This is a genomic window from Streptococcus mitis SK597, assembly GCF_000148545.1.
Classification (GTDB): Bacteria; Bacillota; Bacilli; order Lactobacillales; family Streptococcaceae; genus Streptococcus; species Streptococcus mitis_C.
This window is the reverse complement of the sequence record NZ_AEDV01000007.1, coordinates 1-48,317: the sequence shown is the minus strand read 5'-3', so window position 1 is coordinate 48,317 and position 48,317 is coordinate 1. Positions and strand designations below refer to the sequence as shown.

Here is a 48,317-nt window from a genome sequence, read left to right as displayed (position 1 = left end):
CAACCTGCGGCTAGTTTCCTAGTTTGCTCTTTGATTTTCATTGAGTATTATTTTACCATATTTCATGGAAAAATGGAGAAAGTTTTCGGAAAAGAGAAAGAGAACCCAAAGGCTCTCTCATTCTCTCTTATTCTACTGTTTCTTCCACAGTTTCAACGGCAGCATCCACAACTACTTCTGTTGTTTCTTCATTTCCTTCTTCCTCTACTGGAGGATTAAGATATTCTTCTTCGTTGATAGCATGTGGTTCAAGGTTACGGTAACGAGCCATACCAGTACCTGCTGGGATGATTTTACCGATGATAACATTTTCCTTGAGTCCAAGGAGATGGTCTTTCTTACCACGGATAGCTGCGTCAGTAAGGACACGAGTTGTTTCCTGGAAGGAAGCCGCTGACAAGAAACTGTTTGTTTCAAGTGAGGCTTTGGTAATTCCCATGAGGACTGGTCGACCAGTCGCTGGAACTCCACCTGCGATAAGGACATCTTTGTTAGCATCTGTAAAGTCATTGATATCCATAAGGGTACCCATGAGAAGGTCTGTATCTCCTGGATCCATGACACGGACTTTACGGATCATTTGACGAACCATTACCTCTATGTGTTTGTCACCGATTTCTACCCCTTGGCTACGGTAAACTTTTTGTACTTCACCGAGAAGGTAAGTTTCAACTGACAAGACATCGCGAACAGCAAGGAGACGTTTTGGTTGGATAGAACCTTCTGTAAGAGCAGCACCACGCGCTACTTGGTCTCCAACTTCTACACGCATACGAGCTGTAAATGGAACGACGTATTCACCTTCGCCAGTTTCACCCTTAACAAAGACTTTCTTAGTACGAGTTGAGGCATCTTCTTCGATAGCTGTAACTTGTCCTTTAACCTCTGTGATAACCGCTTCCCCTTTAGGATTGCGGGCTTCAAAGATTTCTTGGACACGAGGAAGACCCTGAGTAATATCGGTATTTGAGGCAACCCCACCCGTGTGGAAGGTACGCATTGTAAGCTGTGTACCAGGTTCCCCGATAGATTGGGCAGCGATTGTACCAACTGCTTCACCAACCTCAACCGCATCACCAGTCGCCAAGTTAATACCGTAACAATGACGGCAGACACCATGACGAGTGTTACATGTAAATACAGAGCGGATAGTCACTTCTTCTACACCAGCGTTGACAATTTCACGCGCCTTGTCTTCTGTAATCAGCTCATTTGGACCGATAATCACTGCACCAGTTTCTGGATGTTTAACAGTTTTCTTAGTGTAACGACCATTGAGACGCTCTTCAAGAGACTCGATCATCTCTTTTCCTTCTGCGATAGAGCGGATCAAGAGACCACGGTCAGTTCCACAGTCGTCCTCACGGATGATAACGTCTTGGGCAACGTCAACCAAACGACGAGTCAAGTAACCTGAGTCGGCTGTCTTAAGGGCCGTATCGGTCATACCTTTACGGGCACCGTGAGTTGAGAAGAACATTTCGAGTACTGACAAACCTTCGCGGAAGTTTGAAAGGATTGGCAATTCCATGATACGTCCGTTCGGAGCCGCCATCAGACCACGCATCCCGGCAAGCTGTGAGAAGTTTGAGATGTTACCACGGGCTCCAGAGTCCATCATCATAACGATTGGGTTCTTAGGATCTTGGTTGGCAATCAAGCGTTTCTCAAGTTTTTCACGGGCAGCACGCCATTCAGCTGTAACAGCATTGTAACGCTCGTCGTCTGTGATCATACCACGACGGAATTGTTTTGTGATTTGTTCTACACGTTTGTGTGATTCTTCAATGATTTCAGCCTTGTCATCAACGACTGGGATATCGGCAATACCCACTGTCAATCCTGCAAGAGTTGAATGGTGGTAACCAAGGTTCTTCATACGGTCAAGTAGGGCAGAAGTTTCTGTCGTACGGAAACGTTTGAAGATTTCAGCGATGATATTTCCAAGGTTTTTCTTCTTGAATGGAGGGTTAAGTTCAAGATTGCTGATAGCTTCCTTGATATCTCCACCAAGTGGCAAGAAGTATTTAGCTGGAACGCCTTCTGTCAAGTTGGCATTGTTTGGTTCTTGCAAGTATGGTAGACCCTCTGGCATGATGTCGTTGAAGAGAATTTTACCAACTGTTGTAAGCAAGACCTTGTGTTTTTGCTCTTCTGTCCAAGGCTTGTTGAGGCTGTCTGTTGCGATACCAACACGTGAGTGGAGGTGAACATAACCATTGCGGTAAGCCATAACCGCTTCGTCACGGTCCTTGAAGACCATTCCTTCACCTTCACGACCAGCTTCTTCCATGGTCAAGTAGTAGTTACCCAAAACCATGTCCTGAGATGGAGTAACAACTGGTTTACCATCTTTCGGGTTCAAGATATGCTCAGCAGCGAGCATCAAGATACGAGCTTCTGCTTGGGCTTCTTCTGAAAGCGGGACGTGGATGGCCATTTGGTCCCCGTCAAAGTCGGCATTGTAGGCTTCACAGACAAGTGGGTGCAAGCGAAGGGCCTTACCATCAATCAAGACTGGCTCGAAAGCTTGGATACCCAAACGGTGAAGGGTCGGTGCGCGGTTCAAAAGCACTGGGTGTTCTTTGATCACTTCTTCAAGGATGTCCCAGATACGTTCGTCTCCGCGTTCCACCAAGCGTTTAGCTGCTTTCACGTTTTGCACGATATCACGCGCAACGATTTCACGCATCACGAATGGTTTAAAGAGCTCGATCGCCATTTCACGTGGCACACCACATTGGTACATCTTAAGAGTTGGACCAACGGCGATAACGGAACGTCCTGAGAAGTCAACACGTTTACCGAGCAAGTTTTGACGGAAGCGTCCTTGTTTACCTTTAAGCATGTGGCTCAATGATTTAAGAGGACGGCTACCTGGTCCTGTGATTGGACGACCACGACGACCATTGTCAATCAAAGCGTCAACTGCTTCTTGAAGCATACGCTTCTCATTTTGAACGATGATACCAGGCGCATTCAACTCAAGCAAACGAGCCAAACGGTTGTTACGGTTGATAACACGGCGGTAAAGGTCGTTCAAGTCAGATGAGGCAAAACGGCCACCATCCAACTGCAACATTGGACGAAGATCTGGTGGAATAACTGGAAGGATGTTGAGAATCATCCATTCAGGTTTGTTTCCAGACTTGTAAAAGGCATCCAAAACATCCAAACGACGGATGGCTTTGACACGTTTTTGTCCAGTAGCTGTTTTCAACTCTTCTTTGAGTTCAGCAATTTCTTTTTCAAGATCTACTTGTTTCAAAAGGTCTTGGATAGCTTCGGCACCCATTTTGGCAACGAATGATCCATAACCATATTCACGCAAGCGCTCACGGTATTCGCGCTCTGTCATGATAGACTTGTGCTCAAGTGGTGTATCCTTGGGATCAATCACCACATAAGCCGCAAAGTAGATAACTTCCTCGAGGGCACGAGGGCTCATATCAAGGGTCAAGCCCATACGGCTTGGAATCCCCTTGAAGTACCAGATGTGAGATACAGGAGCTTTCAACTCAATGTGCCCCATACGCTCACGACGAACTTTTGTACGCGTTACTTCAACCCCACAACGGTCACAAACAATTCCTCTGTAACGAATGCGTTTGTACTTACCACAAGCACATTCCCAGTCTTTTGTAGGACCAAAGATAACTTCATCAAAGAGTCCTTCACGTTCTGGTTTCAAGGTACGGTAATTGATTGTTTCAGGTTTTTTGACTTCTCCATAAGACCATGAACGGACTTTACTTGGAGAAGCTAGGGTGATTTGCATACTTTTAAAACGATTTACATCAACCACTATTTCTTCCCTTTCTATTCTAAGTGAACTGCTTATTCTTGTTCAGCAGCTTCTTCTGTTTCTTCCGCTTTTGTTGCTTTTTCAGCTTCTTCAGCTTCAAAGGCTGCTTTAGCCTCTTGTGCTGCTTTTTCGCGGGCTTTTTCAAGGTCATCTACGTGGATGACATCTTCGTCCATTCCTTCATCCAAGTCACGAAGTTCCACTTCTTGGTCATCTTCGTCAAGGACACGCATGTCAAGACCAAGAGATTGCAATTCTTTGACAAGAACTCGGAAGGATTCTGGAACACCTGGTTTTGGAATTGGTTTTCCTTTTGTAATGGCTTCATAAGCTTTCAAACGTCCGTTAATATCGTCAGACTTGTAAGTCAAGATTTCTTGAAGGACATTTGAGGCACCGTAGGCTTCAAGAGCCCAAACCTCCATCTCACCGAAACGTTGTCCACCAAACTGAGCTTTACCTCCGAGTGGTTGTTGGGTAACGGTTGAGTATGGTCCGACTGAACGAGCGTGCAATTTATCGTCAACCATGTGGTGGAGTTTGATCATGTACATGACTCCGACAGAAACACGGTTATCAAACGGCTCCCCAGTACGTCCATCGTAAAGGATTGTTTTGGCATCGCTATCCATACCAGCTTCTTTAACAGTTGACCAAAGGTCTTCAGAACTTGCTCCGTCAAAGACTGGTGTAGCGATGTGAATACCAAGAGTACGAGCCGCCATACCAAGGTGAAGCTCCATAACCTGACCGATATTCATACGTGATGGTACCCCAAGTGGGTTCAACATGATATCGACTGGAGTTCCGTCTGGAAGGTAAGGCATATCTTCTACAGGAACGATACGAGAAACAACCCCTTTGTTTCCGTGACGTCCGGCCATTTTATCTCCGACCTTGATCTTACGTTTTTGAGCGATGTAGACACGAACCAGCATGTTAACACCTGATTGCAACTCATCTCCATTTGCACGTGTAAAGATCTTAACATCACGAACGACACCATCGGCACCGTGTGGTACACGAAGAGAAGTATCACGCACTTCACGAGACTTGTCTCCAAAGATAGCGTGCAAGAGACGTTCTTCAGCTGAAAGATCTTTCTCACCCTTAGGTGTTACTTTACCTACAAGGATGTCACCTTCTTTAACCTCAGCACCGATACGGATAATACCCATTTCGTCAAGGTCTTTAAGGGCATCTTCACCGACGTTTGGAATTTCACGAGTAATTTCTTCAGGCCCAAGCTTTGTATCGCGCGTTTCTGATTCGTATTCTTCAAGGTGGACAGATGTATAGACATCATCTTTAACCAAGCGTTCGCTCATGATAACGGCATCCTCGAAGTTGTAACCTTCCCAAGTCATGTAGGCAACGATTGGGTTTTGTCCAAGCGCCATTTCTCCATTTTCCATAGAAGGTCCGTCAGCGATGAAATCGCCTTTTTCAACGACATCACCAACTTTAACAAGCGTACGTTGGTTGTAAGCAGTACCTGAGTTTGAGCGACGGAATTTTTGGATGTGGTAAACATCCAATGAACCATCTTCGCGACGAACTTCTACCTTATCCGCATCTGCATAAGTAACTTTACCGTCATACTGAGCAATCACAGCAGCTCCTGAATCGTGGGCTGCTTGGTATTCCATACCAGTACCAACGTAAGGTGCCTGAGGATTGATCAATGGCACAGCCTGACGTTGCATGTTGGCTCCCATGAGGGCACGGTTGGAGTCATCGTTTTCCAAGAAAGGAATACATGCTGTCGCAACGGCAACTACCTGTTTTGGTGAAACGTCCATGTAGTCAACAATATTCGCTGGATACTCTTGGTTGACCCCTTGGTGACGTCCCATAACAATCTTCTCAGCAAAGGTTCCATCTTCATTGAGGCGAGAGTTAGCCTGCGCCACAGTAAATTCATCTTCTTCATCGGCTGTCAACCAAACGATTTCGTTTGTAACAACGCCTGTTTCACGGTCAACCTTACGGTATGGTGTTTGAACAAAACCATACTTGTTCAAGTGTCCGTAAGATGACAAGTTATTGATCAAACCGATGTTAGGTCCTTCAGGTGTCTCGATTGGACACATACGACCATAGTGAGTGTAGTGCACGTCACGCACTTCATATCCAGCACGGTCACGAGTCAAACCACCAGGTCCTAAGGCTGACAAACGGCGTTTGTGAGACAACTCAGAAAGCGGATTGTGTTGGTCCATGAACTGTGACAACTGGGATGAACCAAAGAATTCTTTAACCGCAGCTGTTACCGGACGGATATTGATGATTTGTTGCGGTGTCAAGACTTCGTTGTCTTGAACAGACATACGTTCACGGACATTACGTTCCATACGAGAAAGTCCAAGGCGTACTTGGTTAGCAAGCAATTCACCAACCGCACGAATACGACGGTTTCCAAGGTGGTCGATGTCATCTACACGGCCAAGGCCTTCAGCCAAGTTGAGGAAGTAGCTCATCTCAGCAAGGATATCTGCAGGAGTTACGATACGAACCTTGTCATCTGGGTTAGCATTACCAATGATGGTTACAACACGGTCTGGATCAGTTGGTGCAACAACCTTGAATTTTTGAAGCACAACTGGCTCAGTCACAACCGCTGCATCATTTGGAATGTAGACAATCTTGTTCAAGTCACCATCTAAATGACTTTCAATGCTCTCAATCACGCTACGAGTCATAATTGTTCCAGCTTCTACCAAGATTTCTCCTGTTTCAGGGTCTACCAATGGTTCCGCAATGGTTTGGTTGAGCAAACGTGTTTTAACATTGAGTTTTTTATTGATCTTGTAACGACCAACTGCTGCCAAGTCATAGCGACGTGGGTCAAAGAAACGAGCCACAAGCAAGCTACGTGAGCTTTCAGCAGTCTTAGGTTCACCTGGGCGAAGGCGTTCGTAAATTTCTTTCAAGGCTTCGTCTGTACGAGAGTCCATTGGGTTCTTGTGGATATCTTTTTCAACAGTATTACGAACCAATTCGCTATCACCAAAGATATCAAAGATTTCATCATCACCTGAGAAACCAAGGGCACGAACCAAGGTTGTAAATGGAATCTTACGAGTACGGTCGATACGAGTGTAGGCGATGTCTTTTGAGTCGCTTTCAAGTTCCAACCAAGCTCCACGGTTAGGGATAACAGTTGAACCATAGCCCACTTTACCGTTTTTATCAACTTTGTCGTTAAAGTAAACACCTGGTGAGCGGACCAACTGAGATACGATAATACGTTCACCACCATTGATGATGAAAGTACCCATTTCTGTCATAATTGGGAAATCACCAAAGAAAACTTCTTGGGTCTTAATTTCGCCTGTCTCTTTATTGATCAAGCGGAAGGTTACAAAAATTGGTGCTGAGTAGCTAGCATCGTGGATACGAGCTTCTTCTAGCGTGTATTTTGGTTCCTTGATTTCATATCCAACAAATTCCAACTCCATTGTGTCTGTGAAGTTTGAAATTGGCAATACATCTTCAAACACTTCCTTAAGACCGTGGTCTAGGAAATCTTTGAATGAGTCAGTTTGAATTTCAATCAAATTTGGTAAGTCAAGAACTTCTTTGATTCTTGAAAAACTACGACGGGTACGATGTTTCCCGTATTGAACGTCATGTCCTGCCAAGATGATTCTCCTTTGTAAATAAGTTCCAAGCCTTGTCAATCAGGCTTTTCTAATCGTCATATGGTTTTAAAAACCCCTATCACTGTGTCCTCTTGATAAATTTTCAGAATCTTTAAGTCTTTGTTACAAGTACTCAAAATCCTGAAAAAAAGCACAAAAAGAGCAGCTAAATCTGACTTTTTCAGAAGATTTAACTGCTGTGAGCCTTGTCTGGACAATATTTCAGACAAAACCTACGACAAATGATTACTCATATTATACCCTATTTAGCTAGATTTTTCAAGGGATTCAGTAGTTTTTTGGTGAATTTTTTTCCGCATAACTTCTCAAAGTAACTTCCACTTGCCTATCCAAAGTGGAAGTTAGTCTAAAACGGATTTTTATGATGGAATTAAGTGTGAGACGTTTGAAAATGTTTTAACAGCAACAACGTACTATTCTAGTTTCAATATCCTATAGAAGTTACCCTTTTCATTCTCTCAAAAGCCAATCATAAAAGAGGAGAAATCGAAGTTTCTCCTCTTCACTGTTTACTATCGAATCAAGTAAATCAAATCGTTACTCATTCACAATTTTTTCATCAACTTTAGGGTTTAGAGTTGTTCCCCAATGTGTAATTGTACGCTGTTGTACTAGTGGTAAGTCTGTGCGGTTGTAAACTGTACGCCATGGTTCCCATACAAGACCCGTCTTTTCTTGAACCTTGATACGAAGATTACGGACATTTCCTCTAAATTGAATCTCTGTTTGGAAGCCTGAAGTTCTGTTTTTTCCGTTATCTTCCCATTGACGTGAACGGATTTCTGGATTGCCTTGTTCATCATATGTAATTTCATCCCAATAGATGTAGTAACGTGCAATATAAGCACCCTTATGATGAAGTTTCAAGAAGCCATTTTTGTAAGAAGTAACCTTCGTTTCGATATAGTCTGTACTATTTTGTAAAGTTGCTTGGGCATTATCTTTTAGGAAGGCAGTCTTATATGAGATTGGCACAGCTGGACTTTGAGCGCTAAAGTTAGCTCCTTCTCTGATGAGTTCCTTCAAGTTTTCGACTGTTCCTGTGACAACTTTGGCAGCACCGCTAGCATTACCTCCTACAATTACCGCTGTTACAGAAGTATTCTTCAATAGACGGCTCCATTCAGAATTTGGAGCAATTGTTGCGCCTTTGATAACTGCATTAATAGCTGCTTTTAATTCAGTAGACTTACTTGTTGACTCAAACTTAACATAGATTTGACGTCCATAAGAAACGTTTGATACATATACAGGTGGAGTTTGTGAATCAACGCCTCTTTGTTTTAAATCTTCAGGTGTCACACTCTTGTCAAATACAGCTGCTGGATTGGTCGGTGCATCAAATGTCGCTGTATAGTAGATTTGTTTAAAGTTTACAACTTCAATTTGCTTTTCACCCTTTTGCACAGCCTCAAAGTCGATCTTGAGCGGTGCGCCTGCTTTTTCAAAGTCTGCACCAAATTTTGCTTTCAATTGATTCATGCTATAGGCTGTAGTTGATTCATACTGAACACGGGCAGGAACGGAATGGCTAGATGAATAGTTCTTTGTCCATTTTTCAACCAAGGTATTCATTGCTTCTTGCATGCCACTAGTTGTAGGATTTGCTTCGATTTTATTTTCAGAATGAATCATCCCAGGTAAATCAACGCTGACTGTCCCCTTTGCACGGGCAAGACTAATCAATTCTGGCTGATTTTCTAGCAGATTTTGGTTTGCCTTATACAAGCCACCTAGGAAGACATTTTGATTCCCATTGATGGAAACATCTGCTGTGCCTGTAGAGAGGGTTTTCTTGATTTTTTCTACAACGACAAACTCTCCATTTTGTTCCTTAGCACTTGTGTTGTAGCGATTTTCTAAGGTTTCTCCCTTGCGAGTTAAAATATCCAAAGGATTATAAGTTAAACCAAAAAGGTAGTCTTTCAATGCTGATGTTTGATCTACTACTGGTGCAGTTCTATCCTGTCCAACTTGAGTTGTTGCTGAACGGAATACTTCCACTTCTGCCAAGCTCAATGGGGTATTTTTAGTTTTCAACTCCACTTTTACATAACGAGCGTCTTTGGCTGTGAAGAAAACTTCAAGTTCTGCCTTCCCATTCAAACTATCAAAGTGTTGACGAGCAACTTCTTGTTTTGCTTCATTTAACAAAACAACATCAAAATTAGAAAGACGATTAGCTACATTCCCATCTCCACGATTGTAAAGTTTAACTTTTCCAACATTCTCTGTTTTTCCAAGATCGACTTGCCACCAAGCATTGTCTTCAAAGTTTGTATGCGTTACAGAATGGTGCCCATAGTCACTGTCAACATTACCATCCACTGCTCGTGTAGCAGCTCCTCCATAAGCAGTAGAACTTTGACTAGCTTGTTTTCCACGAGCGATGTTTTCTGTCTCAACTGGACGATTCCCTTGCTCTGTAGCCAAAGCTACTCCCTGAGCGTTCAATAAAAAGGCCGCAACAACAGCACTACACACACCGAGTCCACACTTTTTGACAAAGCGATGCAAACGTTTTTCTTGATTCATTCCTTATTCCTCCGTTTTTAAATGAATACGTTTTCCTATTTGTCTATAGTTTATCAAATTTCAAGTAAAAGTCAAGCACAAATCAGCAAAAAAGTCAAGAAAATAAGAAGAAAACGTTTGCTGAATTTTTCTGATATTTTCTTTAGATTTCCAGTAAATACTATAGTTTGGAAACTAGATAAAACTTGAGAAGCGCTAGCTTTTTCTCTTCCTATTTATAGTTTCGCTAGATGAACTTTTTAAAGAAATATTAGAGATTAATTTCTGAATAAAAATAGCTGGGAACACATCATCTTCCTAATAATACGGCTTGGCTTATGTGACATTTTTATCTCCGTCATTTATACTGATATATAAAATAGTACAGAAAACTTCTCAAAAGTAAGAATTTCTTTGACAAACCAAAGAAAACGCTTGCATATTGTTTTACTACATGCTATACTGATATAGAAATTTATTGATTGGAGAATCATTATGAGAAAAACACCAGCTCAAACTGAGAAAAAAATGGTCTACAGCATCCGTTCCCTCAAGAATGGAACTGGTTCTGTCCTTATCGGCGCAAGCCTTGTCCTACTTGCTATGGCTACCCCAACTATCTCAGCCAACGAAAGTACACTAACCACTAACGCAAGTAATAGTGAAACCACTACTGCCCTTGCCCAACCTCTTACTGATGCAACAAACATCGCTGGCAAGAACGAAAGCGATTTTTCTTCACCTAATAATGCAAACGCTTCCCTAGAGAAAACAGAAGAAAAACCTGCAACAGAGCCAACAACTCCTGCTGCAACTTCAGCCGATTCAGCACCACAAACCGGACAAGATCGTTCAAATGAGCCAACTACTTCTACTAGTCCAGTAGCAACTGAAACTAAGGCAGAAGAGCCAATCGAAGACAACTACTTCCGTATCCATGTCAAAAAACTTCCTGAAGAAAACAAGGATGCTCAAGGACTCTGGACTTGGGATGATGTTGAAAAGCCTTCTGAAAATTGGCCAAACGGAGCCTTGTCCTTTAAGGATGCCAAAAAAGACGACTACGGCTACTACCTAGATGTCAAATTAAAGGGAGAACAAGCTAAGAAAATTAGCTTTCTCATCAACAATACAGCTGGAAAAAATCTAACCGGCGATAAATCTGTAGAAAAACTGGCACCAAAGATGAATGAGGCTTGGTTAGACCAAGATTACAAGGTCTTCTCTTACGAGCCACAACCTGCAGGAACTGTTCGCGTCAACTACTACCGTACAGATGGCAACTATGACAAGAAATCTCTCTGGTACTGGGGAGATGTGAAAAATCCAAGTAGCGCTCAATGGCCTGACGGAACAGACTTTACTGCTACAGGCAAATATGGTCGCTATATCGATATTCCACTCAAAGATGCAGCTAAAGACCTTGGATTTTTATTACTAGACAGAAACAAACAAGGAGACGATGTGAAAATCCGTAAAGAAGATTATAAGTTCACAGATTTGAAAAATCATAGCCAAATTTTCCTAAAAGACGATGACGAATCGATTTACACAAATCCATACTATGTCCATGATATTCGTATGACAGGGGCTCAGCACGTAGGAACTTCTAGCATTGAAAGTAGTTTTTCAACACTAGTCGGTGCTAAAAAAGAGGATATCCTCAAACACTCCAACATCACTAATCACCTAGGAAACAAAGTAACTATCACCGATGTTGCAATCGATGAAGCTGGTAAGAAAGTGACCTACAGCGGAGATTTCTCTGACACAAAACATCCTTATACCGTTAGCTACAACTCTGACAAATTCACTACCAAAACAAGCTGGCGTCTTAAAGATGAGACTTACAGCTATGATGGTAAACTTGGTGCTGAGCTCAAAGAAGAAGGAAAACAGGTTGATTTAACTCTCTGGTCACCAAGTGCTGATAAGGTTTCTGTTGTTGTCTACGACAAGAATGACCCTGAAAAAGTGGTTGGAACTGTCGCTCTTGAAAAAGGGGAAAGAGGAACTTGGAAACAAACTCTAGATAGCACAAACAAATTAGGAATCACGGATTTCACTGGATACTATTATCAATACCAAATTGAGCGTCAAGGTAAAACTGTTCTTGCACTCGATCCTTACGCTAAGTCCCTCGCTGCTTGGAACAGCGATCTTGCAAAAACAGACGCTTCCCATAAAGTGGCTAAAGCTGCCTTTGTAGATCCAGCTAAACTAGGACCTCAAGACTTGACTTATGGTAAGATTCACAACTTCAAGACTCGTGAAGATGCCGTTATCTACGAAGCTCATGTGCGTGACTTCACTTCAGATCCTGCCATTGCAAAAGACTTGACCAAACCATTTGGTACCTTTGAAGCCTTTATTGAAAAACTAGACTATCTCAAAGACTTGGGGGTAACCCACATCCAGCTCCTTCCAGTCTTGTCTTACTACTTTGTCAATGAATTGAAAAACCATGAACGCTTGTCTGACTATGCTTCAAGCAACAGCAACTACAACTGGGGATATGATCCTCAAAACTACTTCTCATTGACTGGTATGTATTCAAGCGATCCTAAAAATCCAGAAAAACGAATCGCAGAGTTTAAAAACCTCATCAATGAGATCCACAAACGTGGCATGGGAGCTATCCTGGACGTAGTTTACAACCATACAGCCAAAGTCGATATCTTTGAAGATTTAGAGCCAAACTACTACCACTTTATGGATGCTGATGGAACACCTCGAACTAGCTTTGGTGGTGGACGCTTGGGGACAACCCACCATATGACCAAACGACTCCTAGTTGACTCTATCAAATATCTAGTTGATACCTACAAAGTGGATGGATTCCGTTTCGATATGATGGGAGACCACGATGCGGCTTCTATCGAAGAAGCTTACAAGGCTGCACGCGCCCTCAATCCAAACCTAATCATGCTGGGTGAAGGTTGGAGAACCTATGCTGGCGATGAAAACATGCCTACTAAAGCTGCTGACCAAGATTGGATGAAACATACCGATACTGTCGCTGTCTTCTCAGATGACATCCGCAACAACCTCAAGTCTGGTTATCCAAACGAAGGTCAACCTGCCTTTATCACAGGTGGCAAGCGTGATATCAACACTGTCTTTAAAAATCTCATTGCTCAACCAACCAACTTTGAAGCAGACAGCCCTGGAGATGTCATCCAATACATCGCAGCCCATGATAACTTGACCCTCTTTGACATCATTGCCCAGTCTATCAAAAAAGACCCAAGCAAGGCTGAGAACTATGCTGAAATCCACCGTCGTTTGCGACTTGGAAACCTCATGGTCTTGACAGCTCAAGGAACTCCATTTATCCACTCTGGTCAGGAATATGGTCGCACTAAACAATTCCGTGACCCAGCCTACAAGACTCCAGTAGCAGAGGACAAACAACCAAACAAATCTCACTTGTTGCGTGATAAGGACGGCAATCCATTTGACTATCCTTACTTCATCCATGACTCTTACGATTCTAGCGATGCAGTCAACAAGTTTGACTGGACTAAGGCTACAGATGGTAAAGCTTATCCTGAAAATGTCAAGAGCCGTGACTATATGAAAGGGTTGATTGCCCTTCGTCAATCTACAGATGCCTTCCGACTTAAGAGTCTTCAAGATATCAAAGACCGTGTCCACCTCATCACTGTTCCAGGTCAAAATGGTGTGGCAAAAGAGGACGTAGTGATTGGCTACCAAATCACTGCTCCAAACGGAGATATCTACGCAGTCTTTGTCAATGCGGACGAAAAAGCTCGCGAATTTAATTTGGGAACTGCCTTTGCCCACCTCAGAAATGCTGAAGTTTTGGCAGATGAAAACCAAGCAGGACCAGTCGGAATTGCCAACCCGAAAGGACTTGAATGGACCGAAAAAGGCTTGAAATTAAACGCCCTTACAGCTACTGTTCTTCGAGTCTCTCAAAATGGAACTAACCATGAGTCAACTGCAGAAGAGAAACCAGACTCAACCCCTTCCAAGCCTGAACATCAAAATGAAGCTTCTCACCCTGCACATCAAGATCCAGCTCCAGAAGCTAAACCTGATTCTACTAAACCATCTGCAACAGTAGCTGATGCAGAAAATAAACCTAGCCAAGCTACAACTGATTCACAAACTACACAAGTTTCACAACCAGCACAAGAAGCACAAGCATCATCTGTAAGTGAAGCTATTCAAAACGGAGCGGTAGAAAACTCTAGCAAGGAAAATATACCTGCAACCCCAGCTAAACAAGCTGAACTTCCAAATACAGGAACCAAAAACGATAACAAACTCCTGTTTGCAGGAATCAGCCTCCTTGCGCTCCTAGGTCTCGGTTTCTTACTAAAAAACAAAAAAGAGAACTAAACTAGCCCTCCTATAGAAAAATCCCCCAAGCATTACAGCTCGGGGGATTAGTTTTTGTACAATATTTGTTGTCCTAATAAACTTGATTAGGATTTTTTATTAAGCCTCTTTCATGGCAAAATAAGCCCGTACTTTGGGTGCTACTTGTGTTCCAAAGAGTTCAATAGCTCTTAGGACTTGTTCATGAGGCATGGAACCAAGAGGTAGGTGCAACATAAAGCGATCCAAACCTAAATCCTCAATCATGCGAATCAATTTTTCTGCCACCTGATCTGGATTGCCCACAAACATGGCACCATTTTGTCCAATTTGCTCCAAATATTGTTCATAACGCAATTCCTGCCAATGAGGACGGTCTTTGGAAATAGCATCCACTACTTGCTTGGTCGGATGGAAATAATCTTTCACCGCTTGCTCGCCATCTTCAGCAATCCAACCCCAAGAATGGGCCCCAACCTTCAACTCATGACTGGCATGGCCCGCTTCACTCCCAATATCACGATAAGCCTGAATCAACTTTTTAAAATAACGAGGGTTACCACCAATAATGGCATAGACAATCGGTAGGCCTGCCTGAGCAATCTTCACTGTTGACTCTATATGACCACCTGTCGCTATCCACAAGGGCAATTTGTCCTGAACTGGACGAGGATAAACTTCTTTGCCAGAAATTGTTTGGGTCAATCGACCTTCCCAGTCTAACTTAGTCTTTTCATTGACTAATTGAAGCAAGTCTAATTTCTCATCAAAGAGAGCTTCGTAGTCTTTCAAATCATAGCCAAACAGAGAGAAGGATTCCGTGAAAGAGCCCCTTCCAGCCATAATCTCCGCTCGTCCATTTGACAAAGCATCGATAGTGGCATACTGTTGGAACAACCGAATCGGGTCCATGCTTGAGAGAATGCTAACTGCACTGGTCAAACGGATTTTCTTGGTATTGACTGCCCCAGCTGCTAGAATAATCTCTGGAGCCGATACTGCAAAGTCCTCTCGATGGTGCTCGCCAATCCCATACACATCCAAACCAACCTTGTCAGCCAGCTCAATCTCTGCCACTAACTGACGAATGCGTTCAGCATGACTGTAAGTTTGCCCAGTCCCCTCAAGCTCCGTTGTTTCCCCAAATGTTGAAATTCCCAATTCTACCATGGTGTTTCCTCGCTATCTCTTTTAGTTTTAGGGTATTCTATCACTAATTATTTTTACTTTCAATAAATTGGATCATTAGAAAAAAGCCTAGATAACTAGACTTTTTTTAGATTATTCTACCGTTACTGACTTAGCAAGGTTACGTGGTTTGTCCACATCAAGACCACGGTGAAGCGTTGCAAAGTAAGCGACCAATTGCGTTGGTACGACCATTGAGATTGGTGAGAGGTAAGGGTGTACGGTCGTAAGGACGATATCGTCTGTATCTTTGGCAACATTTTCTTCTGCGATTGTAAGCACCTTGGCACCACGGGCTGCGACCTCTTGGATATTTCCACGAGTATGGTTGGCAAGGACTGGATCTGACAAGAGGGCCAAAACAGGCGTTCCTTCTTCAATCAAGGCAATAGTTCCGTGCTTGAGTTCTCCTGCCGCAAAACCTTCACACTGGATGTAAGAAATCTCTTTGAGTTTGAGACTTGCTTCCATAGCTACATAGTAATCTTGACCACGTCCGATATAAAAGGCGTTGCGAGTTGTTTCAAGAAGCTCACGAACCTTGGCTTCAATGGTTTCTTTCTCTGAAAGAGTTGATTCGATCGACTGAGCTACGATTGACAACTCATGAACTAGGTCAAAGGCTTGCGCTTTAGCATTGCCGTTTGCTTGACCGACTGCTTTTGCTAAGAATGCAAGGGCTGCGATTTGCGCTGTGTAAGCCTTGGTTGATGCTACAGCAATTTCAGGACCTGCGTGAAGGAGCATGGTATGGTTAGCTTCACGTGAAAGGGTTGAACCTGGAACATTTGTCACTGTTAAGCTCGGAATTCCCATTTCATTAGCCTTGACCAAAACCTGACGGCTGTCCGCTGTTTCACCAGACTGACTGATAAAGATGAAGAGTGGTTTCTTGCTGAGCAGTGGCATACCGTAGCCCCACTCAGATGAGATTCCAAGTTCAACTGGTGTATCTGTCAATTCTTCCAGCATCTTCTTAGAAGCAAATCCTGCGTGGTAAGATGTTCCAGCTGCAAGGATATAGATGCGGTCTGCATCTTGAACAGCCTTAATGATAGCAGGATCAACCACTACTTGACCAGCCTCATCTGTGTAGGCTTGGATGAGTTTACGCATAACCGTTGGTTGCTCATCAATTTCCTTGAGCATGTAGTAAGGGTAAGTTCCCTTACCGATATCTGACAAGTCAAGCTCCGCAGTGTAACTAGCACGCTCACGACTATTGCCATCATAGTCTTGAACTTCCACACTATCAGCCTTGACGATTACCAGCTCTTGGTCATGGATTTCCATGTATTGGTTGGTCTCACGAATCATAGCCATGGCATCTGAGCAGACCATGTTGTAGCCTTCCCCAAGACCAATCAAGAGTGGTGATTTATTCTTAGCCACATAGATGACTTCAGGATCTTGTGAGTCAACCAAGGCAAAAGCATAAGAACCACGAATGATGTGAAGAGCTTTTTTGAAGGCTTCAAGAACTGACAAGCCATCTTCTTCCGCAAATTTTCCAATCAAGTGAACGGCTATTTCCGTATCTGTTTGCCCCTTAAAGTGGTGACCTGCAAGGTATTCTTCCTTGATTTCAAGGTAGTTCTCAATGACCCCATTGTGAACCAAGACAAAACGTTCTGTCTCAGAGCGGTGTGGGTGAGCATTGTATTCCGTTGGTTTTCCGTGAGTTGCCCAACGAGTATGTCCAATACCAGTTGTTCCCTCAACACCAGCTGTCTTGGCAGACAATTCTGCGATACGACCAACAGCCTTCACCAAATGGTTCTCAGCACCACCTAGGACAAAAATCCCCGCAGAATCATAGCCACGGTATTCGAGCTTTTCAAGCCCTTGAATCAAAATATCAGTTGCATTTGTGTTTCCAACAACACCAACAATTCCACACATAGTATATACGACACAGACCAGCTGTGCTTTCTCCTTAAAATTGGTATAGTCTAATTCCTCTTTTATAGAATCAGCAAAAACAGTATATACTTGTTTCTTTCACTTGTCAAGAGCAAAAATTGGTATAGTTCAAATTACGCTCCTGTTAGCAAAAGACTCTGACTAATTAGGATAATCAGTCAGAGTCCTTTTTAAAATCCATTATTGTCGCTTAATTTCTTAAACCAGTGCCCTGATTTTTTCAGACGACGTTCTTGCGTTTCCAAGTCTAATTCGACCAAACCGTAGCGATTTTTATAGCTATTGAGCCATGACCAGCAATCAATAAAGGTCCAAATCAAGTAGCCCTTACAGTTGGCTCCATCTTCAATGGCACGGTGTAGTTCACGAAGATGACCTTTTACAAAGTTAATTCGGTAATCATCTTGAATCATCCCATCTTGACGGAATTTTTCTTCCCCCTCAACACCCATACCATTCTCTGTCAACATCCACTCAATATTGCCATAGTTTTTCTTGATATTTTGGGCGATGTCATAAATTCCTTGCTCATAAATCTCCCAGCCACGGTGAGGATTAATTTTACGGCCAGGCATAACATATGGCTCGTAAAAATGTTCTGGCAAGAGTGGACTCTCTGGATGCTTAGCAAATCGAGGTGCCATAACGCGCAAAGGTTGATAGTAGTTAACACCAAGGAAGTCCACCGTATTGTCACGAATGATCTCCAACTCTTCCTCTGTGGCATCAGGCAAGAGACCGTGTTCATGCAAAATTTCTACCAACTCCTGTGGATAAGTCCCCAAAACAGACGGATCTAAGAAGGATTGGGCCTGAAAAAGGTCCGCAATACGAGCAGCCTTGACATCAGCAGGATGCTGGCTACGTGGATAAGCCGGTGTCAAGTTGAGAACAATCCCAATCTTGGAATCAGGCAAGAGTTCATGACAGGCCTTAACCGCCCGACTGCTAGCCAATTGTGTATGATAGGCTACTTTAACTGCTGCCTCTGCATCCACCTTATGTGGATAATGGGCATCGTAAAAATAGCCAAATTCTACAGGAACGATGGGCTCGTTAAAGGTAATCCATTGATCCACTAAATCTCCATAAATCTCAAAACAGAAACGAGCATAGTCTTCATAGGCTGAGACCGTCGCCTTATTTTCCCAACCATCACCAGCTTCTTGAAGAGCAAAAGGCAAATCAAAATGGTAGAGATTAACCAACAGACGAATCCCCTTAGCCTTAATAGTCTCAAAAACCTTTCGATAGAAATCCACACCTTGAGGATTGACTTTCCCACAGCCTTGTGGAAAAATCCGTGACCACTGAATAGAAGTCCGAAAGGCCGTGTGACCAGTCTCTAATAAAAGTTCGATATCCCGCTCCCAATTTTCATAAAAGGTCGATGTCTTATCTGGACCAATCCCATTATAGTAACGATTTGGCTCCACTTGGTACCAATAATCCCAGAGATTATCTCCCTTACCGTCACCAGCTACACGTCCTTCTGTCTGTGGTCCAGAAGTAGAGGATCCCCAGACAAAATCCTTTGGAAATCTTAGCATACATTTACCTCTTTATCTACTCATTTTTCCCATTATACAGAAAAAACAAGGTAAAAACTAGTTACATTTTTTCCTTGTTTTTCTTCTGATTATAGTTTTTATTTCTTACTAAGGATTTCAAGCGTTTCGAGCAAGTTATCTACATGAACTTCGATAGTATCACCAGTCGCTTTAATCTTAACTTCTACGATGCCATCAGCCGCTTTTTTACCAACAGTAATACGGATTGGCAATCCAATCAAGTCGCTATCGCTGAATTTAACTCCGACACGTTCATTACGGTCGTCTGTTAAGACTTCGTAACCAGCTCCCATCAAGTTTGCTTCAAGTTTTTCTGTCAAGGCTTGCGCTTCTTCGTCCTTGATATTGACAGTGATCAAGTGAACATCAAATGGCGCCAATTCTTTAGGGAAGTTGATTCCCCAAGCGTAACGGTATTCACCTTTTGGCGTTTTGTTAACAAAGAGGCGAGCGTGTTGCTCCATCACTGCTGACAGGAGACGACTGACACCGATACCATAACATCCCATGATAATTGGCACAGCACGGCCATTTTCATCCAAAACATCTGCTCCCATGCTTGCTGAATAGCGAGTGCCGAGTTTGAAGATGTGACCAATTTCGATACCACGCGCAAAGTTAAGGACTCCTTGTCCGTCTGGAGAAATTTCCCCCTCACGAACTTCACGGATATCCACATATTCTGCAGTAAAATCACGACCTGGGTTCACACCAGTCAAGTGGTAGCCATCTTCGTTAGCACCAACAACTGCATTGCGAACATCTTGCACCTTACGGTCTGCGATGATTTTAACATTCTCTGGCAAATCAACTGGGCCAAGTGAACCAAAACCTGCTTGTACAACATTTGCCACTTCTTCTTCGCTAGCAACGTCAAAGAAATCTGCTCCCAAGTGGTTTTTCAACTTGACTTCATTGAGTTGGTCATTTCCAACTAGAAGGGCTGCAACAAGCTCACCATCTGCCATGTAGAAAAGAGTTTTAATCGTTTGTTCTTCTGGAACGTTGAGGAAGGCTGCAACTTCATCGATTGACTTAACATCCGGCGTTGCAACACGAGTCACTTCTTCTTCAGCGACAACACGGTTGCTTGGTTTGTACTCGTTTGTTGCCATTTCTAAGTTAGCCGCATAGCTAGATTCACTTGAGTAAGCAATCGTGTCTTCACCAGAAACCATCCATTTAAGCAATTCTGCCTTGATTTCTTCTTGCACTTCTGCAGGAATTTCGTCAAATGAGGCAACTGACTTGTCCAAGACAACCCAGCGGTCAAGGTCTGTACGAGCAGGTGTAATAGCCATAAATTCTTGGCTATCCTTACCACCCATAGCTCCACCGTCACCAATGATAGCCTTGAAGTCTAAACCACTACGAGTGAAAATACGCTCATAAGCAGCCTTGTACTCATCGTAAACACTGTCCAAGCTATCATAGTTAGCGTGGAAACTGTAAGCATCCTTCATGATAAACTCACGTGTACGGAGAAGTCCATTACGTGGACGTTTTTCATCACGATACTTAGGCTGGATTTGGTAAAGGTTAAGTGGCAATTGCTTGTAAGACTTAACGGAATCACGGACAATAGCTGTAAAGGTTTCTTCGTGAGTTGGACCTAGAATGAAGTCTGATTTTTCACGGTTTTTTAGTTTGTAAAGGTCCTCACCATAAGTTTCGTAACGACCTGATTCGCGCCACAATTCTGCACTGAGGAGGGCAGGAGCCAACATCTCCACTGCACCAATCTTATCGAATTCTTGACGCATGATATTTTTGGCTTTTTCAATCACACGGTTGGCAAGTGGTAGGTAAGAATAAACACCTGCAGATACTTGGCGAACATAACCAGCACGCAACATAAGAGCATGGCTGATAACTTGAGCATCGCTTGGCATTTCGCGAAGCGTTGGGATAGGCATTTTACTTTGTTTCATAATATTCCTCGATTATCTAAAAAAGAGTCGCATAATGTCATTCCAGGTCACAGCAATCATCAAGACAACCATGATGACCACTCCGGCCAAGGTGACATAGGTTTCAATTTCTTGTTTTAATGGTTTACGGCGGATAGCTTCTAGGATATTGAGCACAATCTTACCACCATCCAGGGCTGGAATCGGAATCAGATTAAAAATCCCAAGATTGATGGAAATCATTGCCAAGAAGTACAAGACATTTTCAATTCCATTTTTAGCAGCATCACTACTTGCCTTAAAGATGGCAACAGGTCCACCTAGCTTGTTCAAATCCGGTTGGAAAATCAGATTTTTCAGAGCTGATAGAATTCGGAGGGCCGAGTCAGCAGCAGTTGTAAAACCACCTACAAACATAGATACAAAATCTGACTTAATCCCCGGTTGAACACCTAGAAGATAGCGACCTTGACTTTCTTCTGGGGTAACAGTTACCTGTTTTTCACTCCCCTTTTCAGAAATAGTCACATCCAAGGTCGGGGCCGTCTTATCTTTGGTTTCTGCTTCCACAGCCTGAATCAAACTTTCCCAGTTGCTAATCTCATGTGAGCCAATCTTGGTAATCTGGGCCGTTTCTGGTACTCCCACCTTAGCCAAGGCCCCTTGGGGCATGACATGGAACTGATTGGTATCAACATCTCTGACACCACCCTGCATGAAGATTAAAATCCAGAAAACAACGACACCTAAGATGAAGTTGTTCATAGGACCTGCAAAATTAGTAATGAGTTTCCCCCAGATAGTCGCATTTTGATATTGAACATCTAAAGGTGCAATCCGAACCTCAGTTCCATCTGCTTCCACAACCGTTGCATCGTGATCTACTGCAAATGTTTTTTCTTCTTCCAGAACCAAGCCCTTGATAAAGAGCTTGTCTTCAAAGTCAAACTGGGTCACCTGCATAGGAAGAGCTGTTTGATCCAATTTTTTACCTGAGAGATTGATGCGTTTAACCTTACCATCATCAGTAAGCGTTAAACTAACAGGAGTTCCTGTCTTGATTTCAGTTGTATCATCACCCCAACCAGCCATGCGAACATAGCCACCCAGAGGCAAGATTCGAATGGTATAGGCCGTTCCATCCCTGCCAATGTGAGCAAAGATTTTGGGCCCCATACCGATGGCAAATTCACGCACTAGAATCCCTGATTTCTTGGCAAAGTAGAAGTGTCCGAACTCGTGCACCACCACAGTAATCCCGAAAACCAGAATAAAGGTTAAAATTCCGAGCATAGTATTTCCTCCGTCTTTTGATTAAAAGAGTCCAAACAAGTGCATGATTGGAAATACAAGTAACATACTATCGAAACGATCCAAAACACCACCATGTCCAGGGATAAATTTCCCAGAATCCTTGACACCAAAGTGACGCTTGATCGAACTTTCTAGTAAATCACCAAATTGTCCAGCCGCACTAAAGAAAATAGCAAAGACTGACATCTTGTAAATTCCATACGGAAGAGCAACTGTACTGTCAACTATCATAAAGATGATGGTTACTAAAATCGCACCTAAAATACCACCCAAGGCACCCTCAAAGGTTTTATTTGGAGAAACTGTCGGAGCTAATTTTCGTTTACCATAGTTCATCCCAACAAGATAGGCACCACTGTCTGTCGCCCAAACAATACACAAGGCTAATAGTACCTTATCTAAACCTGCAATTCTAGCATCTAATAGAGCATTAAAACCAAAGCCCACATAGAAACTCATAGCAAGAGGGAAAACAGCGTCCTCAATCGTATAAGACTTGCTAAAAACAGTCGTTCCTAACATGATTGAAATCAAAACACTATAGGCAACCACATTCCCATCAACTGGCAAAAAAGTCAGGTAATTCTCCAAGGGAATGGTCAAGGCAAAGGTTGCAAAGAGGGTCAAGAGGCCCTCCATCGTCATGGTCTCTAGACCTCTCATCTTCAAAAGTTCATGCATGGCTAGCATGGCTATGATTCCGATTGCTATCTGAAGCAAGAGTCCCCCAATCATTAAAATCGGTAGGAAAATAGCCAGAGCAACCCCTGCAAACAAGGTTCTTTTCTGTAAATCCTGTGTCATATTTCCTCCTAAACTCCTCCAAATCGGCGATGACGACGATTGTAGGCAAGAATGGCTTCCTGCAAGGCCGCCTCGTCAAAATCAGGCCACAAGGTGTCCGTAAAATAGAGCTCACTATAGGCTCCCTGCCATGGAAGGAAATTGCTCAAACGCAATTCTCCACTAGTACGGATAATCAAGTCTGGGTCTCGTAAGTCCTTAGGCAAATGCTGGGTAAAGAGATAGTTGCCAATCAATTCCTCTGTGATGTCACCTGGGTTGATTTTGGCATCTAACACATCCTGGGAAATCAACTTAAGAGCCTGTGTAATCTCAGCACGTCCACCATAGTTGAGGGCAAAATTAAGTATCAAGCCTGTGTTGTTCTTAGTCAATTCTTCAGCCTTGGTCAGAGCTTCAAAGGTTTGCTTAGGTAGGCGGTCTGTTTCCCCAATCATTTGAATCTTAACATTATTCGCATGCAACTCCGGGACATAATTATCATAAAACTCTACTGGCAAGTTCATGATAAACTTGACTTCCTGATCTGGACGTGTCCAGTTTTCTGTAGAAAAAGCATAGACCGTAATAACCTTAACGCCTAGTTTGTTGGCTGCCTTGGTCACAGTTTGCAATGCTTCCATGCCCGCCTTATGTCCAAAAACTCGCGGTTGCATACGTTTTTTAGCCCAGCGGCCATTGCCATCCATGATGATGCCGATATGAGCAGGAACCTGTGTCGGAACCTCTACTTCCACAGCCTTATCTTTCTTAAAAAATCCAAACATGATCTTATTCCTATTCAAAAATCTATCGTTTCATTATACCATATTTCCCCATTTTCTTCTATCACTAAGCTATTTATACTCTTCGAAAATCTCTTCAAACCACGTCAGCTCTATCTACAACCTCAAAACAGTGTTTTGAGCAACCTGCGGTTAGCTTCCTAGTTTGCGCTTTGATCTTCATTGAGTATTATTCTCAGGCACAAAGCCCATTTTTCAAAAAAATAAGCCGCCTGATTGGGCGACTCTATTTTTTATAGGGAGATTATTATGAAAAAGTTTTAGGAGTTTAAGTTAAGGTCTTCTTAACTTATGAACTTAGTATACACTTCCTAGCTTAAAGTTTCCTTAAGTATTTTTAAAAATCAAATTTTTCCATTTCTCCTGCCAATTTTTCTTGGATAGACGTGTTCGATAAAGTTCCATTCGGTCTTCATTTTCTAAGAAATGAGGAGTTGGACGAACTTGAAAATTCAAAATATCCTCCAAAGCGTATGGAGTAAAGAGTTCCAAAACGGATTCTTCATTCAAGCGTAATCCAACAGCCGTACATCGTTCTGGATACTTACTCATAGCATCACGGGAACTGCTATAGGGAGCAGTATGAGGGCTGTGCTGGTGCATATAGACTTGATTTTTCAATTCCCACTGGTACTGAGGAAAGTCCTCTCTCAGCTTTTTCTCTAGGGACAAGGTTTCCTCATAAGAAATATCTGGATCAAAGAAAATTACATCTACATCTGTTTCACAGTCAAAAGGGGATTTGTCTGACAAGAGATTCCAGATAAAATTTCTGACAGAACCCGCTGCCAACCATGAGTCTTTTAAGCCAAAATCTCGGATGATAGTCAAAATAGCCATCATATCCGGATTTTCTCTGAAAGAGTCTAAAATTTCAGCCTTATTTTTCAATATATTCATACCCTAAATGCTCATATGCCTTAGCAGTCGCCACCCGTCCAGACCGCGTCCGCATGATAAAACCTTTTTGAATCAAGTAAGGCTCATACATGTCTTCAACTGTCTCACGCTCTTCTGCTATGTTAACAGAAAGAGTTCCTAGACCAACAGGACCACCACCGTACATCTCAATCATGGTCCGAAGGATTTTCTGGTCCACATAGTCTAGACCTTCATGGTCAACATCCAGCATGGTCAAAGCCTTATCCGTAATAAGATCATCTATAACCCCATTCCCCATTATCTGGGCAAAATCGCGCACGCGCTTGAGCAGACGATTGGCAATACGAGGGGTCCCACGACTACGTAGAGCCAACTCAGATGCTGCCTCATGGGTGATTTCCATCTCAAAAATATCTGCTGTCCGCTCGACAATTTCTGTCAAGTCAGCATGGGCATAATACTCCATGTGACCTGTAATCCCAAAACGTGCCCGTAGTGGATTTGAAAGCATACCAGCCCGAGTCGTCGCACCAATCAAGGTAAAAGGTGGCAACTCCAAATGAACACTGCGACTGCCTTCACCAGCCCCAATCATGATATCAATGTAGAAGTCCTCCATGGCACTATAAAGCACCTCTTCCACAGACATGGGCAAGCGATGAATCTCATCAATAAAAAGGACATCCCCAGGCTCTAAGTCGTTCAAAATCGCTACCAAATCCCCAGCTTTTTCAATGACTGGACCCGAAGTCTGCTTGAGATTGACACCTAGTTCGTTGGCAATAACAAAAGCCATGGTCGTTTTTCCCAAGCCTGGAGGGCCAAATAAAAGGACATGATCCAGCGCTTCATCCCGCATTTTGGCAGCTTCGATAAAGATTTGGAGCTGATCCTTGACCTTATCCTGCCCGATATATTCACGTAAATACTGAGGACGGAGTGTGCGTTCTACTAACTCCTCATCCCCCATTATCTCATTATCTAAAATTCTACTCATGGCTCTATTATATCAAAAAACCAAGCCACAAACAAAAAAGCCACCCGATTGGGTGACTCCCGAGTTTAACACTTATGTGGTATAATATTCTACGGCACTGCTACACCGCCTGCGAAAGGAGGTGAGATAGCCCATGATGGAATTAGTACTCAAAACTATCATCGGACCAATTGTGGTCGGTGTCGTTCTTCGATTAGTCGATAAATGGCTAAACAAGGACAAATAGTGTCAAAAAAGACCTCAAGCTTATTTGGACGTGAGCTTGGGGTCTTTTCTAGCCTATGATATAGAACTAGTACTCAATTCCTTTTTATTATCCCATAGTTCACAAAATTTGTCAAAGGTTTATATCTTCTTTAACCGCTGTACGACAATATGATGACTCACTCCTTGACAACCAAGAGCATTATTACAGTAGTTCTAGTCCTTCAATTAACAGTCACTTAAATTCAAAGTGAGGTAAAACTTTCTGAAGCGACAACAGACCTATTTCTTACTCATATTCGCTAAAAAATCCCCGACAAAATCTCAAAAAGTCCCCGCCAATTCCCCGACCAAAATCCGAAAAATACCGAAAAATATCGAAAAATGATTTTTAGAATAGTCTCCAAAAGCCTGAAATAGAGTCAAAAAACTCCACCTGATTGGGTGACTCCTAAGTTTAGCACATATGTGGTATAATATTATTCGGCACTTCTACACCGCCTGCGAAAGGAGGTGAGATAGCCCATGATGGATACAATACTTAAAACTATCATCGGACCAATTGTGGTCGGTGTCGTTCTTCGTATAGTCGATAAATGGCTAAACAAGGACAAATAGTGTCAAAAAGACCCCAAGCTTATTTGGACGTGAGCTTGGGGTCTTTTCTAGCCTATGATATAGACACAATACTTAATTCCCTTTTATTATCCCATAGTTCACAAAATTTGTCAAAGGTTTATATCTTCATCAATTCAGCTTCTCCAACTTTAGAATCTGTCCAATAAAGTTTATAAGATTTAGAGAAAGCTATCGAAAAATGATTTTTAGAATAGTCCCCAAAAGCCTGAAATAGAGCCAAAAAACTCCACCTGATTGGGTGGAGTTAAGGGAGATTATTATGAAAAAGAAAAGTTTAGGATTTTATTAAATAAAGTTAGGAGGTCTTTATTTAATAACTACATGATACAAAACGAAGCTTAAAACTAGCTTAACTTTTCTCAAATTTTACTATTTTGCAAAAAATTTCTATCACCATCACCTATCCAAGAAAAAAAGCCACCTGATTGGGTGACTTCATTAGGAGATTATGATGAAAAAAAGTTTTAGGATTTCATTAAATAAAGTTAGGAGGTCTTTATTTAATGACCATATAATACTAGACCATCCTTAAACTTTGCTTAAGAAAAAACTAGTTTTGTTATTTTTCTCGATTCATCCAAGTCATTCCTATACAATTATAGGTGGATAAGATTTCAAAGCCCATAGAACGATAGAATCCCAAGGTTCTTTCTGTCTGGTCTGTCACCAGCTGGACTTGATAGGCATCTTTGTAATCCTCTAAAGCCTCTTTCATCAAGGCGCTACCAATCCCTTGACGCTGATAGATTGGTAAAACAATTAAATCCTGAACCAATACTGATGAGAATCCATCTCCAACCAAACGAATCAAGCCCACCACAGCATCGCCATCAAGTGCCACATAAATCGCTAATGAATGAGATAAGGCCTGCTCCAGCATCTCTGGTTGATGGGTATAATTTGTCCAACCGACAGCCTGATAGAGATGCAAAACATCCTCTAGCTTGACAATTTCTTGCTTTTTAATAGTAATCATCTCAACACCTCTTAAAGCTCTCTCAAGCTCTTGTACTGTTGTCCATTTTTATCAAAGTTTTCAGGACGCAACCATATTTCCAAACGAGCTTTGATTTTTGGCCAGTCCTTATCAATCATAGACAACCAATCCGTATCCCTCGTACGCCCCTTATAAATGACTGCCTGACGGAAGGTTCCTTCATAGACAAAGCCCAAACGTTCCGCAGCTCGTCTTGATGGCAGGTTAAGAGCATCGCATTTCCACTCATAGCGACGATAGTTTAGGTCTTCAAAGACATAGCGAGCCAGTAGATACTGAGCTTCTGTTCCTATCCGTGTGCCTCTTAGCTCTGGAGAAAAAGTGACAGCTCCCACTTCTATTACTCGGTTATTCTGATCAATTCGCATGAGGGAAAAAGTTCCCAAAGCCTTACCAGTTGCCTTGTCTACAATCGCATAGTAAAAGCGGTCCTTACGAACCAACATCTGATTTAAAAGGCTAACCAGTTCCTCCATATCTGCCACTGGTTCCTGAAAGAGGTAGGTCCACATCTCCCGAGGAGTATCTGAACCATAAATAGCTAATAAATCCTCCGCATGCTTTTCCACTGAAAGAGCTTCTATTCGAGCATAACGCCCTTCTAAGAAATCAATAGAAGGCAGTGCACCTGGTGTATAACCTTCCATTGACTCACCAATCATCTGACCATATTCATTTACTGGCATAGCTTTCTCCTTGTTTCACTTTTCAAACTTTATAGTTGCCCATAGTATATCATACTTTCATAAGAAGATTCAAAAAATCCTCCAGATTCTACTCTGAAGGATTCCTATTTTATTTCACAACAATATTAACCAATTTATTCGGTACCGCAATCACTTTCACGATTTCCTTACCGTCAATTTCTGCCTTGACTTTTTCGTCAGCCAGAGCAATTTCTTGCAATTCTTCGCGTGATAGGTCTTTGGCTACCATGAATTTAGCACGGACTTTTCCTTTGATTTGGACAACGATTTCGATTTCGTCTTCAACTAATTTGCTTTCATCCCAAGTTGGCCAAGCTACATAAGAGATAGATTCTCCTGTTGCTGCAACTGTTTGCCAGAGTTCTTCTGCCAAGTGAGGTGCAAATGGTGCAATCAACTGAACAAAGCCTTTGGCGTAGTCTACATAAAGTTTGTCTTCCTTGTTGGCAGCATTGACAAAAACCATAAGTTGGGCAATAGCTGTGTTGAATTTCATAGACTCGATTTGCTCTGTGACAGCTTTAACTGTTTCGTTGTAAACCTTGTCGAGAGAGCCATTGTTTTCTGCAAGGATTTCCTTACTCGTAATCAAACGGTAAACACGGTCAAGGAATTTACGGCTTCCTTCCAGACCTTCTTCTGACCAAGCGATTGAAGCATCAAGTGGTCCCATAAACATTTCATAAACACGAAGGGTGTCAGCACCGTATTGTTCCACCACATCATCTGGGTTAACAACGTTCTTGAGCGATTTAGACATCTTGGCTGGTGCTTGCTCCAACTCCTCTCCTGTTTCCATATGGAAGAAAGAACCGTCACGTTTTTCAACCTTGTCAGTCGCCACAAGAGCCCCACGGTGGTCACGGTAGCTTGTTCCCAAAATCATTCCTTGGTTAAAGAGTTTTTGGAATGGTTCCTTAGTCGGAACAACACCGAGATCATAGAGGAATTTGTGCCAGAAACGAGCGTAGAGCAAGTGAAGAACGGCATGCTCTGCTCCACCAACGTAGATATCTACTGGCAACCATTGTTTGAGAAGGTCCTCATCAGCCAATTTTTCAGTATTATGTGGATCGATATAGCGGAGGTAGTACCAGCTTGAACCTGCCCATTGTGGCATAGTGTTGGTTTCACGACGACCCTTGACACCATCTTCACGAGTCACTTCAAGCCAGTCTGTCAAGTTAGCCAATGGGCTTTCCCCAGTACCTGAAGGGCGGATATCCTTGGTTACAGGCAAGACAAGTGGCAATTCACTTTCAGGAACAGCTGTTGAAGTTCCATCTTCCCAATGAATGATAGGAATTGGCTCACCCCAGTAACGTTGACGGCTAAAGAGCCAGTCGCGGAGACGGTAGGTAACCTTCTCTTGTCCACAGCCTTTTTCTTCCAACCAAGCCACAATCTTGGCAATAGCGTCTTCTTTGTTGAGTCCATCTAGGAAGTCTGAATTAACGTGAAGGCCATCTTCTGTGTAGGCAGCTTCTTCAACGTTTCCACCTTCAAGTACTTCTACGATTGGAAGGTCAAATTGTTTGGCAAATTCCCAGTCACGTTGGTCGTGGGCAGGAACAGCCATTACCGCACCTGTACCATAGCTAGCAAGGACGTAGTCTGCAATCCAGATTGGAATTTCCTTGCCATTGACAGGGTTGATGGCATAAGCACCTATCCAGACACCAGTTTTTTCTTTGGCAAGGTCTGTACGAGCCAAGTCAGATTTGAGGCTAGCTTGGTGTTTATAGTCTGCAACTGCTTCTGCTTGCTCTGTGCTTGTGATGGCATCTACTAGTTCATGCTCAGGAGCCAAAACGGTGAAAGTCGCACCGAAAAGAGTATCAGGACGAGTGGTAAAGACTGTGAATTCCTTGTCTGTTCCCTTAACCTTGAAGGTTACATTAGCACCAGTTGATTTCCCAATCCAGTTGCGTTGCATATCCTTGATAGACTCTGGCCAATCTAGTTCATCTAAGTCATTGAGCAAGCGCTCTGCGTAGGCCGTGATTTTGAGCATCCATTGGCGCATTGGTTTGCGGACAACTGGATAGCCTCCACGCTCAGACGTTCCGTCAGGAAGAACCTCTTCGTTGGCGATGGCTGTTCCCAATTCCTCAACCCAGTTTACTGGCACTTCAGCTTCATAGGCCAAGCCTTTTTCATAAAGCTTAGTGAAAATCCATTGCGTCCACTTGTAGTAGTTTGGATCTGTTGTATTGACTTCACGATCCCAGTCGTAAGAAAATCCAAGCGCATTGATTTGGCGTTTGAAGTTGGCAATATTTTCCGCTGTAAATTCCGCTGGGTCATTACCAGTATCCATAGCATATTGCTCTGCAGGCAAACCAAAAGCATCCCAACCCATTGGGTGAAGGACATTGTAGCCTTGCGCACGTTTGTAACGGCTGAGAATATCGGTTGCAGTATAGCCTTCTGGATGTCCTACGTGCAGACCCGCTCCAGACGGATAAGGGAACATATCAAGAGCATAAAACTTCGGTTTTGATGCATCTGTCCCTGTCTTAAATGTATGATGTTCTGCCCAGTAGCCCTGCCACTTAGGCTCAATTTCTTTATGATTGTAAAAACTCATGGTCTCTCTCCAATTTTGTGATGTTACTATTATACCATTTTTGAAGGAATTTGAAATGTGTTAAAAGAAAAAACTGTATACTGTATTTCATTAATTTTGATGGCTCTGAATTGCTCTATCACCCACTTTTTTATCTTATTGTTATGCGGGAAATCAAAGAGCAAAACAAGAAGCTTATCTCTTACAACACAAAATACTAATTTTAGACCGAAGATACGACTGGAATGCTAATTAATGTATTCACAATAAATAGCCGACAACCTGTGTCGCTTTTTAATTTATGAAGAGCGTCGGATTCAATACGAGGATCAATAAAAGACTACCATTTGGAAAACAGTAGTCCTTATTGTTTATTTTGAATTTACATAGGCGTCTACAGCGATGATAGCTTGAGCAACATCTGAAGGCGAAATCTTAAACGGCATCTGATGGATTGTCTCACCCTCCATAGTTGCTTGTTTACCAACTTTTATTAAATCATCATATCCAACTTGATCCAAATGCATTTCTTTTAGAGTTGTTGGCATACCAATTTTTTTGTAAAACTCAATATACTTATCAAGTTCTTCTTTAGGTCTATTTTCCAATAATAGTTGTACTAAAGTTCCATAAGCTACTTTTTCACCATGTGTTAAATGATGAATGTCACCTGTCAATGCAGTAAAACCATTATGAATTGCATGCGCCGCAGCTAATCCTCCACTTTCAAAACCTAGGCCACTCAATAAAGTATTAGCTTCAACAATATTTTCTAATGCTGGTGTCACCACTTTAGCTTCACAAGCTGCCATAGCCTGTAAACCATCTGCAAACAGCCTTTCTTCACATTTCTTCGCAATTGCAACTCCAGCCAACGTTTGTTCTTGTCCCAACATAGTTTTTCCATTTGCCTGCATAACCGCACGCGCCTCAACCCAAGTTGCTAAACCATCTGCAATACCAGACGCTAATAAACGCTTAGGAGCTTGTGAAATAACTTTTGTATCAACCAAAACTAAATCTGGATTTTTAGAATAAAATAGATAATGATCAAATGCACCTTCATCTGTATAAATAACAGATAAAGCAGATACAGGTGCGTCGGTCGATGCAATTGTTGGAGCAATAATAACAGGCTTTTCAATCAAATCTGCAATAGCTTTTGCGCTATCAATCGTCTTTCCCCCACCAAGACCGATAATACTATCACAATTTTCTTTCTCAGCCAAGGCAACAACTCGATTGATTTCATTGTCAGAAGCTTCACCATTAAACTGAGCTAGAACAATATGGAAACCATACCTATGTAGGTAATCTTCAAATCGTTTTCCAACAATATCATAAACCAACTGATCGCATAATAGAATAGGACGATTCCCCAAATCCAATATTGATTTGGCATTTTCGAACAAGGCATTTTCCCCTTGAATATATCTCGAAGGACTAGCAAAAATTCTCATGTTTGTTTCCTTTCTACCTAAATGGAACGACTATGTTGAGTAACAAACCAGTCGTCAGAAAAATCATCAATCGCCTTTTGGATAGATGGCATGGCGAAAGCTGATTCAAAAACATCTGCTCCTGCTGTAACAGCATGCGCACCTGCAGCTAAAGCATTATTTACTTGTGCTACATTTTTAAAGGATGCAGCTAAAATCTTACTAGGAGAGTTCTGTCTATCAATAGCAAGAGCTAATTGACGAATGACAGAATTTGAATCAATGTTCAGATTTTCCATTCTATTATAATATGGAGCTAGGTAATCCGCTCCTGCTTCGATAGCTAATAATCCCTGAATAACTGTATAAATAGCTGTTGCAGTGATATGGTAGCCCTCTTTTTTTAGCACCTTTATTGCACGTAATCCAGCTGGAGTAACAGGTACTTTGATAAATATATCATCTCCTGCTTGTCTCCGAATTTCATGAGCATCCTTTAAGATGCCTTCAAAATCTTGAGAAATCACCTGAACATGAATAGAGGGTGTAGAGCCAATCAATTCTCTTACATCTTTGATTCGTTCAAAAAAATTAATAGAACCCTCTCTTTTGGCAATAGTGGGATTTGAAGTTACCCCAGCTAGCGGTAAAATTTCAGACCACTTTTTAATCTCATCTAAATTTAATGTGTCAAGCATAAATTCCATAAAAAGAACCTCTTTATTTTACAATGTATGCTCAGTACGTCCTATAATATCATCTTGGGTTGCCTTAGAAAGAACATTGAAGAATGCAGAGTATCCTGCAACACGAACAATTAAGTCTCTGTGTTTTTCAGGATGTTTCTGAGCGTCAATCAACGTCTCTCTGGAAACAACATTGTATTGAATATGGTACCCATGTAAACGATTAAAGAATGTTTGTAACAAAGCAATTAGTTTTAATTTATCTTCTTCTTTGGCTAACGTTTGAGGATTCACTTTCTGATTTAAGAGAACCCCACCTACGATTTCATCTGTTGGTAATTTTGAAACCGATTTTAAAACAGATGTAGGGCCGTGTTGATCCATATTATGTGATGGTGAACAACCCTCTGCTAACGGTGTACCCGCGTTGCGTCCATCTGGCGTTGCTAATGTTCCACGTCCCTGTCCTACGTTGGCTGAGATAGAAGATGTTCCTGAATAACGAATCCCTCCAATAGGACCTCTTCCATAACGTGTATTAGGATATTTAGCAATTTCATCAACATAAATGTCATAAGCAGCAGTAACCAATTTGTCAGCATAATCATCATCATTACCGTACTTAGGTGCATCATGAATCAACATTTCTTGAATGACCTTACCTTCTTCTCCGGCATAATCTGTTTCCAGTGCATGCCAAAGCTGACTTGGGCTTATACGTTCTTCCTCAAATACCAATTTTTTAATTGCAGCTAATGAATCCGACAAATTTGCAATTCCAACTTGCAAACCTGATATATAATCATATACTGCTCCACCTTCTTTAAGGTGTTTTCCACGACCAATACAATCATCAGTCAATGCTGAACATAGAATATCAGGAACTTCTCGTTCCAATGATAAATCAATAGAATTTTCAACAATAACACTCATTCGTGTCAAATATCTTAGTGTTTTATCCCAAGCATTTTCTAATTCAGAAAAGTTCTTCATATCCTTAAAATGACCAAAGCTTGGTGCAAACCGTTTACCCGAAGCCGGATCAATTCCATCATTCATCGTGATAAGTAGAACCTTAGGGAAGTTCATATAACTCATACCTGTGCAACGATAGCCCCATTTCCCTGGAACTGCCGTTTCAACACATCCAATGGCACTGTAATCATAAGCATCATCTTCCAATACTCCTTTTGCAATAAAAGAAGGAATAATAATCTCATCATTATTAAATGCAGGCATACCAAAACCAAGTTTCATTACTTCAATACACTCATTCATGAAACGAGCATCTAAACCTGCATGGTAACGTACAGTTAGATTAGGTTGCGGTAGATGGGTTTGTGCAACTGATTTTAATACCAAATAAGATAATGGGTTAACAGCATCCTTCTTATCTCGAGTCTGTCCACCAATTGTAACATTTTGATATAAAGGACTTCCTGCTGAAGAAAATGTATGTGCTTGACTGCGAACCTTATTAATTGTAATTGTCTTAATCCAGAGATTTGTCAGACGTTCAACAATGCTATCTTCTGTTTCTTTACCACTTTCTAAATCAGCCTTCATATATGGATACATATATTGATCAAAACGACCATATGAAAGAGAGTGGCCATTAGATTCAATTTGTAAAATACATTGAATAAACCAAACTGATTGAATAGCTTCTGCAAAAGTAGTTGCCGGTTCATATGGGACTCGAGAACAAATATCTGCAATCTCAAGTAATTCTTTCTTACGTTTAGGATTTGCATTTTCGGCTAAATTTTTAGCAAGAGCAACAAAGCGATTTGCATATACTTTAATAGCATCGATTACGATAAATATAGAGTCGTAAAAATGATATTTATCAATACTTGCTGGATCTGTTAAATCTAGAGCTGCTTTCGCTTTACGAGCTCGCTCTTCAAAACCTCTTAAACCAAATTGCAACAGTTTCTGATAGTTAACTGCTAAGTGAGCATCTCCAGAATTCATCTTACCTTCCATACCGAAGAATCCTGTTTCCATATAAACAGACACTTCTTCAGGTAACAAGGCACCAGCTCTAGCACGTAAATTATTATTTTCCCAAAATGGAGCAATACTTCTAAGTTGTTCTTTTGTTTCTTCAGTAATATAGAAAACATCTCCATCACGCTTTTCAAAAAGATCCAACTCATTGAGAACAAATTCTAGCGTATATTCTGGAAAAATAGGAGCATCTTTATTGGAAGAAGCTTGATTTCCCGCAATCATAGATTCTTCTTCGATATAGATAGTCATATTTTCCAAAATTTCTTTCAGCATATAGGCGCGTTTTAGGACATTAGGTTGTTCCTTATATCGATCATAAGCGCGTGTTGCTAGAACCGCTCTCTCAGCATCAATATAAGGTTTTTTATTTAAAACATCTTCTCGATATTTGTTCATCCTTTCAGTAAGGCTACCAAAATATTCTGTCTTAATTGTCGTTCTTGCTACTTCTTTATTTACCATAATAAACACCTTTCTTTCGAAAATATTTTTGTTTCTTTCGAAAATATAATACCTGGTTTTTTAGAAAATTTCAAGCTTTTAACTAGAAAAACTTTAACTCTCTAATTTTTAGCACAAATGTGTGTGTTTAATGATAATACACAAATGTTTTTTTAGAATTATCATGCTTCATTCTGATAAGCTAAACGATCCTGTACTTTAAAGAATGGGAAATAAACTAATGTAGACATCGCTAATATCACCAGCTGAGTAATAACTCCTTGCCATCCACCAACCATAAATCCTGATATAATAGCTGGGGTGCTCCAAGGTAATGTAACTCCTGAAAATGGCTGCATGAAACCTGTTGCAATAGCTCCATATACTATAACAGCTGCAAGTACAGGAACAAGAATGAAAGGTACAAACATAACTGGATTCATGACAATCGGAAATCCAAATACAACTGGCTCATTTACGTTAAATATTGCTGGAAAAGCTGCTACTTTCCCTAACGCTTGGTACTGTTTAGATTTTGATGCAAAAAGCATCGCAACTACAAGTCCAAACGTAATCCCTGAACCAGATAGAATTAAAAATGAATCTAGAAATTGTTGAGTAACAATATGTGCACCATTTTCTAATGATAGATTCCCAGAGGCTAACATAGCTTTATTAGCATCAAGATTAGATAAAAGCAGAGCTGTCACTACTCCATTTACTACCGATTGTCCATGAACACCAAACCACCACAAAAATGATATAAAGAATGCAATTCCAATTGCACCATACAAAGATCCAGTTAAACCTTGCAATGGAACTTGAATAGCAGAATAAATCATTTCTATGAATGTTCCGCCATTAGTCAATGAGCTAGCTAAAATATATACAATCATAGAAAGTAAGAAAATTACAAATGCTGGAATCATTGCTTCAAACTGTTTGGCAATAGCTTGTGGAACTTGTTCTGGCATCTTAATAACAATTTTTCTCTTTATAAAGAAGGTATAAATACTTCCTACTACCAAACCTATAATGATAGCACCGATAATTCCTTGACCTCCAAACCAAACTTTACTAATAGCATCCCCAATTGCCTCACCTTGTTTAGGGATATAAGATGATCTTAGCAAAATAAAGAATGCAGATACAGATAGAACCCCAGCTGGCAAAGCCTCTACTCCGCTATTCTTAGCATAAGAATAGGCAATTGAAAAACAAGAAATTAGACCCATAATCGCAAAAGTTCCTGAATATACTTGCATAAACGGCTCTGTCCAATTTGCTCCAAATACACTAGCAATGCTCTTGTTTAATCCTTCAAATGGCAATTGTCCCATAATCAAGAATAAACTACCAACTACTGTCAATGGCAAAATTGCTAACATACCATCTTTTAAAGCTATAATGCCACGCATATTCACAAACTTCATCATAGGTGCAATGATTTTTTGAACATCCATCTTTGCCATAATAAATCTCCTTTTCTTACCCACTAATCAAAGATAGGGCCAAATCTAATACTTTTTTCCCATCTAACATACCATAGTCCATCATCGGAATAACAGCTATCGGAACATCACACTTATCACAAATTTCTTTTGATTTATCTAATGTATAAGCAACTTGAGGCCCCAACAGTGCAACATCTAGATTTGGGGCATAATCCGCTAATTTAGACTGAGAAAACGCCTCTATTTCTGCCTCAACTCCACTAGATTGAGCTGCAATTTTCATATTATTTACAAGCATACCAGTAGAAAAGCCTGCTGCACAAAACAAACCAATCTTCACCATTATATTTTCCTCCTCTATGTTAATACTCTAGTATTATTTTTTATGAAGTTCTTTTCTCAAACTAATAATTTCTTTGATTAAATTAATCTCCGTCATACTAGTCATGAGATGATCTTGTGAATGAACAAAGAGAGCTGTTATTTCTGTCTTTGTACCAGACGCTTCCTGTGCCAAGAATTTTGTTTGTAGATTATGGGCTTCTAATAAGGCTGCATCAGCTAACTGGATTTCTTCTTCACATCGTTCACATGTACCGTTTTTTATATAATCTAACGCTTTATAAATATGTTGTTTCGCATCGCCAGCATATAAAATTAAACCCATGATAATTTGATCTGGAACAATAATTTCCATAAATTCCTCCTCATTTCACTATGTAAAAAGCTTTTTTCATTTGAAATTTTAAAATTTTCTTTTGTAACTATAGAATACAACTACATAATAAACTTGTCAATCCAAAAATCAACAAATAAACAATTTTTATTTATATAAGCACAAATGTGCAATTAGCTAAAAAGAAAAAACGATAAACTGATCAGTCTATCATTTTCACTCGCATAAAATATTTCGAAAAGAAAAATCACCATCTTCTTCTAAAACTTTTAAAATTGTATCTTTATCTGTAATCAGATGATTTACTAGATTAGCACGCAAGACAGAAAGAATCGCAGATACTTTCGTATCACCATAAGCAACAGCTAAACTTTGAGGAATATTTTTTAAATCTTCTAAAGAGATTGCTATCGTTCTTTCCTGTAAGTTCTCATAAACTTCTTTACCTTTTGAATCAAAAAATCGACAACAAATTTCTCCTACAGTTTTAACTTTGGTTAATTCTTTAAAGTCATCCTCTGTAAGCATGTCTAACCATTGATGTTTTCCTTTGTTACTAAAATCACCAATCCCAACCACAGCTATATCTAAATCTTTCCAACTATTTTTCAAATCTTCAAAATATCTTGATTGCAAAATACCATCTGCTAACAATTTATTTTCTTGCACAATTGTTGCATTCATAAATGTACACTCTCCATGAAATTTTCTAGACATTTCATAAATTAGTGTATTCACATGGTATTTAGCGTGTATGTGACTAGGACCACCTGCTAGAGGATAGAAGTGAACATTTCGGACACTTTTGCTGTGGATTAAATCTACTAAATTACTTAAACTTTTCCCCCAAGAAAAGCCAATTTTTATATTATCATCAATTAAATTCCTAAGGACACCTGCTGCAACTTGAGAAATTCTTTCAGATAAAATTGTTGGATTATCATCAAATTCATTTGGAATAATTTCTAAACTTTCCAAACCATATTTTTCTTTTACATAATTTTCCAACTTAAACATATTGGTATCAAAATTCTCTATTTCAATTTTAACAATTCCTGCATTCCTTGCTTCTGTTAACATTCTACTAATAGAGGTTCTATAAATTCCTAATTTTGCTGCTATTTGTGACTGATTTAAGTTTTCAATATAATACAGATAAGCAATTTTAGAGAGCAGTTTATTCCTATCTTGATTCATACACTTAACCTCTTACGAAACTACCTTAACCATTATCCCAGCATTTTCTAATGTAGCTATATTTTGTTTAGAAAGTTTTTCGTCTGTTATTACTTCATAGACTTGACTTAAAGCAAATCTTCTTACCGTACCCCTTTTATCAAATTTACTTGAGTCAGTTAGGACAATGACTTTATCCGACGCTGCTGAAATATATTGAACTACCTCACTGCGCATTAAATCTTTTCCTGTAAAGCCCATCTCTTTATCGTAGCCATCTGTCCCAACAAAAGCTTGACGCACATGAAAAGTCTGTATCATTTCTTTTAATAAAGGTCCTACGGTAACCTGTGAATCTTTCTGAAACTCTCCACCAAGAACAATAACACGACATGAATCATAACCTCTTACAAAATTTGCTATAAAAAATGAATTTGTTACAATAGTGACATTTCTTTTCTGCTTGCAAATTTCCTCAGCAAGTAAAGCACAGGTTGAACCAGATTCTATCATTATTGTTTCATTATCTGATACCAATTTTACTGCTTCTTGAACAATTTTTCTCTTAATTTCATAATTAATTGACAAGCGTACATTTAAGTCATCTCCACTATTTAACACAGCATATCCATGCTCTCTGTGTAATAAACCTTTTGACTCTAATTTATCTAAATCTTTTCTAATCGTTACTTTCGATACATTTAATTTTTCCGATAATGTATTAACATCAATCTTTTCATATTCTGATACTAATTTAATAATTTGTTCCAATCTTTTCATTTTACACCTCCGTTTTATTCTACCAAAATAAAAAGCAAAAAACAACAAATTAAACTTTCGTTCGTAATTGTTTTTCTTTCGTTTTTGTGATAGGATAGAATTATAAAGAGGAGGAACTCTTATGGAAATATCTAAAGGAATTATTTTTAATATTCAACACTTTTCAATTCATGACGGTCCGGGTATTCGTACAACTGTTTTTTTAAAAGGATGTCCTCTGCGCTGTCCATGGTGTTCTAATCCTGAATCTCAAAGAATGAAACCTGAAAAAATGAAAGATGCTCAACGAGAAAAATTCACTTTAGTCGGTGAAGAAAAAACTGTAGAAGAAATTATTACAGAGGTATTAAAAGATAAAGAATTTTACGAAGAATCCGGTGGAGGTTTAACTTTATCAGGGGGTGAAATATTTGCTCAGTTTGAATTTGCTAAAGCCATCTTAAAGTCAGCTAAAGAACATCACATACACACTGCCATTGAAACTACTGCCTTTGTTGATCATGAAAAATTTGTTGATTTAATCCAATATGTGGATTTTATCTACACAGACCTAAAACATTATAATTCTATAAAACATAAAAAAGTGACTGGGGTTTTTAATCAAATGATTATTAAAAACATTCATTATGCTTTTTCTCAACATAAAACTATCGTTTTAAGAATCCCGGTTATTCCTGATTTTAACAATAGTTTAGAGGATGCAGAAGAATTCGCTACTCTATTTAACTCATTAAATATCGACCAAGTTCAACTACTCCCTTTTCATCAATTTGGTGAAAACAAATATCGTTTATTAAATCGGAAATATGAAATGGATGGAGTCAACGCACTTCATCCCGAAGATCTTATTGATTATCAAAAGGTATTTCTGAACCATCATATTAATTGTTATTTCTAGTTTATCTCCCTGAAATGCTCTAGCTATTTGCAGATAACAAGCATCTATAATACATACTTAACTTTTCAAAAGGTTTAGCTAAAAAATTTTAGCCAAACCTTTTCTATTTTACCTTGCTCTAGAATTTTTAAACTGCTATACTTATAACAGAAAACCCTTCCAAGGAGGTAGCGGATGTCTCATTCCTTTAAAAAATCTCTCCAAAAAGAAATTCTCCATAGAAGCTCTATCGCAGCCTTTGTGACCTCACTTTTACTACTCATTTTACTTTTTGGTTTTTCCTATTTTTTACAAAAGCAGCAACTCTCTAAAGACACGAGACAGATTGTCAAACAAGTTCAAGAGATGAAAGAAGCAAATAGTGAGCTCCTGACTACCATGAACCATAAAATGATTCCAGGATTTTTGGATGGCAAACACACAGAGAGAGAAGTCTTTAGCTTATTTTACGAGACAAAAGCTAAATTAAAACTTAGTTCTGACCTCATTATCCTAAGCGATACAGGTGAATTACTATTCAGTACCAATCGAAATCACCAAGAAAGTATTTTATCCCCCTACTATCTAAAACTGCTCATTCAAAATCCTTCTCAAGAAAAAGTTACAGAAAAAATTGCACTCTCTTCAGATAAGCAACATTACACACTCTTTATCAAACCACTACTTCAAAACCAACGAGTTAAGGCCTATACTATTGCTTTCGTAAATGAGAATGATTTCATTTCAAGTTTCCCAATGATCAATTCCAAATACATCATTACCGATAGCTTTGGAAATATGTTTTCCAACAATACAAATCAGTTTACTCGTTCCACTCTTGAAAAATTGGATGAAAAACTCCTACACTCTCGCACCCACTGGTATGCGAATGAACCGCTTATTGTTCAAAAAGAAAAAGTCGGTGCTATTTTTTCAATCTATACTTTTCAATCCTTCTTTCCCATTCCTAGCTTACTCGGTCTAGCCTCCGTCCTCACCTTATGTATATTCTTCCTCTACTTCTGGCAAGCGAGACGAATTGCTCATAAGATTGCTACACACAATGCTGTTCCTATTGAAAGTTTGGTTTATCAACTTCAAGAAATTCCTAAACAAGCAGAAAAAAGGCTTTCTCTACAAACAGGTGATGAGTTTGAGTTTATGGCAGAAAAAATCAACAATATGTTGTACGAATTAGATCAACTTCATCAAAAAATGTTGACCATAGAAAAAGAAAAGTGGATTTTTGAAAGAAAAATGCTGGAAGCTCAGTTCAATCCTCATTTTCTCTACAATACACTTGAGACGATTAAAATCACTTCTTTAATGGATGCTGCTCTCACACAAGACCTGATTCAAAACCTCACGCGCATTCTTCGCTACAGTATCACGGATTTAGAAAAAGAAACAACCATTTGTCAAGATTTAAAGATTATAGAGGATTACCTTATTATTCATAAGATTCGTTTCGAGCACTTTTCCTATGATATTGTCTGCCCAGAAACTGTTGATAATCAGCCTATTCCTAAACTTTTCTTGCTTCCTCTAGTAGAAAATGCTATAAAATATGGGATGCAATACCGTATTGATCTTCATATAGATATCCAAATTACCTTGGAAGAAGATTCTCTGACTTTTTTGGTCAAGGATAATGCCGGAGGGCTCACAAAACAAGAGCGACTCGCTATTTTAGACTCTTTAGAAAGCCCTCATACCCAGCATGGCATCGTGAACAGCTACAAACGATTGAGCAATTTCTTTTCTGATGTCCAGCTAGATTTAGGAGTCAATCGCCAAGGAGAAACTTGGGTCAAATTTATAACGAAAGGACTAACTCATGTTTAAGCTCATTATCGTAGAAGACGAACACCTCATCCGAAAATGGCTAGAGATTGCCGTAGACTACTCTGCCTTGGGTATCCAAGTCGTAGGAACTGCCAGTCACGGTCAAGAGGGAATGAGACTCATCCAAGAAAAAGAACCTCATATTGTCTTAACAGACATCACAATGCCAATTATGGATGCTTTTATGATGTTCGAAGCCACTCGTACTCTCTCCTATGAAAAAGTTATCTTATCAGGTTATAACGATTTTCAAAATGCCAAAAAAGCCATGCAATACGGAGCAGTTGATTTCTTATCCAAGCCAATTGATACCAAGGAATTGACAGAATGTCTTCAAAACATTGTTTTGCGATTACAAGGTAGCACCTATCAAGAAACTCCTTTTTTAGAAGAATATCAAACTTTACTCACCTCTATCCAACAGGTTGATACACAAAACCAAATCATTCAGCAAATTATTTCCTTTGTCCACAAGCATTATGCAGAGCATTTTACGATTGCGACTATTGCTGAAGCTTTAAACTATAGCGAAAGCTATCTATATAAGGTTATCAAAGAAGACTTCCCCATGACGCTAAATGAATATATCTTACGCTACCGCCTCAAGCAAGCTATAGATAAAATGGCTGAGTCCCCTAATTCTCCCTTAAGCGATATCTCTGAACAAGTTGGATTTTCAGACTATAAATATTTTGCTAAAGTTTTTAAAAAATATCTCCATATTTCTCCAAAAGAATTAAAACTTATGGATAAAAATCATTGATGTAAAAGGATTGCTCAACTCTACTGTAGCAATCTTTTTATTTTATACTTCCCATCGAAATCTCAGCTACAGTTTACCCATCCTTGCTCGAGACACCCATTTCCTATTCCCCGTTTTAGATTTCTTTAAGGTTTTTATTATATCCTGTAGGACTCTACAATTTAAAGACATTAACAATCTAGGTAGAGAAAATGTTCGTAAAAAAGGAGATACTTATGAAAAAAATACTATTCTTTCTCTCTTGTGGCTGGATATTCCTTTCTTTATCAGGATGTTCTTCACCTATAGAAGCAGAAACTAGCACTGAAAAAGATTCAGATAACACTTTGGTTGTCTACTCGCCTAACCCTGAAGATCTTATCGAAGAAACAATCCCAGCCTTCGAAGAAAAATATGGTATTAAGGTTGACTTAGTACAAGCCAGCACTGGTGAATTGTTCAAAAAAGCTGAGGCCGAAAAAGAATCCCCTGTAGCTGATGTCATTTTCGGAGGCTCCTACGCCCTCTTCTCTTCTAACGAAAATCTTTTTGAACCTTATATTTCTCAAGAGAACGACCAGATAATCCCTGAATATCAAAATAAAACAGGATTCTATACGCCTTATACACTTGATGTCAGTGTCATCATTGCCAATTCATCCCTTACAAAAGATATAAAAATTGAAGGCTACAATGATCTACTCAATCCTAAATTAAAAGGAAAAATTGCTACTGCTGATCCAAGTAACGCATCTAGCGCCTTTGCTCAATTAACAAACATGCTTGTCGATCAAGGTGGATACGAAAATGAACAAGCTTGGACCTATGTGAAAAATCTATTTACCCTGGTAGATGGAAAGATTGCATCTAGTTCTTCAAATGTTTACAAAGCTGTCGCCGATGGAGAAATGGCTGTAGGACTCACCTATGAAGATCCTGCCTTAAAACTTTTAAACGACGGAGTTGATGTAAAAGTCATTTATCCAAAAGAAGGAACCGTCTTTTTACCTGGTAACGCAGCTATCGTCAAAAACGCCAAACACATGGACAATGCTAAGAAATTTATCGATTTCCTCCTTTCTCAAGAAATCCAAGATAAGCTAAGAACTGAAACTACAATCAGACCTATTCGTAAAAATGCTAAAACCAATAAAAATATGAAAGCTATGACAGAAATCAATATTGCCACTGAAGATTCCGATTATGTCATTAAAAATAAATTTACTATTCTTAAAAAGTACAATGATATTTTTACAGATATCCAATCTAAAAAATAAAATTTGACTTTCCAATGATTAACTGTCAAACCCTACTATAAAATCAAAAAGATTACTTCCGTGTTTGTAGAGAATTTTACTCTAATAGAATAGAATTATCGGTTTTAAAAACGCTTACATTATTTTAAAATAAACTTAAATAACACAACGGAGGTATCCATCATGAAAAAGAAATGGATGTATTATGCTGCTTGCGGACTAGCTCTTTTTGGTCTTGCTGCTTGTTCTTCTAATGAATCTGCCGATGGCGATTCATCTGATAAAGGAGACGGCGGTTCGCTAGTCGTTTATTCACCAAACTCAGAGGGCTTAATCGGAGCAACTATTCCTGCCTTTGAAGAAAAATATGGTATCAAAGTAGAACTGATTCAAGCTGGTACTGGAGAACTTTTCAAAAAACTAGAGTCAGAAAAAGAAGCTCCTGTAGCCGATGTCATCTTTGGTGGTTCTTATACACAATATGCTACCCACGGAGAACTCTTTGAAAACTATACTTCAAAAGAAAATGATAATGTTATCAAAGAATATCAAAACACAACTGGCTACTCTACACCTTATACACTAGATGGTAGTGTTTTAATCGTCAATCCTGATTTAACAAAAGGCATGAATATCGAAGGATATAGCGACCTTCTCAAACCTGAATTAAAAGGGAAAATTGCAACTGCCGACCCAGCCAATTCTTCTAGCGCTTTTGCTCAATTAACTAATATGCTACAAGCACAAGGTGGCTACAAAGATGATAAAGCTTGGGGCTATGTAAAAGATCTCTTCACACTTATTGATGGTAAAATCGGTTCAAGCTCATCTGGTGTCTATAAAGCAGTCGCTGACGGAGAAATGGCTGTTGGTCTCTCTTATGAAGATCCAGCAGTTAAACTCTTAAATGACGGAGCTAATATCAAGGTAGTCTATCCAAAAGAAGGAACCGTCTTCCTACCTGCTAGTGCTGCTATCGTTAAAAAAGCGAAAAATATGGAAAATGCCAAGAAATTTATCGATTTTATTATCTCTCAAGAAGTACAAGATACACTTGGCACAACCACTACTAACCGTCCTGTTCGTAAAAATGCTAAAACAAGCGAAAATATGAAACCAATTGACAAAATCAAAACACTCACTGAAGATTATGATTATGTCATTAAGAATAAATCAGATATCGTTAAGAAATACAACGAAGTCTTTACAGATATCCAATCTAAACAGTAAAAGAGGTTCACTATGAGTGAGATCAAAATTATTAACGCCAAAAAAATCTACCACGATGTCCCTGTTATTGAGAATTTGAACATTACAATTCCAAAAGGAAGTCTCTTTACCCTTCTTGGACCTTCAGGATGTGGGAAAACGACCCTTCTTCGTATGATTGCAGGTTTCAACAGTATCGAAGGTGGAGAATTTTACTTCGATGATACAAAAATCAATAATATGGAACCCAGCAAACGCAATATCGGGATGGTTTTCCAAAACTACGCTATTTTCCCACATTTGACTGTTCGAGATAATGTTGCTTTTGGTCTCAAGCAAAAGAAAGTTCCAAAAGAAGAATTGATTCAACAGACCAACAAGTATCTTGAACTCATGCAAATTGCTCAATATGCGGATCGGAAGCCCGATAAACTCAGTGGTGGACAACAACAACGTGTCGCCTTGGCACGTGCCTTAGCTGTTAATCCAAGTGTTCTCCTCATGGACGAGCCGCTCAGTAACCTAGATGCCAAACTTCGCTTGGATATGCGTCAAGCCATTCGAGAAATCCAACACGAAGTGGGAATTACAACTGTTTATGTGACCCACGACCAAGAAGAAGCTATGGCTATTTCAGATCAAATTGCTGTTATGAAAGACGGAGTCATCCAACAAATCGGTCGGCCAAAAGAACTCTATCATAAACCAGCTAATGAGTTTGTAGCAACCTTTATCGGACGCACAAATATTATCCCTGCTAATCTCGAAAAACGGAGCGACGGCGCTTATATCGTCTTTTCAGATGGCTATGCCCTTCGAATGCCAGCTCTTGATCAGGCTGAGGCACAAGCTATTCATGTAAGTATTCGTCCTGAAGAGTTTATCAAAGATGAATCTGGAGATATTGAAGGAACTATTAGCGATAGCGTCTATCTTGGACTAAATACGGAGTATTTCATCGAAACAGGATTTGCCTCAAAAATTCAAGTTAGCGAAGAGTCAACTTTTGAAGAAGATCTACAAAAAGGCGATCGTATTCGTCTACGAATCAATACTCAAAAATTAAACGTCTTTTCTGCAGATGGTTCACAAAACCTGATAAAAGGAGTCAACCATGGAACGTAAAAAACTAAATATTTGGACAGCCTCCTCTTTCTTCATCTTTCTTACTTATCTTGTCTTTCTCGTTTATCCTATCGTTACCGTGCTCAAGCAAGCACTCATACATGAAGGACAATTCTCACTAGCTAATTTTGTCACTTTCTTTAGTAAAGCCTACTACTCTGAGACACTCGTCAACAGTTTCAAGGTTTCCATTACCGCTACTGTCACTTCCTTAGTCGTAGGAACCCTATTAGCTTATCTCTTCTCTATGTATGACTTCAAGGGAAAGAAATTTCTACAAATATTGATTATCATTGCTTCTATGTCAGCTCCTTTCGTGGGAGCCTACTCCTGGATTCTCTTGCTGGGACGAAATGGGGTCATCACTAAATTCCTGACAAATGCCCTTCATCTTCCAGCTATTGATATTTATGGATTCAAAGGAATTGTACTTGTCTTTACACTACAACTATTCCCACTGGTATTTCTATACGTTGCTGGGACAATGAAAAGTATTGACAATTCTCTACTTGAAGCTGCTGAAAGCATGGGGTCCTTCGGATTTAAGCGTATCGTAACGGTTGTTTTACCTCTCCTAGTTCCAACCTTACTAGCAGCTGCCCTACTTGTATTTATGAGAGCATTCTCAGACTTTGGAACGCCTATGTTGATTGGTGAAGGATACCGGACTTTCCCTGTCCTGATTTATACCCAATTTATTAGCGAGGTTGGAGGAAATTCTGCTTTTGCATCTGCTTTAGCAATTATGGCGATTATCATTGCCTTGGCGATTTTCCTTATCCAAAAATACATCTCAAACCGCTACAGTTTCAGTATGAATTCGCTCCATCCAATTGAGCCTAAAAAAACCACAAAAGGAAAAATGGCTGCCATTTATGCAACAGTCTACGGAATTATCTTGTTCTCTGTTCTACCTCAAGTCTACTTGATTTATACTTCTTTCCTAAAAACATCAGGTATGGTATTTGTCAAAGGTTATTCTCTAAACAGTTACAAGGTAGCTTTCAATCGTATGGGCTCTGCTATTTTCAATACCATTCGTATCCCTTTGATTGCCTTAGTTCTAGTTGTCCTATTCGCAACATTTATCTCCTACCTAGCCGTTAGAAAACGGAATTTGTTTACAAACTTAATTGACAGCCTCAGTATGGTCCCTTATATTGTACCAGGAACCGTTCTAGGGATTGCCTTCATTTCTTCCTTCAATACTGGCCTATTTGGAAGTGGATTTCTTATGATTACAGGAACTGCTTTCATCTTGATTATGTCCCTATCTGTCAGAAGATTGCCTTATACTATTCGCTCATCTGTTGCTAGCTTACAACAAATAGCCCCAAGTATTGAAGAAGCCGCGGAAAGCTTAGGAAGTAGCCGTCTCAATACCTTTGCCAAGATTACAACTCCAATGATGCTATCTGGTATTATTTCTGGAGCCATCCTATCTTGGGTCACAATGATTTCAGAACTCTCTACTTCTATCCTCCTCTACAATGTCAAAACAAGAACAATGACTGTAGCTATTTATACAGAGGTTCTCAGAGGAAATTACGGTGTAGCCGCAGCCTTGTCAACTATCCTGACTGTTCTAACAGTAGCTTCCTTGCTCTTGTTCATGAAAATCTCTAAAAGCAACAGCATTACACTTTAGTTTTCCCCATCAAAAACAGCCGAAAGGATTACCCTCGGCTGTTTTTTCTTATCTTGATATTCCTATCAAATCCCTAGTTCAGAGCAAGCAAGTCTAGACTGATTATACTCAATGAAAATCAAAGAA

At 40.1% G+C, this 48,317-nt stretch carries 33 protein-coding genes; 10 read left to right on the top strand and 23 right to left on the bottom strand.

Annotated elements, in window-relative coordinates; all coding sequences use genetic code 11:
- Window positions 1–127: 127 nt before the first annotated feature.
- The 3 genes from rpoC to SMSK597_RS04195 form a co-directional block, all read right to left on the bottom strand.
- Window positions 128–3,805, bottom strand: a complete 3,678-nt coding sequence (gene rpoC / locus SMSK597_RS04205; protein ID WP_000228745.1) for a DNA-directed RNA polymerase subunit beta' — start codon at window positions 3,803–3,805, stop codon at window positions 128–130.
- Between the two features lie 32 nt (window positions 3,806–3,837).
- Window positions 3,838–7,449, bottom strand: a complete 3,612-nt coding sequence (gene rpoB, locus SMSK597_RS04200; RefSeq protein WP_000907163.1) for a DNA-directed RNA polymerase subunit beta — start codon at window positions 7,447–7,449, stop codon at window positions 3,838–3,840.
- Between the two features lie 558 nt (window positions 7,450–8,007).
- Window positions 8,008–10,005, bottom strand: a complete 1,998-nt coding sequence (locus tag SMSK597_RS04195; RefSeq protein ID WP_001071078.1) for a thiol-activated cytolysin family protein — start codon at window positions 10,003–10,005, stop codon at window positions 8,008–8,010.
- A gap of 474 nt (window positions 10,006–10,479) precedes the next feature.
- Here SMSK597_RS04195 and spuA point away from each other — a divergent pair, with 474 nt between their 5' ends.
- Entirely contained in the window at window positions 10,480–14,352 is a 3,873-nt protein-coding gene (gene spuA / locus SMSK597_RS04190; protein WP_001232749.1) for an LPXTG-anchored pullulanase SpuA, read from the top strand.
- Between the two features lie 99 nt (window positions 14,353–14,451).
- On the opposite strand, the gene SMSK597_RS04185 is transcribed toward spuA, so the two are convergent.
- The 9 genes from SMSK597_RS04185 to ruvB all read right to left on the bottom strand — a co-directional run bounded on the left by SMSK597_RS04185 (window position 14,452) and on the right by ruvB (window position 25,705).
- The gene (locus SMSK597_RS04185; protein WP_000229801.1) at window positions 14,452–15,501 is read right to left on the bottom strand and encodes an LLM class flavin-dependent oxidoreductase; all 1,050 of its coding nucleotides are present in this window, start codon (window positions 15,499–15,501) and stop codon (window positions 14,452–14,454) included.
- A gap of 111 nt (window positions 15,502–15,612) precedes the next feature.
- Complete coding sequence (gene glmS, locus SMSK597_RS04180; RefSeq protein WP_000334305.1) at window positions 15,613–17,421, bottom strand: glutamine--fructose-6-phosphate transaminase (isomerizing); 1,809 nt, start codon at window positions 17,419–17,421, stop codon at window positions 15,613–15,615.
- A 191-nt stretch (window positions 17,422–17,612) separates the two neighbouring features.
- Window positions 17,613–18,992 (bottom strand): 6-phospho-beta-glucosidase, encoded by a 1,380-nt coding sequence (gene bglA, locus SMSK597_RS04175; protein WP_000943535.1) that lies wholly within the window; start codon window positions 18,990–18,992, stop codon window positions 17,613–17,615.
- Window positions 18,993–19,090: 98 nt separating this feature from the next.
- Entirely contained in the window at window positions 19,091–20,944 is a 1,854-nt protein-coding gene (locus SMSK597_RS04170; protein ID WP_000814054.1) for a proline--tRNA ligase, read from the bottom strand.
- Window positions 20,945–20,956: 12 nt separating this feature from the next.
- Complete coding sequence (rseP, locus tag SMSK597_RS04165; RefSeq protein ID WP_000900681.1) at window positions 20,957–22,216, bottom strand: RIP metalloprotease RseP; 1,260 nt, start codon at window positions 22,214–22,216, stop codon at window positions 20,957–20,959.
- A gap of 21 nt (window positions 22,217–22,237) precedes the next feature.
- Window positions 22,238–23,041: a phosphatidate cytidylyltransferase gene (locus tag SMSK597_RS04160; protein WP_000189874.1), complete on the bottom strand. Its 804-nt coding sequence runs from the start codon at window positions 23,039–23,041 to the stop codon at window positions 22,238–22,240.
- 8 nt (window positions 23,042–23,049) lie between these two features.
- Window positions 23,050–23,808 (bottom strand): isoprenyl transferase, encoded by a 759-nt coding sequence (locus tag SMSK597_RS04155; protein WP_000466719.1) that lies wholly within the window; start codon window positions 23,806–23,808, stop codon window positions 23,050–23,052.
- A gap of 345 nt (window positions 23,809–24,153) precedes the next feature.
- Window positions 24,154–24,726, bottom strand: a complete 573-nt coding sequence (locus SMSK597_RS04145; RefSeq protein ID WP_001023492.1) for a nucleotidyltransferase family protein — start codon at window positions 24,724–24,726, stop codon at window positions 24,154–24,156.
- Window positions 24,707–25,705, bottom strand: a complete 999-nt coding sequence (ruvB, locus tag SMSK597_RS04140; RefSeq protein WP_025169652.1) for a Holliday junction branch migration DNA helicase RuvB — start codon at window positions 25,703–25,705, stop codon at window positions 24,707–24,709. The genes SMSK597_RS04145 and ruvB overlap by 20 nt, the downstream gene beginning before the upstream one ends.
- A 133-nt stretch (window positions 25,706–25,838) precedes the next feature.
- On the opposite strand from ruvB, the gene SMSK597_RS0101950 reads away from it, so the two are divergent.
- Both SMSK597_RS0101950 and SMSK597_RS0101945 read left to right on the top strand, forming a co-directional pair.
- Window positions 25,839–25,931 (top strand): type I toxin-antitoxin system Fst family toxin, encoded by a 93-nt coding sequence (locus tag SMSK597_RS0101950; RefSeq protein ID WP_000970382.1) that lies wholly within the window; start codon window positions 25,839–25,841, stop codon window positions 25,929–25,931.
- 503 nt (window positions 25,932–26,434) lie between these two features.
- Complete coding sequence (locus SMSK597_RS0101945) at window positions 26,435–26,527, top strand: type I toxin-antitoxin system Fst family toxin (protein WP_000969508.1); 93 nt, start codon at window positions 26,435–26,437, stop codon at window positions 26,525–26,527.
- Between the two features lie 580 nt (window positions 26,528–27,107).
- Here SMSK597_RS0101945 and SMSK597_RS04135 read toward each other — a convergent pair.
- From SMSK597_RS04135 to SMSK597_RS04085, 11 genes are all read right to left on the bottom strand, one after another.
- Window positions 27,108–27,524, bottom strand: coding sequence for a GNAT family N-acetyltransferase (locus SMSK597_RS04135; protein ID WP_000628386.1), 417 nt, complete (start codon window positions 27,522–27,524; stop codon window positions 27,108–27,110).
- Between the two features lie 11 nt (window positions 27,525–27,535).
- Window positions 27,536–28,231 carry a GNAT family N-acetyltransferase gene (locus SMSK597_RS04130; protein WP_001144900.1) on the bottom strand — a complete coding sequence of 232 codons (696 nt, stop codon included), beginning with the start codon at window positions 28,229–28,231 and terminating at the stop codon, window positions 27,536–27,538.
- Window positions 28,232–28,340: 109 nt separating this feature from the next.
- Window positions 28,341–30,842, bottom strand: coding sequence for a leucine--tRNA ligase (gene leuS / locus SMSK597_RS04125; RefSeq protein WP_000011741.1), 2,502 nt, complete (start codon window positions 30,840–30,842; stop codon window positions 28,341–28,343).
- Between the two features lie 350 nt (window positions 30,843–31,192).
- Window positions 31,193–32,281, bottom strand: a complete 1,089-nt coding sequence (locus tag SMSK597_RS04120) for a glycerol dehydrogenase (RefSeq protein ID WP_001217823.1) — start codon at window positions 32,279–32,281, stop codon at window positions 31,193–31,195.
- A 17-nt stretch (window positions 32,282–32,298) separates the two neighbouring features.
- Window positions 32,299–32,967, bottom strand: coding sequence for a fructose-6-phosphate aldolase (locus SMSK597_RS04115; RefSeq protein ID WP_000395424.1), 669 nt, complete (start codon window positions 32,965–32,967; stop codon window positions 32,299–32,301).
- Between the two features lie 18 nt (window positions 32,968–32,985).
- The gene (locus tag SMSK597_RS04110) at window positions 32,986–35,424 is read right to left on the bottom strand and encodes a glycyl radical protein (RefSeq protein WP_000247405.1); all 2,439 of its coding nucleotides are present in this window, start codon (window positions 35,422–35,424) and stop codon (window positions 32,986–32,988) included.
- Between the two features lie 161 nt (window positions 35,425–35,585).
- Window positions 35,586–36,875: a PTS sugar transporter subunit IIC gene (locus SMSK597_RS04105; RefSeq protein ID WP_001096819.1), complete on the bottom strand. Its 1,290-nt coding sequence runs from the start codon at window positions 36,873–36,875 to the stop codon at window positions 35,586–35,588.
- A 16-nt stretch (window positions 36,876–36,891) separates the two neighbouring features.
- Window positions 36,892–37,200: a PTS sugar transporter subunit IIB gene (locus SMSK597_RS04100; RefSeq protein ID WP_000238723.1), complete on the bottom strand. Its 309-nt coding sequence runs from the start codon at window positions 37,198–37,200 to the stop codon at window positions 36,892–36,894.
- A gap of 33 nt (window positions 37,201–37,233) precedes the next feature.
- On the bottom strand, window positions 37,234–37,554 hold the full coding sequence (locus SMSK597_RS04095) for a PTS lactose/cellobiose transporter subunit IIA (protein WP_000402908.1): 321 nt from the start codon (window positions 37,552–37,554) through the stop codon (window positions 37,234–37,236).
- Between the two features lie 195 nt (window positions 37,555–37,749).
- Window positions 37,750–38,730 (bottom strand): sugar-binding transcriptional regulator, encoded by a 981-nt coding sequence (locus SMSK597_RS04090; RefSeq protein WP_001070835.1) that lies wholly within the window; start codon window positions 38,728–38,730, stop codon window positions 37,750–37,752.
- A gap of 12 nt (window positions 38,731–38,742) precedes the next feature.
- Window positions 38,743–39,489: a DeoR/GlpR family DNA-binding transcription regulator gene (locus SMSK597_RS04085; RefSeq protein ID WP_000824973.1), complete on the bottom strand. Its 747-nt coding sequence runs from the start codon at window positions 39,487–39,489 to the stop codon at window positions 38,743–38,745.
- A 121-nt stretch (window positions 39,490–39,610) separates the two neighbouring features.
- On the opposite strand from SMSK597_RS04085, the gene SMSK597_RS04080 reads away from it, so the two are divergent.
- The 7 genes from SMSK597_RS04080 to SMSK597_RS04050 all read left to right on the top strand — a co-directional run bounded on the left by SMSK597_RS04080 (window position 39,611) and on the right by SMSK597_RS04050 (window position 48,191).
- Window positions 39,611–40,387: a glycyl-radical enzyme activating protein gene (locus tag SMSK597_RS04080; protein ID WP_000406173.1), complete on the top strand. Its 777-nt coding sequence runs from the start codon at window positions 39,611–39,613 to the stop codon at window positions 40,385–40,387.
- Window positions 40,388–40,561: 174 nt separating this feature from the next.
- Window positions 40,562–42,211, top strand: coding sequence for a sensor histidine kinase (locus SMSK597_RS04075; protein ID WP_000019716.1), 1,650 nt, complete (start codon window positions 40,562–40,564; stop codon window positions 42,209–42,211).
- Window positions 42,204–42,974 (top strand): response regulator transcription factor, encoded by a 771-nt coding sequence (locus SMSK597_RS12600; protein WP_000475413.1) that lies wholly within the window; start codon window positions 42,204–42,206, stop codon window positions 42,972–42,974. Before SMSK597_RS04075 ends, SMSK597_RS12600 begins: the two co-directional genes overlap by 8 nt.
- Window positions 42,975–43,189: 215 nt before the next feature.
- The gene (locus tag SMSK597_RS04065) at window positions 43,190–44,230 is read left to right on the top strand and encodes an ABC transporter substrate-binding protein (RefSeq protein WP_000721792.1); all 1,041 of its coding nucleotides are present in this window, start codon (window positions 43,190–43,192) and stop codon (window positions 44,228–44,230) included.
- Between the two features lie 162 nt (window positions 44,231–44,392).
- On the top strand, window positions 44,393–45,439 hold the full coding sequence (locus SMSK597_RS04060) for an ABC transporter substrate-binding protein (protein WP_000731164.1): 1,047 nt from the start codon (window positions 44,393–44,395) through the stop codon (window positions 45,437–45,439).
- Between the two features lie 12 nt (window positions 45,440–45,451).
- Window positions 45,452–46,543 (top strand): ABC transporter ATP-binding protein, encoded by a 1,092-nt coding sequence (locus tag SMSK597_RS04055; RefSeq protein ID WP_001289692.1) that lies wholly within the window; start codon window positions 45,452–45,454, stop codon window positions 46,541–46,543.
- Window positions 46,533–48,191, top strand: coding sequence for an ABC transporter permease (locus SMSK597_RS04050; protein ID WP_000440012.1), 1,659 nt, complete (start codon window positions 46,533–46,535; stop codon window positions 48,189–48,191). Before SMSK597_RS04055 ends, SMSK597_RS04050 begins: the two co-directional genes overlap by 11 nt.
- Window positions 48,192–48,317 lie beyond the last annotated feature (126 nt).

Bases quoted from the DNA above. Each gene is read 5' to 3' on its own strand.
- SMSK597_RS04065 (WP_000721792.1), top strand. From the start codon at position 43,190: ATGAAAAAAATACTATTCTTTCTCTCTTGTGGCTGGATATTCCTTTCT.
- SMSK597_RS04130 (WP_001144900.1), bottom strand. From the start codon at position 28,231: ATGCCAGTAAATGAATATGGTCAGATGATTGGTGAGTCAATGGAAGGT.
- glmS (WP_000334305.1), bottom strand. From the start codon at position 17,421: ATGTGTGGAATTGTTGGTGTTGTTGGAAACACAAATGCAACTGATATT.
- SMSK597_RS04050 (WP_000440012.1), top strand. From the start codon at position 46,533: ATGGAACGTAAAAAACTAAATATTTGGACAGCCTCCTCTTTCTTCATC.
- SMSK597_RS04080 (WP_000406173.1), top strand. From the start codon at position 39,611: ATGGAAATATCTAAAGGAATTATTTTTAATATTCAACACTTTTCAATT.
- SMSK597_RS04085 (WP_000824973.1), bottom strand. From the start codon at position 39,489: ATGAAAAGATTGGAACAAATTATTAAATTAGTATCAGAATATGAAAAG.
- rseP (WP_000900681.1), bottom strand. From the start codon at position 22,216: ATGCTCGGAATTTTAACCTTTATTCTGGTTTTCGGGATTACTGTGGTG.
- SMSK597_RS04055 (WP_001289692.1), top strand. From the start codon at position 45,452: ATGAGTGAGATCAAAATTATTAACGCCAAAAAAATCTACCACGATGTC.
- SMSK597_RS04110 (WP_000247405.1), bottom strand. From the start codon at position 35,424: ATGGTAAATAAAGAAGTAGCAAGAACGACAATTAAGACAGAATATTTT.
- SMSK597_RS04135 (WP_000628386.1), bottom strand. From the start codon at position 27,524: ATGATTACTATTAAAAAGCAAGAAATTGTCAAGCTAGAGGATGTTTTG.
- SMSK597_RS04145 (WP_001023492.1), bottom strand. From the start codon at position 24,726: ATGAATATATTGAAAAATAAGGCTGAAATTTTAGACTCTTTCAGAGAA.
- SMSK597_RS04195 (WP_001071078.1), bottom strand. From the start codon at position 10,005: ATGAATCAAGAAAAACGTTTGCATCGCTTTGTCAAAAAGTGTGGACTC.
- SMSK597_RS04090 (WP_001070835.1), bottom strand. From the start codon at position 38,730: ATGAATCAAGATAGGAATAAACTGCTCTCTAAAATTGCTTATCTGTAT.
- SMSK597_RS04115 (WP_000395424.1), bottom strand. From the start codon at position 32,967: ATGGAATTTATGCTTGACACATTAAATTTAGATGAGATTAAAAAGTGG.
- SMSK597_RS04100 (WP_000238723.1), bottom strand. From the start codon at position 37,200: ATGGTGAAGATTGGTTTGTTTTGTGCAGCAGGCTTTTCTACTGGTATG.
- SMSK597_RS0101950 (WP_000970382.1), top strand. From the start codon at position 25,839: ATGATGGAATTAGTACTCAAAACTATCATCGGACCAATTGTGGTCGGT.
- bglA (WP_000943535.1), bottom strand. From the start codon at position 18,992: ATGCTAAGATTTCCAAAGGATTTTGTCTGGGGATCCTCTACTTCTGGA.
- spuA (WP_001232749.1), top strand. From the start codon at position 10,480: ATGAGAAAAACACCAGCTCAAACTGAGAAAAAAATGGTCTACAGCATC.
- SMSK597_RS04170 (WP_000814054.1), bottom strand. From the start codon at position 20,944: ATGAAACAAAGTAAAATGCCTATCCCAACGCTTCGCGAAATGCCAAGC.
- SMSK597_RS0101945 (WP_000969508.1), top strand. From the start codon at position 26,435: ATGATGGATACAATACTTAAAACTATCATCGGACCAATTGTGGTCGGT.
- SMSK597_RS04060 (WP_000731164.1), top strand. From the start codon at position 44,393: ATGAAAAAGAAATGGATGTATTATGCTGCTTGCGGACTAGCTCTTTTT.
- leuS (WP_000011741.1), bottom strand. From the start codon at position 30,842: ATGAGTTTTTACAATCATAAAGAAATTGAGCCTAAGTGGCAGGGCTAC.
- SMSK597_RS12600 (WP_000475413.1), top strand. From the start codon at position 42,204: ATGTTTAAGCTCATTATCGTAGAAGACGAACACCTCATCCGAAAATGG.
- SMSK597_RS04075 (WP_000019716.1), top strand. From the start codon at position 40,562: ATGTCTCATTCCTTTAAAAAATCTCTCCAAAAAGAAATTCTCCATAGA.
- SMSK597_RS04185 (WP_000229801.1), bottom strand. From the start codon at position 15,501: ATGGTAGAATTGGGAATTTCAACATTTGGGGAAACAACGGAGCTTGAG.
- ruvB (WP_025169652.1), bottom strand. From the start codon at position 25,705: ATGAGTAGAATTTTAGATAATGAGATAATGGGGGATGAGGAGTTAGTA.
- SMSK597_RS04120 (WP_001217823.1), bottom strand. From the start codon at position 32,281: ATGAGAATTTTTGCTAGTCCTTCGAGATATATTCAAGGGGAAAATGCC.
- SMSK597_RS04155 (WP_000466719.1), bottom strand. From the start codon at position 23,808: ATGTTTGGATTTTTTAAGAAAGATAAGGCTGTGGAAGTAGAGGTTCCG.
- SMSK597_RS04160 (WP_000189874.1), bottom strand. From the start codon at position 23,041: ATGACACAGGATTTACAGAAAAGAACCTTGTTTGCAGGGGTTGCTCTG.
- SMSK597_RS04105 (WP_001096819.1), bottom strand. From the start codon at position 36,875: ATGGCAAAGATGGATGTTCAAAAAATCATTGCACCTATGATGAAGTTT.
- SMSK597_RS04095 (WP_000402908.1), bottom strand. From the start codon at position 37,554: ATGGAAATTATTGTTCCAGATCAAATTATCATGGGTTTAATTTTATAT.